Raw genomic sequence first — 57,671 nt, forward strand, 5'->3', positions numbered from 1 at the left:
CAAAGAAAAAGCGCCCTCCGCGAGCGCGACGCCCTATCCTCCCACGGGCTTCCCCCGCAGTACTTTCGGCGATGCGGGGCTTAACTGCCGGGTTCGGAATGGGTCCGGGTGATCCCCCGCTCCATGGTCGCGCTCGCGGGGGGCGCTCCCCCGCGAGGTCCTGGTTAGGATCTCTCTAGGTTTTCCAAGGCGGCTCCGGGCCGACCCTGGGGGTTGCATGGCGCTCACGGAAACCTCACGGACCGTCAGATACGGGTGCGAATTGAGATGAAGAGCTCGACCGATTAGTACCGCTCGCCTGAGCGCCTCGCGGCGCTTGCAGCTGCGGCCTATCAACCTCGTGGTCTACGAGGGGTCTTACCGGAAAGAGATCTCATCTTGGAGACGGCTTCGCGCTTAGATGCCTTCAGCGCTTATCCGTTCCGGACGTAGCTACGCGGCAGTGCCGTTGGCCGACCACCGCTGCACCCGAGGTCCGTCCACCCCGGTCCTCTCGTACTAGGGGCAGATCTCCTCAGTTCTCTTGCGCCCGCGGAGGATAGGGACCGAACTGTCTCACGACGTTCTGAACCCAGCTCGCGTACCGCTTTGAATGGCGAACAGCCATACCCTTGGGACCGACTTCAGCCCCAGGATGCGATGAGCCGACATCGAGGTGCCAAACCTTGCCGTCGATGTGGACTCTTGGGCAAGATCAGCCTGTTATCCCCGGAGTACCTTTTATCCGTTGAGCGACGGCCGTTCCACGTCGGGCCGCCGGATCACTAGAACCTGGTTTCCCACCTGCTCGGCTCGTCGGCCTCGCAGTCAAGCCCGCTTGTACTCTTGTGCTCTGCGGACGGTTGCCGACCGTCCTGAGCGGACCTTGCGCACGCCTCCGTTACTCTTTGGGAGGCGACCGCCCCAGTCAAACTACCCGCCTGGCACGGTCCGCGCGCCGGATCGCGGCCGCGCGTTAGATCGCCGGAACGGTGAGGGTGGTATTCCAAGGGCGGCTCCGCCCGGGCTGGCGCCCGGGGTTCATAGCCTCCCACCTATCCTCTACGCACCGAGCCAACGATCAATGCCAAGCTGTAGTAAAGGTTCACGGGGTCTTTCCGTCCTTCCGCGGGAAGTTCGCATCTTCACGAACAATGCAATTTCACCGGGTCCATGGTTGAGACAGCGCCCAAGTCGTTACGCCATTCGTGCAGGTCGGAACTTACCCGACAAGGAATTTCGCTACCTTAGGACCGTTATAGTTACGGCCGCCGTTTACCGGGGCTTGGCTTCGGCGCCTCGCTTTCGCTAACGCTTCCGCGTAACCTTCCGGCACCGGGCAGGCGTCAGACCCTATACGTCGCCTTGCGGCTTTGCAGAGTCCTGTGTTTTTGATAAACAGTCGCTTGGGCCGTTTCGCTGCGGCCCGCCCGGGCTCCGGAGGCTAGCTCCCTCACCTGGGCGGGCACCCCTTCTCCCGAAGTTACGGGGTCGGTATGCCGAGTTCCTTAACCATGGTTCTCCCGATCGCCTCGGTATGCTCTACCCGCCTACCTGTGTCGGTTTTGGTACGGGCGCCGCGGGCCTCCCTAGAGGTTTTTCCAGGGGGCATGGGCTCGCCGGCTTCGGATCAGATCCTTCGTCTCGCGTCTCGGGCTCATCGGTCGGCTGGTTTCCATGCCGACCGCCCTACGCGCTTTCACGGGGACGTCCAGAACCCCGCCCGGCTACCCTTCCCCGTCACCCCGTCGGTGGTGACGGCCCGCGGCGGTACAGGAATGTCCGCCTGTTGTGCATCGCCTACGCGTGTCCGCCTCGGCTTAGCTCCCGACTGACCCTGGGGCGATTAGCGTTGCCCAGGAACCCTTAGGCTTACGGCGGAGGGGTTTCCCGCCCCTCTCTCGTTACTCATGCCAGCATTCTCACTTCCCGGATGTCCACGCGGGGTCGCCCCTCGCGCTTCGCCCCTCCGGGAAAGCTCCCCTACCACAGGATCTCTCGATCCGTCCGCCGCTTCGGCGCCGTGCTTAGCCCCGTGAATTGTCGGCGCATGTCCACTCGACCAGTGAGCTGTTACGCACTCTTTAAATGCATGGCTGCTTCTAAGCCAACATCCTGGTTGTCTAGGCAAACGCACATCCTTTGCCACTCGGCACGGACTTGGGGGCCTTAGCGGGCGGTCTGGGCTGTTTCCCTCTCGAGCACACAGCTTAGCCCACATGCTCTGACTCGCGGCCAATGGGATGCCGGCATTCGGAGTTTGGTTTTCCTCGGCAGGCGGTGAGGCCCCCTCGGAAGTCCAGTGCTCTACCTCCGGCATCGTACGGCCGCGGCTAGCCCTAAAGCTATTTCGGGGAGAACGAGATATCTCCGGGTTTGATTGGCCTTTCACCCCTATCCACGGGTCGTCCCCTCCGTTTTCAACCGAAGTGGGTTCGGGCCTCCACGGGGTCTTACCCCCGCTTCACCCTGCCCATGGATAGCTCACCCGGCTTCGCGTCTACGGCGCGCTACTCACCGCCATCTTAAAGGCTCGCTTTCACTGCGGCTCGCTTCGAAGCTTAACCTCGCAGCGCACCGTAACTCGCTGGCTCATTCTACAAAAGGCACGCCGTCACAGAGGAATCCTCTGCTCCGACTGCTTGCGGGCGCACGGTTTCAGGTACTGTTTCACTCCCCTCTCGGGGTGCTTTTCACCTTTCCCTCACGGTACTGGTCCTCTATCGGTCATAGGAGAGTATTCAGCCTTGGAGGGCGGTCCCCCCTGCTTCCAACCGGGTTTCACGTGCCCGGCTGTACTCGGGATGCGCGTCCGCCGGGGGACTGGGGTCCGCGTACGGGGCTCTCGCCCGCTCCGGCCGGCCTTTCCATGCCGTTCCGCTTCCCAGTCCCTTTGTAACCGGCGCCGGCCCCTGCAGGGACCGGATGCGCGCTCCCACGACCCCCATGCAGCAACGCCTGCAGGCTGTGCGCATGCATGGGTTTAGGCTAAACGCGCTTTCGCTCGCCGCTACTCGCGCGATCTCGGTTGATTTCCTTTCCTCGGGGTACTTAGATGTTTCAGTTCCCCCGGTTCGCCCCTTCCCGCCTATGCGTTCGGCGGGAGGTGCCAGAGCTCCGCTCTGGCGGGTTGCCCCGTTCGGAGACCTGCGGGTCGAGGGATGTTTGCTCCTCACCGCAGATTATCGCAGCTTGCCGCGTCCTTCGAAGCCTTCCTATGCCAAGGCATCCACCGTGCGCCCTACGTATCTTCATTTCCCTTCGCGTCCCCTCCCGCGCTTCTGCGCGGGAGGCGTCAGTTCGAAATAAAAGTATTTCGGGTATCCATATCTTAGTTATTGCGATCGTGTAATGCGAACCACCTGCGGGATTCCCGGAAGATCGAATTAGTTTGAAAAACGAATCTGAGGGATTCTCGCTGATGATTCTTTCAGTTTCTATGAAACGCTATGCAACTCTCAAGGTGCCCGGAGGGGGAGGTTTCCCCGACCGTCCGAGGGAGGGCCCTCGGGACCGGATGCCGCGAGACGAGAGATAGGGGCTTCAAGCTTTCGTACACTTTTTCCCCTGTGAGGCGAACCCATTCGCCTTCCGGGGCGCGGGAGCTCTCGCTCGACCGCGCTTCGGGCTGGCGCCCGATTTCTCCCTAGAAAGGAGGTGATCCAGCCGCACCTTCCGGTACGGCTACCTTGTTACGACTTCACCCCCCTTACCCTCCACACCTTCGGCGCCTCCGCCCCTTGCGGGTTCGGCCGGCGACTTCGGGTGCAGACGACTCGGGTGGTGTGACGGGCGGTGTGTACAAGGCCCGGGAACGTATTCACCGCGGCGTGCTGATCCGCGATTACTAGCAACTCCGACTTCACGGGGGCGGGTTGCAGCCCCCGATCCGAACTGGGACCGGCTTTGGGGGATCCGCTCCGGATCGCTCCTTCGCATCCCGCTGTGCCGGCCATTGTAGCACGTGTGCAGCCCAGGGCATAAGGGGCATGATGACTTGACGTCGTCCCCACCTTCCTCCGGCTTGACGCCGGCAGTCCCCCATGAGTCCCCAACTCAATGCTGGCAACATGGGGCAGGGGTTGCGCTCGTTGCGGGACTTAACCCAACATCTCACGACACGAGCTGACGACAGCCATGCACCACCTGTCCGGGCTCCTCTCGGCCACGGCGTCTCCGCCGCTTCACCCGGATGTCGAGCCCTGGTAAGGTTCTTCGCGTTGCTTCGAATTAAGCCACATGCTCCGCTGCTTGTGCGGGCCCCCGTCAATTCCTTTGAGTTTTAGCCTTGCGGCCGTACTCCCCAGGCGGGGCACTTAATGCGTTAGCTGCGGCACGGGGGAAGGGCTCCCCCACACCTAGTGCCCATCGTTTACGGCTAGGACTACCAGGGTATCTAATCCTGTTCGCTCCCCTAGCTTTCGCACCTCAGCGTCAGTGTCGGCCCAGAAGACTGCCTTCGCCATCGGTGTTCTTCCCGATATCTGCGCATTTCACCGCTACACCGGGAATTCCGTCTTCCTCTACCGAACTCGAGCCCGCCGGTTCGGGGTCGGGCCGGAGGTTGAGCCCCCGGGTTTGAGACCCCGCTTGGCGAGCCGCCTACGCGCGCTTTACGCCCAATGAATCCGGATAACGCTCGCTCCCTACGTATTACCGCGGCTGCTGGCACGTAGTTAGCCGGAGCTTCTTCTGCAGGTACCGTCATGGTTCTTCCCTGCTGAAAGCGGTTTACGACCCGAAGGCCTCCGTCCCGCACGCGGCGTTGCTGCGTCAGGGTTGCCCCCATTGCGCAAAATTCCCCACTGCTGCCTCCCGTAGGAGTCTGGGCCGTATCTCAGTCCCAATGTGGCCGATCGGTCTCTCAACCCGGCTACCCATCGCGGGCTAGGTGGGCCGTTGCCCCGCCTACTACCTAATGGGACGCGACCCCATCCCCTGCCGCTGAATCGTTTTCCCCGCGGGGCCATGCGGTCCCGCGGGAGTACCCGGTGTTAATCCCGCTTTCGCGGGGCTATCCCGGAGCAGGGGGCAGGTTGGTCACGTGTTACTCACCCGTTCGCCACTCTATGACCGCCCGAAGGCGGGTTAATCGTTCGACTTGCATGTGTTAGGCACGCCGCCAGCGTTCATCCTGAGCCAGGATCAAACTCTCCGTTTAAAGCGCGGCCCCCGAGGAGGCCGACGGTCTCTCTTCCAACGGATCTGTGAGATCTCTGTTTCGTTTTCCGTCTTCCCGCGGCCTCGTTGGAGGCTGCCGCGGAACGACGGGGTTCGTCTAGCTTGAATTCTCTCGTTCGCAGTATCCGGTTCTCAAGGTCCTCCCGCGCCCCCGTTGGGGGCGGGCGCCGCTGCTTGCGGCTTCGATGTAGAATAATTACATCGAAGAAGAATGTCAAGAACAATTTCAAAAAAGTTTTTGCAACCTCTTTGAAAGACTTGCATCTTCCCTGTTCAATGGCCTTGTTTCCAAGGGCTTGAACAGCGCCCGTTTCAAGCGGCAAGACGGTATAGTACGCATCTCCCGTAGCCGACGCAAGCACGAATTACCGCCTTCATCTTTTGCACACAACCGATGAATGCGCCCGCCTACCGGTAAGCAGCTTTACAGGACGCTTGGATTAATGCAATCGGCGGGCGCCCTTCCCTGCACCACATCGATGACTGCCTGCACCGACCGCTCGCAGAGCTCGCGCACGGCTTCTTCCGATTGGTAGGCGGCATGGGGCGTGAGCACGGTGCGCGGAGCTCGGACCAGCGGGCTCCCTGAGTCGAGGGGCTCTTCGGGGAACACGTCGAGACCGGCACCGAAAAGGCGCCCTTCCTCGAGAGCGCAGGCGAGTGCGGCGGCGTCGACAAGACCCCCGCGCGCCGTATTCACCAGGACGGCCCCCGGTTTCATACGGGCGATGCGCCGTCGGTCGATGAGATTGCGGGTCGCAGGAACAAGGGCCGTGTGCAGACTCACCACATCGGCGGTTGACACCAGCGTATCGAGCGGCAGACAGGGATAGCCTTCGGGCGTTGCGGCAGCGCCCTCCCGTTCGAGCGACCGTGACCATACGACCACATCGAACCCGAGCCCTGCTGCCTTGCGGGCCGTTTCCCTGCCAATCGCACCATATCCCACGATGCCGAAGGTGCGTCCCGCGACCTGGCCGAGCGCGGGGAGGTGAGCGAGGTCCCACTTCCCCGCCCGCACATTGCGGTCGGCTTCGGTTATCCGTCGCAGCACGGCGAGCGCAAGAGCGATCGCGTGGGTGGACACCACTTCGGTGGCGTAGCCCGGCACGTAGCAGACGGCGATGCCCCGTCGGGTAGCCGCTTCAACGTCTATGTTGTCGACGCCCACCCCCGTGCGGCTGATGACCTTAACCGTGGGGTCGAGCGCGTCGATGACCGAGGCGGAAAAATCGCCGTAGGAGGTGATGATTCCCTGGACCCCACGCAGGACGGTCGTTGCCTCTTGGCCTTTTCGCGAATCGGCTTCCACCACGTCGATGCCCGCTTGAGCGAACATGCGCCGCATGAGGTCGCCGTTTTCCAGATAGAAATCGATTGCCGCCACCCGTGTGCCCATCGCTATCCTCCTTGGTCGACTGTTCCTCTCAGGGTATCCGAATCTGCGTGCTCCGAGACGCGCGCTCTGAAATCGAAGACCTTCAAAACGCAAGAAAGGCCGTTCGCGCACGTGCGCGAACGGCCTTAAGCGAGCAGGTGTCGAAGATTCCTAATCGAGGTCGACAAGAAGGGGAATCGACTGCTGGGCGCCCACTTTGGTAGTAGCGAGCGCCGACGCCTTCGTGGCGAGAGCGACTGCCTCTTCCGTCGTGAGTCCGCGGGCGTAGCCGGCGACGAGGGCGCCGATATAGGTATCTCCCGCGCAGGTGGTGTCGACGGCGCGCACCGCCGGCGGGACCGACTCGATGATCGCGCCCTGAGAATAGACGCACGAGCCCCGTGCGCCGAGCGTGATTGCAATCGACCCGGCGCCCGCTCCCGCAAGCTCTTCCATGGCCGCCCGAATGGCGCGGTCGTCGTCGGGGAAAATGCTCGTGAGCGTTTCGCATTCGCACTCGTTGACCACGAGCAGGTCGATGAAGGGGTAGACCTCGAGCGGCAGCTCGCGGGCGGGCGCGGGATTGACCACCGTGTACATGCCGCGGTCATGCGCATGGCGCAGGGCGTCCATCGTGGTGTCGAAGTCGCACTCCAGCTGGCAGAGGAAGACGTCGCCGCCACGGGCAAAAGCGTCGAGCGAGCGGCGGACGTAATCGATGCGCGGCACCATGTTGGCGCCGGAATCGATCGTGATGAAATTATCGCCCGCGACACGGGTGATAAGGGCCACGCCGGTAGACGCCGCGTCGGTGCGCAGGAGGTGATCGCACTGAACGCCGTATTCGGCAAGCGCCGCGATCATCTGGTCGCCGAAAGCGTCGGTGCCCACGGCGCCGAGCATGCGCACGCTAGCGCCGAGCTTGGCGGCGGCTACCGCCTGGTTGGCTCCCTTGCCGCCGGGGTTGGTGATGAAGTCGTGCCCGATGACCGTTTCGCCCAAGATGGGCATATGGTCGCTTGCGATTGACAGATCCATGTTGAGGCTGCCGAAAACCACTACATTGCTCACGGGGATTTCCTCTTTCCGCATCGATACGAAAACGCCGGCCGGGCGCGATGCCCAGCCGGCGACAAGCACCGTGCACGGTGCCGATTAGCTGTTGTCTGCGTCCTCTTCCTTGGGGATGAGGAAGGAGACGGCCAGGGCGAGGCCAAGCAGGACGGCGGCCGCCACCATGGACGACACGTAGCCGGCCACGACGCCTGCACCCTGGGCCATCTGCTGCATGACCGCGTAGAGGACGGCGTAGGACAGGCCCGCACCCAGGTTGAAGGCGCCGGCGTTCATGCCGGGCAGATAGCCGGGATTGTCCTTGGGCGACAGCACGATGCCCAAACCGTTGAGCATGATGTTGGCGGTGCCGGCGTAGGCAACGCCGAGCACGACCGAAATCACGACGAGACCCACCACGCTCGCGTTATTGCACAGGAAGATGCCGAACAAAACGCCCAGGATGCTCACGAGCAGGCCGCAGCGCAGTACCGTGTGGTAGCCGAATTTGCTCGCGAGGATGCCGGCAACCGGGCCGAAGACAAGGCCGAGCAGCGCATAGGGGGTCAGCGTGGCGAAGGATACGACGTCGGCGCCCATGTTCACGCCCATGTTGGGGTCCTGGGCGATGGCGGGCACGACGCCGTTCATGATAGCGAAGACGCCCGTCATCGTGAGCAATGTGGTGAGCAAAAGGCCCCAGGTGCGGCGCTGGCGCAGGTAGTGCGTGGCCACCATGGGATGCTGCTTCTTGTTTTCGATCTTCCAGAAGATGACGAAGAAGACAGCGGCGACGATAACAAGGAGGGCGACCAGGCCGAAGTTGGCAGCGGCCAGCTTCTGGATTTCGTTAATCGCCAGATAGGCGGCCAAGAAGGCGATGCCGAGCGAGAAGACGCCCGCCCAGTCCATCTTGGGGGTCTCTTCGGCGGTGGTTTCCCTGCAGCAGACGGTGATGAGGACGACGGCAACGGCCGCCACGACCGCCATGACGGCGAAGACCGAACGGAAGCCGAAGTTACCGGCAAGCCAGCCGCCCAAAAGGGCGTCGACGCCGGCGATACCGCCGTTGACCGAGGTGAGAATGGCCATCAAGCGGGTGTAGCGGGCCTCTTCGGTGATTTCGGCATGGAGCATGATCAGGCACATGGGGACCACCGGACCGGCGACGCCCTGCATGACGCGACCCACCATGAGCACGTCGACGTTGGGGGCAAGGGCGCTCACGATGCAGCCCAGGCCGGTGATGGCAAGCATGCCGGTAAGCACCTTCTTGCGGCCGACGAGGTCGGCAAGGCGCGGAAGGAAGAGGGAGAAGAGGGCGGCCGCCGTGAAGAAGACGGTCTGCGTGTTGCCGATGGCGACTTCGGTGGTGTTGAGTTCCGCCTGCATGGTCACCAGCGCAGGCGAGAGCATGGAAGCGTTGAGCTGGAAGGCGAAGATAGCCACCAGCAGGGCTGCCATCAGCGAAACGATGGACCCCTTCTTGGTTTCGGTTGCGGACATGACGTTAGCCGATCCTTTCGATTGCGTCGGTTACGAGGTCCCAGAATTTCTTGAAATCGAGCTTGGTGGCCACCTGGGTGTGGCATTCGTCGGCGGAGGGCTCGGGGCCGCGCAGGTCGCAGACCGTCATGCCGAGGGTATGTTCGCCGTGAATCTCGATGTCGATCGGGCAGCGGCGCGTCTGCACGCACGTGGGGTCGATCAGATAGGCCACGGTGCAGGGATCGTGTACCGGCGGGTCGACGAAGTCCTGGTTGTCCTGGTAGGTCTTGCGGAAGAAGTCCATGAGACCGCTCACGAAGGTGGCAAGCGGGGTCCCCACCGATTCGATCTGCTTCTGGGCCTCCGGCGTGCAGAGGGCCTGATGGGTGAGGTCGAGGCCGACCATGGTGAGGGGCCAGGGCTCGTTGAAGACGACATGGGCGGCTTCGGGGTCGACCTTGATGTTGAATTCGGCCACGGCGCTCCAGTTGCCCACGTGGTAACCGCCGCCCATGAGGACGACTTCCTTCACGCGGTCGACGATCGCAGGCTCCATGCGGCAGGCCATCGCGATGTTGGTGAGCGGACCCGTGGGGACCAGGGTGATCGTGCCGGGTTCGTTTTCCATGATGGTCTTGACGATGTAGTTGACTGCGTGCATGTCTTCGAGCGGACGGGTGGGCACGGGGAGCTCGACGCCATCGAGACCGGTTTCGCCGTGAATCGAGGCCGCGACTTCCTGCGGGCGAGTAAGCGGACGATCGCACCCGGCATAGACGGGAACGTCGGTCGCGTGAGCTTTCTCGAGGACCGCGCGCGCATTGTAGGTTACCTTGTCGAGGCTCTGATTGCCGCCGACCGTCGTGACGCCCAGCAGGTCGATTTCGGGGTTGCCCACCGCAAGGAGGAGGGCAACCGCATCGTCGTGGCCGGGGTCGCAGTCGAGGATGATCTTCTTCGCCATGCGAGCACCTTCTTCATGTTCGGTACGTATTGCTGTGCGCATGCGCACGGGCGACTATTTTAGTGCAAATTTTTTGAAACGAACATAAAACAAGTGAATACGGTGAAGATGCGAGAACGCAAAAGGGCCCGCACGTGCGTGCGGGCCCTTTTCCAAGGCACGGCGTTCGGTTAGCCGGCGATATGCCGGGCAACCAGATCGCCCATGGCCACCGTACCCATCACCTTGTCGGCAGGCGTGGCGCTCGTGGCCAAATCGCCCGTGCGCCACCCTTCGTCGAGCACCTGCGACACGGCGCGGGTCACGTCGTTGGCCGCGTCGACCATGCCGAAGGCGTACTGGAGCATCATGCCCACCGACAGGATCTGAGCCAAGGGGTTGGCGATGCCCCGGCCGGCGATGTCGGGCGCCGACCCATGGCTGGGCTCGAAGAGTCCCACCCCGTCGCCGAGCGACGCACTCGCAAGCATCCCCAGGCTGCCCGTGATCTGGGCAGCTTCGTCGGAAAGGATGTCGCCGAACATGTTTTCGGTCACGATCACGTCGAACTGGCGCGGGTTGTTCACCAACTGCATGGCCGTGTTGTCCACGAGCATGTCGACGAGCTCGATTTCGGGGAATTCCTCGTCGTGCACGCGATGGACGACCTCGCGCCACAGACGAGAGGTATCGAGCACGTTGGCCTTGTCGATGCTGTGCACGCGGCCGTGGCGCGACTGCGCGGCGCGGAAAGCCTGGCGGGCGATGCGCTCGATTTCGTATTCGCGGTACTCGAGCGTGTCGACGGCGCGCTGGCCGCGACCGCCGTGGGCACCGGCGCCCTCTTCGTCGTAGAAGCGCTCGCGATGGCCGAAGTAGAGGCCGCCCGTGAGCTCGCGCACGATGACCAAATCGACGCCTTCCACCACGGCGGGCTTTAACGTCGACGCGTCGCGCAGGGCGTCGAAGATGCGCACGGGGCGCAGGTTGGTGTAGAGGCCCAGCTGCTTGCGAATGCCCAAAAGGCCCTGTTCGGGGCGGGGCTTGGAGCTGTCGGTGGTGTCCCACTTAGGGCCGCCGACGGCCGCGAGCAGCACCGCGTCGCTCGCGCGGGCGGCGTCGAGCGTCTCTTCGGGCAGAGGGTTGCCCACGGCGTCGATCGCGCAGCCACCGATGAGGGCTTCCTCGTAATCGAAGGCGACGTCGTACTTCTTCCCCACCGCGTCAAGGACCTTCACGCCTTCCGCGATGATTTCAGGACCGATCCCGTCGCCGGGAAGGAGGCAGATCTTCTTCGTTTCCACGCGCGCTCCCTAGTGCTCTTTGCGGATCATGCGGTTCAAGGCGTTGAGGTAGGCCTTGGCCGAGCTCACCGTGATGTCGCATTCCGAACCGCGGCCGCTGTAGACCTCGCCGTCGGCCGACATGATGCGGACGGTTACCTCGCCCAGGGCGTCGATGCCGCGGGTGACCGACTGCACGCTGTACTCGCTCAAGTCGCAATCGGCCTTCACGATCTTGTCGATGGCCTTATAGAGGGCGTCGATCGGGCCGGTACCGTACTCGCAGGCGATGTGCTCGTGGCCTTCGGGGTCGGCGATCGTGACGGTCGCCGTGGGGGTCAGCGGCTGGCCGCAGCTGATCTGCGTGGCCTTGAGGGTGTAGAGGGCGTCCTCGTTGCGGGCACGCTCGCCCATGAGGGAGTGCAGGTCTTCGTCCATGACCTCCTTCTTGCGGTCGGCCAGATCGAGGAAGTCGCGGTAGATCTTGTCGAAGTGCTCCTTGTCGCCCACCTCGTAGCCCAAATCCTCGAGGCGCTTGCGCAGGGCGGCATGGCCGGAGCGGGCGGACAGGACGATGCTCGAACCCTTGGCGCCCACCAGCGTGGGGTCGATGATCTCGTAGGTGTCGCGCCCCTTGATGACGCCGTCCTGATGAATGCCCGAGCTGTGCGAAAAGGCGTTGGAACCCACGATGGCCTTGTTGGGCGGCACGGGGAAGCCGGTAATCGAGCTCACCAGGCGGGAAGCCTGCAGGAATTCCGAGGGGTTGATGTCGGTATGGGCGTCGAGCTCTTCGCCGTGCATCTTGATCGCCATGACCACTTCTTCCATGGCGGTGTTGCCGGCACGCTCGCCCAGGCCGTTGATCGTGCACTCGATCTGGGTGGCGCCATTGCGCACGCCTTCCATGGCAAGCGCGGTGGCCATGCCCAGGTCGTTGTGGCAGTGCACCGAAATGGTAACGTCTTCGATGCCGTCGACGTGCTCGCGCAGGTACTTGATGCGCTCGCCGAAGACCCAAGGCATCTCGTAGCCGGTGGTATCGGGGATGTTGACGACCGTGGCGCCGGCCTTCACGGCGGCTTGGATCATGCGGGCCAGGTCCTCGAAGGGGGCGCGACCGGCGTCTTCGGCGTAGAACTCGACGTCGTCGGTGTACTTCCGGGCGCGCTTGACCGCGTGCACGCCGCGGTCGATGGCCTCTTCCAGGCTCATGCCGCGGAACTTGTACTTCAGATGCTGAGGGCTCACGCCGATGCCGGTATGGATGCGGGGGCGCGGGCAGTCGGCCAGGGCGCGACCGCATTCGTCGATGTCCTTGTCAACGGCGCGCGAAAGGGCGCAGGTCACGGCGCGGTCGCCCACTTCCGCAGCGATGCGCTGCACCGACTGGAAGTCGCCGGGGCTGGAAATGGGGAAGCCGGCTTCGATGACGTCGACGCCCAAACGGAGGAGCTGACGGGTCACGACGAGCTTTTCCTGGGTGTTCATGGACGCGCCGGGCGATTGCTCGCCGTCGCGCAAGGTGGTGTCGAAAATGGCGATTTTCCTGCTCATGTTTGCCTCCGATGGTTGCAGGTAGCTAAGTCCGCCCCGATGGGGCGGGTTCTGTCACACATTGATGATGGAACGCGTACGAACGGCGCCCCTACGAGGCAGCCCGGTCCCTGGAGAGTAGGGCCTTGGTGCGCGGGATGAGACCGCCGTACGCGATAATCTCCTGGATGAAGTCCGGGAAGGGCTGGGCATGGAAGACCTGGCCCGTGGTGAGGTTGGCAATCGTGCCCGTATCGGCGTCGACCGCCACCCTATCGCCGGCCTTGATGCCGTCGACCGCTTCGGCGCATTCCATGATGGGCAGGCCGATGTTGATCGCGTTGCGATAGAAGATGCGGGCGAAGCTTTTGGCGATGACGACGCTCACGCCGGCCGCCTTGATCGAGATAGGCGCGTGCTCGCGCGACGATCCGCAGCCGAAGTTTTCTTCGGCCACCAGGATGTCGCCCGGCTCCACCTTCGACGCGAAGGCGGGGTCCAAATCCTCCAGGCAGTGTTTGGCGAGCTCTTCGGGGACCGTGGTGGTCAGGTAGCGCGCCGGAATGATCACGTCGGTGTCGATGTCGCGCCCGTAGCGATGCGCGTTTCCTTCGAACTTCATGTCGCTTCCCTTTCTAGTCCAAGTCCTCGGGCAAGGCCACGTGGCCTGCCACCGCCGACGCCGCCGCCACGACGGGGTTGGCCAGGATTACTTGCGACGTGGGGTCGCCCATGCGGCCCACGAAGTTGCGGTTGGTGGTGGCCACCGCGCGTTCGCCATGGGCCAGGCAGCCCATGTGCCCGCCCAGGCAGGGACCGCAGGTAGGGGTGCTCACCGCGCAGTTGGCATCGAGGAAGATCTGGGTGAGCCCCTCTTCGATGCACTGGCGCTCGATCTGCTGGGTCGCCGGAATGATGATGCAGCGCACGCGGGGATCGATCGTGCGGCCTTTGAGCACCGCAGCCGCAGCGCGCATGTCCTCGATGCGGCCGTTGGTGCACGACCCGATAACCACCTGGTCGATGGCGAGGTCGCGGCATTCGCGGGCCGGGCGCGTGTTGGAAGGCAGATGCGGCAGGGCCACCGTGGGCTCGATCTGCGTCGCGTCGATGTGGTAGACGGCCGCGTAGGTCGCGTCGGGGTCGGAATGATATTCCACGTAGTCGCGTTCCTTGCGCTCATCGACGTAGGCGCGCGTGATGTCGTCGACCTCGATGAGGCCCGCCTTGCCGCCCGCTTCGATAGCCATGTTGGAAATGGTCATGCGGCCGTCCATGCTCATCGAGCGGATGGTGGAGCCGGTGAATTCCATAGCCTTGTAGAGGGCTCCGTCAACGCCGATCATGCCGATGATGTGCAGGATCACGTCTTTGCCCGACACGCCCGGGGCAAGTTCGCCGTCGATTTCGAATTTGATGCTTTCGGGCACCTTGAACCAGGCGCGGCCCGTAGCCAGGCCCACGCCGGCATCGGTGGAGCCCACGCCCGTGGAGAAGCAGCCCAGAGCGCCGTAGGTGCAGGTGTGGGAATCGGCGCCGATGATGAGGTCGCCGGGAACGCAAACGCCCTGTTCGGGCAAAAGGGCGTGCTCGATGCCGACCTTGCCCACTTCCCAGTAGTGGCTGATGCCCTGCTCGCGGACGAAGTCGCGCACGCGCTTGGACAGTTCGGCGCTCTTGATGTCCTTGGCGGGCGTGTAGTGATCGGGCACCATGACGACACGGTCGGGATTCCACACGCGGTCGGTGATCTTGCGGCATTCGTCGATGGCGATCGGCGCGGTGACGTCGTTGGAAAGCACCAGGTCGAGGTCGCATTCGATGAGCTGGCCGGGAACGACCTCGTCGAGCCCGGCGTGGGCCGCGAGAATCTTTTCGGCAATGGTCATAGGACGTGCCATGCTAAGCCCTCCTTTTCGTAGGGTTTTGAAAACGATTTCTATTGCGAAGAGAAGCGGGCGCCCGGCGCGAGAGCCGAGCGCCCGCGCGAGATCACTTCTTCTTGTCGAGTAGGTCTTCCACGCCGAGTTCTTTGGCCATGGCTTCGCGCATCTTGTACTTGAGCACCTTGCCGGCGGCGTTCATGGGGAACTCGTCGACGAAGCGGATGTAGCGGGGCACCTTGTGGCGGGCGATGTGGGTCTTGATGAACTCGCGCATCTCGTCTTCGGAGACGGTCTCCCCCGCCTTCAGGATGATGAAGGCCGCAGCCTCTTCGCCGTACTTCTTGTCGGGCACGCCGATGACCTGGACGTCCTGCACCTTGGGATGGGTGTAGATGAACTCTTCGATCTCCTTGGGATAGAGGTTCTCGCCGCCGCGGATGATCATGTCCTTCAAACGGCCGGTCACGATGTAGTTGCCCTGCTCGTCGTGCATGGCGATGTCGCCCGAATGCAGCCAACGCTCTTCGTCGACCGTGCTGCGGGTGGCTTCGGGCATCTTGTAGTAGCCCTTCATCGTGTTGTAACCGCGGCTGCAGAACTCGCCATTGACGCCGGCGGGCAGCTCTTCGCCCGTATCGGGGTCGATGACCTTGCATTCCACGTGCGGGAAAGCGTAGCCCACCGTGTCGGTGCGCAGCCACAGAGGGTCGGTCCAGGCCGACATGGTGGCGCCGGGCGACGATTCGGTCTGGCCGTAGACGCTCACGATGCCGCGCATGTTCATCTCGTCGGGCTGGGCGGCGCGACGCATGAGCTCAGGCGGGCAGCCCGAACCGGCCATGATGCCCGTGCGCATGTGAGAGAAGTCGGTCTTCTTGTAATCGGGATGGTTGAACATCGCGATGAACATCGTGGGCACGCCGTTGAAGCAGGTGATGCGCTCCTGCGTGATGCAGGACAGCGACGCGCGGGCGCTGAAGTAGGGCATGGGGCACAGGGTGGCGCCATGGGTCATCGACGAGGTCATCGAAAGGACCATGCCGAAGCAGTGGAACATGGGCACCTGGACCATCATGCGGTCGGCCGTGGAAAGGCCCATGCGGTCGCCGATGCACTTGCCGTCGTTGACCACGTTGCGATGGGTGAGCATGACGCCCTTGGGAAAGCCGGTCGTACCGCTCGTGTACTGCATGTTGCACACGTCGTCGGGCTGGACCTTGTCGGCCAAGCGCTGCACCTCTTCGCGCGGGACCAAGTCGGCACGGTCGAAGGCCTCGTCGAAGGTGAGGGCACCCGGCATCTTGAAGTCGACCGTGATCACGTTGCGCAGGAAGGGCAAGCGCTTGCAGTGCAGGGGCTCGCCCGGCGTGCTTTCGGCGATTTCGGGGCAGAGCTCGTTGATGATGTCCTTGTAGTTGGAGTCGAGCGCGCTCTCGATCATGACGAGGGTATGCGTGTCCGACTGGCGCAGGAGGTATTCGGCTTCATGTACCTTGTAGGCGGTGTTGACCGTGACGAGCACGGCGCCGATCTTGGTGGTAGCCCAGAAGGTGATGAACCAGGCCGGCACGTTGGTGGCCCAGATGGCGACCTTGCTGCCCGGCTTCACGCCCAGCGAGAGCAGGGCGCGAGCGAAGTTGTCGACGTCGTCGCGGAACTCTTCGTAGGTGCGCGTGTAATCGAGCGTGGTGTAGCGGAAGGCGTACTGGTCGGGGAATTCCTGCACCATGCGGTCGAGCACCTGGGGGAAGGTGAGGTCGATGAGCTCGTCTTTCTCCCAGACGTACTGGCCCGTGCCGTCGTGGTTCAAGATCAGGGGGTTGCGCGCCTTCTTGGTGTCGTCGAAGCGGCTCATGTAGTTGACGTAGTAAGGGAAGATGACGCTCGGGTCGTCGAGGCCGTCGATCCAGGTGGGCTCGCATTCGATCGAAACGAAGCCGTCGTAGTTGACCGAGGCGAGCGCGCGCATCACGTCGGCGATGGGCAGAGTGCCCTCGCCCACCAGGTTGAAGTCGCCGTCGTCGGAAGAGTCACGCATGTGCACGTGGCGCACGTAGGCACCCAGGTTGCGAATCGTGATTGCCGGCTTCTCGCCGAAGTCGCGCACGGGATGGTGGACGTCCCACAAGGCGGCGATGTAGTCGCTCGCGAATTCGTCGAGCATCTTCACCAAGCGTTCGGTATCGGCGTAGATGCCGGTGGTTTCGAGCAGGATGGACACCTTTTGCTCGCGGGCGCAGTCGATGAGGGCCGAAAGCGCGGCGCGCACGCGGTCTTCGTTGTCGTGGTGGGCCTTGACGCTCACGCTCTGGGCGCCGGCGATGGCGGCCAGGTCGATGAGCTGCTTGACCTCTTCGACGTGGTCGACGTCATCGGAAATGTCGATCGTCGTGTCGAAGACGGGGATTTCAATTCCCTTGCCGCGCAGGTCGCGGGCCGTGGCGCGGGCGATCGAGCGGTCGAAGGGAGCACCCTTGCCCGAGAAGGCCTCGTTGGCCTGGACGTCGCTCACCTCGATACCGTTGAATTCCATTTCAGTTGCGAGGCCGACCAATTCGTCCCAGGAACGGTTCTGCCAGCCTCGAGTGGAAAACGAAAGCTTCATTAGTTCTGCTCCTCATAGACGATCTTGTTCACGGCGCTCACGAAGGCGCGAATGGCCGAGCCCACGATGTCGGTGGAAATGCCGCGGCCGGAATAGAGCTTGCCGTTAGCCTCGAGCTTCACGAGCGTATGCCCCATGGCCTCGTGGCCTTCGGTGACGGACTGGATCTGGAAGTCGTCGAGCTCGAAGTGCTGGCCCACCAGGTGCTCGACGGCGGCGAAGGCGGCATCGATCGGGCCGTCGCCCATGCCCACGTATTCCATATCCTCGCCGTTCTTGCTCAGGTGAACGCGGGCGGTGGAGCGGATGTGGTTGCCCGAATTGAAGACGTAGTCGACGATTTCGTAGGTGGCGGGCACCTGCAAGGCCGCCGTGGCGACGATCGTGTCGAGTTCGCGACTGCCCACGACGTCCTTCTTTTCGGCGATGCGGCGGAAGGCTTCGTAGACGTTGACCTGGTCTTCGGCCGAAAGCTCGTAGCCGAGCTTGGCGGCACAGGCGGTCACCGTTTCGATTGTGTCGTTGGCGTCGAGCTGGATGGAGCCGTCGACTTCGCTCGTGCTCGCCATCGAGGGGCCCGCGGCGTCGCCGCTCTCGCAGATGCGACGAATCTGATCGGACACGCGCTTGATTTCGGTGGTGCGCACGCCGGTGGACACGCCGAGCTGGTCGCGCTTGTCGGTGATGATCTTGACCATCTTTTCGACCGAGGCGATGCCGAGCGGGTACATGGAGGCCTTGATCTCGTCGACGCCGGCCATGATGCCGGCGGTGGCGCAGGCGTTGGCCATGTAGAGAGCGTCGGAGCAGGCGATGCCGAGCGAGACATCCTTGAGTGCGGGAACGAACTTCACCAGGTCGTCGACGAAGGCGCCGAACTCTTCGGGGAGCATGTTGCCCGCCTCGTCGAAGACCGTCACCGTGGTGGCGCCGGCCTTGATGGCACGCGAGATAGCCTCGCCCAGGTAGTCCTGGTCGGCGCGGGTGGCGTCTTCGGCGATGAATTCCACATCGGGGCAGAGCGCCGCGGCGGCGGCGACCGTCTGCTCGATCGAATCGAGCATGGCGGGGGCCTTCTTGTGGTAGATGTACTCCATCTGCGCGGGGCTCACCGACGCCATGACTTGCAGGCGGGGATGCTTTGCCTCGGCGAGGCATTCCCAGATCTGGGCGACGTCTTCCCCGTCGAGCTTGACGGGCACGGCGAGCACCGCGTCGGTCACGATCGAGGCGATCGACTTGATGCGGAGGCTGTCGACCTTGGGCTGTTCGATGCCTTCGATTTCGACCACGGACACGGACAGTCGGTTCAGAAGCTTCGACAGTTCAAGCTTTTCCTTGAACGAAAGATCGATGGACTTGGCGTCCTTGGCGGCTTTCATGGTGGTGTCGCTAATGCGAATTTCCCTCATTGCCTACACTCCTGTATTGATCCGACTAATTAATATGTGTGGTCACTTTAGCACACGATAGTGCCCTGTGAACCCCCGCACGAAACCTGCACTTCACGCTTCACGCGAGGTTCATAATGCGGCTCCCGTCGTCCCAGATGCGCGAACCGAGCGTCGCTCGAGGAGACTCGACCCGCCCTCCTCCGTCACTGCCCCTGCTTTTCGCGCATAATCGCGAGGATTTCGGCATCGGCGGCGCGCATGCCCAGAGTGCCCACACGCGCCATGTTGCGAATGGACTGTTCGGGCGTTTGGGCGCACACGCCGTCGCTCGGCAGAAGCCCCACGCCGCGGGCGGCGAGCAGGGCGCTCGTCACCGCAGCCGTCGAGGCCATCGACACCTTCAGGGCGCAGCCCACCTTGCCGCCGTCGCAGACCATGCCGGTGACCGTCCCCACCATGTTGCGAACCGCCAGACCCACGCCTTCCTCGTCGGCCCCGAAAAGCCAGGCCATGGCCGCCGCGGCCGCCGTGCTGGAAGCCGCCACGCAGGTGCAGACCGCCGCGAGCTTGCCCACCTGCAGGTTGATATAGCGATTGACCAGGTGGGCGAAGGCGACCGCCTGGGCCGTGCGCGAAGGCGAAGCGCCCACCGCGCGCGCCGCTTCGGCCACGGGGATGGTGACGACGAGGCCCTTGGTGCCCGCGCCGGAACTGCTCATGCAGGGCAGCATGCCGCCGCCCAAGCGCGCTTCGGTGGCAGCCGCCACCTTGCAGGCGATGCGCGGGGCGAGCCCCTGTCCCAGCACATCCGCTGCCTCGTCGCCCTCGAGCGCGCGGGCGATGCCCACGCCTACTTCGGCCGTCGCTCCCGCTTGGGCGGCGCGGTCGTTCATCGCCACCCCGTCGAGCACGAAGGAGAGCTCGGAGGCCGGCGCCTCTTCGACCAGGTGGAGAATATCGGCGATGCGCATCTCCCCGAGACGGGCGAGGACCGCGCTTTCGGAGGCGGCCGCTTCGGCAGGGGCAGTCCAGACGCGCCGGCCGTTGCGGGCGCGCTCCACCACGTTGGTGTGGCCGCCGCTGACGACCGCGCGACCGGTGGCCTGTGCCGTTTCCACATCGACGCAGGCGTAGACGCCCGTCGCCCCCTCGTCGATCGCGACCCGTACCGCACCCCGCCTGCACAGGTCTTCGGCCGCCGCGGCGATTGCGGGTGTAACGCCTTCGAAAATCGAAAGGCCTGCTTCGGGCCTGGCGACGAGCGCGCCCAGAGCCGCGGCGCAATCGAGCCCCACACCCGGATAGCCCGGAATGCCCACCGACATCCCGTTCTTGAAGATGTTGGGGCTCGTGCGCACCCGGATCGACACGAGTGGTGCGGCGGAATCGTCGCCGCGGGCGGTACGCACCGCATCGGCCGCGGCGACCGCAACGCAGGCCGGTTCGGTGCAGCCCACCGCCGGCACCACGTCGGCATGGAGGAGGGCGATCATCTCGTCAACGGAAATCATTGGGGCCGGCTTTCTTCAACATACGGAACAGTACGTGCCATCAGGCGCGTACGAGCAGTATAGCCGCACGCGACACCTTGCCCCGCGCGCGCAGACGCTTACACTTGAACCGAGCGCATCGACCATCCGCCGGCAAAAGAGGCCCCATGAACGAACCCGACCACACCACCACCCCGCGAGCCATCGAAGTGCGTGGCGCCCGCGTGCACAACCTGAAGAGCATCGACGTCGATATCCCCCTGAACCGCATCACGGGCATCGCCGGGGTGTCGGGATCGGGAAAGTCATCGCTCGCCTTGGGCATCCTCTATGCCGAAGGGTCGCGCCGCTACCTGGAATCGCTTTCAACCTACACGCGCCGCCGGATGACCCAGGCCGAACGCGCCGACGTGACCGACGTGCGCTACGTGCCCGCCGCCCTCGCCTTGCACCAGAGGCCAGGCGTGCCCGGCATCCGCAGCACCTTCGGTACGATGAGCGAGCTTCTGAACAGCCTGCGCTTGATGTTCTCGCGCCTGGCAAGCCATCGCTGCCCTAACGGCCACTACGTGCCGCCCAGCCTGCTCGTGGCCGCCGAAAAGCCCCTTACCTGCCCCGAATGCGGCGCCAGCTTCTTCGCCCCCGGCGCCGAAGACTTGGCCTTCAACAGCGCGGGCGCCTGCGTTGCCTGCGGGGGCACGGGCATCGTACGCACGGTCGACGAAGCGACCCTGGTCCCCGACGACAGCCTCTCGATCGACGAGGGCGCCGTGGTCCCTTGGGGCAGCCTCATGTGGTCGCTCATGAAAGACATGGCCCGCGACTTGGGCGTGCGCACCGATATCCCCTTCCGCGACCTTACGGAGCGCGAAAAGGAGATCGTCTACCACGGCCCGATGGAAAAGCATCACCTGCACTACCTGAACCCCAAGAACGGCCAGTCCTCCGAGCTCGACTTCACCTATTATTCCGCCGTGAACGCCGTGAAAAACGCCCTCGCCAAGGCCAAAGACGAACGGGGCATGAAGCGCGTCGAGAAGTTCCTTACCGAAGGCACCTGCCCCGATTGCCACGGCACCCGCCTCTCCGATGCCGCACGCGCGCCTCGCCTGCGCGGCATCGGCCTCGACGAGGCCACCGCGATGACCCTTTCCGATTTGGTCGCTTGGGTCGAAGGCGTCCCCGAATCGCTTCCCGAAGCCATGCGCCCCATGGCGAAAAGCATCTGCGAATCCTTCCTCGACACCTCGGTGCGCCTTTTGGACCTGGGCCTGGGCTACCTTTCGCTCGATAGGCCCGGCGCCACCCTTTCCACCGGCGAGCGCCAGCGCGTGCAGCTCGCGCGCGCCGTGCGCAACCGCACCACCGGCGTGCTCTACGTGCTCGACGAACCCTCGATTGGCCTCCACCCCTTCAACCTGCGCGGGCTCACCGGCGTCATGGACGATTTGGTGGCCGACGGAAATTCGGTGGTGCTCGTCGACCACGACACTCAGGTGCTCGCCCACGCCGATTGGATCGTGGAGATGGGACCCGAAGCCGGCGCCCGTGGCGGCACGGTCATCGCCCAGGGCACCGTGGCCGACCTCGAAGCGAACGACGACTCGCGCATCGGGCCGTTCCTTTCCGGCGAAACGGACCGCGTGCGCGAGGCGGTCGACGAGGCGCGCCTCTTCGATGCGGGTCGCATCTGCCTGGAAACGGGCGCCATCCACACCGTGCATCCGCTTTACGTAGAACTGCCCAAAGGGCGCCTCACCGTGGTCACCGGTGTGTCGGGCTCGGGGAAAACCACCCTCGTCTTGGAAAGCCTGGTGCCCGCCCTTGCTTCGCTTTCGGGCGCGCAACCGGCGCCCGCCCACGTGAGGTCGATCGCCGCCGACGGCATCGAAACGGTCAAGCTCATCGACGCCACGCCCATCGGCATCAACGTGCGGTCGACCGTGGCCACCTACGCCGGCGTGCACGACGCCCTGCGCAAGGCCTATGCCCGCACCGAAGGCGCCCAGGCGCGGGGGCTTAAAGCGGGCGACTTCTCCTACAACACCGGCAGCCTGCGCTGCCCCACCTGCGACGGCACCGGGCAGATCTCGCTCGACGTGCAGTTCCTCCCCGACGTGGACATCACCTGCCCCGACTGCCGCGGGTCGCGCTACGACCGCGATGCCCACGAAATCCTGCGCACCGGAAAGGATGGGCGCGCCTTATCGCTCCCCGACCTCATGAACATGAGCGTCGACGAAGCCCTGGAAGCCACACGCGGCATGAAGCTCGTGCAGCGGCGCCTGGGGGTCTTGCACGACCTGGGCCTGGGCTACCTGACCCTAGGCGAAGAGACGCCGGGGCTTTCGGGCGGCGAAGCCCAGCGCTTGAAGCTGGCCAGCGAGATGGGCAAGGGCCAGGGCACCTCGGTCTTCGTGTTCGACGAGCCCACCATCGGCCTGCACCCGCTCGACGTGCGCACCCTGCTTGCCGTCTTCGATCGGCTGGTTTCCGCCGGAGCCACCGTGATTGTGATCGAGCACGACCTCGACGTGATTCGCAACGCCGACTACCTGGTCGACATGGGTCCGGGCGGCGGGGTCGAAGGCGGCCGCATCGTGACGTGCGGCACGCCCGACCAGGTGCGCGCCTTCCCCGAAAGCGTGACAGGGCGGTTCATCTAGAGGCGCCGTGCGCCGAGGGACAACCCGCGACGCACGGCGAGCAGGGCACACCGCATCGGCGAGGGCTCACCTTCCACAGCCGCAACCCGTGCGTTCGTTGCCACGACAACGGAAATCTGCGCACGCGCGGCGCACAGTGATGCCGAGACCCGAACGGGAAGGATATGCCCATGCCCACCTTCGACGAAATCTTCAACGCCATCAAAAACGACCCGCAAAACGCCGACTACACGGCCCGCGGCATCGATCCCCTCTACGCCGCAAGCGAAAGCGCCCGCATCCTGGTGATCGGCCAAGCACCTGGCCGCGTGGCCGAAGAAACGCGCGTTTACTGGAACGACAAGAGCGGTGACCGGCTGCGCGACTGGATGGGCATCGACCGCGCCACCTTCTACGACCCCAGCCGCATCGCCATCGTGCCCATGGACTTCTACTTCCCCGGCAAGGGAAAATCAGGCGACCTGCCGCCGCGTGCGGGCTTCGCTGAGAAATGGCACCCCGCTCTGCTCGAGATGATGCCCCACATCGAGCTCACTATTTTGGTGGGCACCTACGCCACCCACCACTATCTGGGCCTGAAAAAGTCGGTGCCTCTCACCGGGATCGTGCACGACTGGAAAAACTATACGCCCAAGGGGTTCTTCCCCCTGGTGCACCCCTCGCCGCGCAACCAGATCTGGATGAAGAAGAACCCCTGGTTCGCAGAGGAAACCCTCCCCGACCTGAAGGCAGCCGTTGCGCAGGCGTTGCGCTAAGTCGGCTGGACCGCGAGAGGAGGGCGCGTCGCCAAGAAGATTCGGCGCGCCCGCCAACGCTCCCCCTATTCCAACCCGCGCAGCGTGTGGCGCGAACGCAGCATAACGACCCAACCCACAAGCGCGAGGCCCAAGCCGCCCGCCATCATCCAACCCGTCGCCTCGACGTAATCGCCGAAGACGGGCAGGATCACGAGGAACATGCCCACCACGCCCACGAGCGAACGCGTGCAGTTAATGAGAGCCGATGCCGATCCCACGTCGGAATCCTGCTGGGCAAGCAGAACGTTCACCGCGTAGGGGCGCACGGCCGATTCGAAGAAGACGAAGGCCAGGAAGAGCCCACAGAAAACGAAAGCGCTCGTCTTCCCCACCAGCAGCACGGCAACGCCCAGCGCCACCGACGCGACGAGGGCGATCGTGGTGAAATTGCGGCGCGAGACCCCTTTCGAGATTTTCAGCCAAGCCGCCGGGCCCACGGCGCACATGAGGGCCGCTGCGGCGAAAAAGAGGCTGAACCCAAGGGCAGAAAAGCCGAAGAAGTCGATGTAGATGTAGGACCCCACCGACACGTAGCCCATGTAGCCAATCTCCCAGGCGCTCGAAATGAGCAGGAAGGCCATGAAGGCGGGGTTCTTGGCCACCTGCCCCAGGCGCGCAAGGGTGGCGGGAACGCTCGTTCGCAGGCGGGCGTCTTCCGGCAAAGTCTCGCGGAAGGCCAGGGCCATAACCAGCTGCACCAGAGACACCGCGGCGAGCACCACGAAGACCCCGCGCCAGCCGGTGAAGGCGAGGATGCCCGCACCGATGATTGGCGCGCCCACCGGCCCCACCACGAACATGATTTGGATGACGGCGAGCATGCGCTCGCGATAGGCGGGCTTCACGGCGTCCTTCACCACGGCCGTGCACACGGCGCTCATCGCGCCCGACCCCAGAGCCTGCACCAGGCGCGCGGCGACGAGCATCCAGATACTCGCAGAAGCGGCGCAGGCAAGGCTGGCGAGCGCGTAGGCGGACAGGCCCGCGACCAGCACGGGACGGCGGCCGAACTTGTCGGACAGGGGGCCGAAGAGCAGCAGGCCAAGGGCCATGAAGAGGTAGTAGCCCACCAGCGTGAGATTCACCACGTCGTCGGTGGTGTTGAAATAGGCTGCTATGCCGGGAATCGACGGGGTGTACATGTCAAGCGACAGAGGCGCGGTGAGAGAGCCCAGCACGAGCAGGACGAGCAGGCCGCCCGCCCCCAGCCGCGGCTGGGGCACGCAGAGCCAATCCTTCATCGTTCCCATAGGCATCCTTTCAAGCGGCATAAGTGGACCCATTCTACCGTTCGCACGCGCACACGCGGCATGCATCACCGGTCAATTACAGGTTTTGCCCGATAGCGAGCACCAGGATGCCCTGTGGCATGATAGAGGGCCGAACGCAAGGAGGCAGGTTGAATACGAAGGCACCCGAACCGAACGGCACGCAGAGCGACAAGATCGTCGCCAACCAGGCAAGGGAAACCGGGCGGGATTTCCTGTACCTTGTTCGCAAAAACCTGCGCTGGATCATTTTTGCCGTGGCGGTGATCGGATTCATCGGCATTCTCGAACACGTGGCCCAGGGCGAGGTCATGCGCATCGACGCGCTCGCCTACACATTCGCGGTAGCCTACCTGCGCAACGACACGCTCACGCCGATCATGGAATCGATTTCCAACATCGCTTCGGTCACCTCGCTGCTCGTGCTTTTGCTGGTGATGGTGGCCTTCGCGCCGGGCAGACGGCCGGGCATCTGCGCCTGCCTCAATCTGGGGCTGGTGCTCGTGATCAACCAGCTGATCAAGCATCTGGTCGCCCGCCCGCGCCCCGACGGCTTCCGCCTGGTTGCCGAAAGCGGCTACAGCTTCCCCAGCGCCCATTCGATGGTTGCCATGGCCTTCTTCGGGCTGATGGTATGGATGATCTGGCACTACGGGCGGTCGCGTTCGATTCGCTGGATCGGGACGATTGGGTTCTCGCTCGTGATCGTGCTCATCGGCTTCAGCCGCGTCTACCTGGGCGTGCACTACGCGAGCGACGTGATCGGCGGCTTCTGCATCTCGCTTGCATGGCTGGCCGTGTTCACCCGTACGATTGCGCCCCTGCTTCTGGCGGAGCGAGGCGATGAGGGAGCGGAAAGCTAGCAGGCGGAAACGGGAGTACTTGAGTGCGGCGGGAAGCAACCTTCAGCACTTCGTTCGAACAAATCGCAGTTTGTCGACCTGGGAGACAAAGGCGGCAAACTCCTCTTGGAGACACATCGAAGGGACCGGAATCTTCATTTCCTTGAAGCTTTTCAACGTCACAGTTCGCTGGGCAACGCCTTTTGCGCATCGATCCATATATCTTTGCGCGTCGTCCGAAAGCAAGGCAGCATGTAAATAATCGCTGTCAACCAAGTTATGCCGAGGCTTCAGATACGCGATATGACGTTGAAAACAAAACGGCCTACCATCTCTGACAACCGCGGGATGACCAAATGAGCCCACGGCGGAAACGAGGACGTCGCCGATCTCGATTGGAGTTCGGCGGATAAGCTGCTCATAGTCTTCTGCTGAAATGAACTTATTCGTTTCGTAGTCGACAACATCTGAAGCAATATTGCTGACAAAAAGAAACGGGATGCCCTCGTCAACGAACTTCGGCGACTGGTGTGTTCCGTCGGTAATAATTGAACAAACATCTTTGAGCGGCCTCGAGTCATCGCTATCCAGATCTCCGAACATCTCGACAAACCGGGATTTGACGAGGGAGTCAAGCTTGGCGGTCTCGTCGTCGATGAGTGCCATGAGTTGCTCGGCCAAATCAAGCCTTTCAGCAATCGCAGACTGCTGACCTGCAGATAGTGCAGGAACTTCCTGTTTTCCGTAGTCCTTGAAGTAGATGTGAGGAATGGTCGATCCGCTGTAGTTCTCTCCGAGCTTGAGCGAACGCACCAAGTGGAGGAGATAGCTAACGTTTGTTCCCTCATTGGGAAGGAGAGCTTGCATTGTGCCCAGAACGGAGGTTTTACCCTCGCAGAGCATTGTGCGTCCAACGCCTGCCCCATCTTTGACAATGGCAACATATGGCTGCTCGTTCTGGTAGGTGCCCATACGACCAACAATGCCTGATGCGCCGTACACGTTGAAGGGACCGTCGTTTTCGATGTCCTTCTGCCGCAGGCTCGATTTACCCTTAGAACAAAGTTGGTTGAGTCGCACGACCTCCCCGTCAAACGGGGGTTTGCGAACCGAGCAACTATGCGATATACCTCCTATGCGATTGGCGAACGTTCTCCTGATCGACCATCGCGTAGCAGAGCGTTGTATCGATTTTGCTATGTCCTAAAAGCACTTGCACCTGCTCAATTGGCATTCCTTTATCAATCGCCCGCGTTGCCATCGTTCGCCTGAACTTATGCGGGTGGATGCGCGGCAGATCAAGCCGACGGCCTAGCTCTCGCAGCCGCAGTTCGACGCCACTTATCTCAAGCCTGCGAGCATTCCTCCCAAGCGAAACGAACAGCGCTTTGTCACCATCGGTTCTTAAAGCCAGGTATTCAGCTAAATGCACCTTAGCGCGAGCATCGAAATACACGCGCCTTTCCTTGTCACCCTTTCCATGCACAACGCATTGTCTGCCCTCAAAATCGATATCGTCACGATTAAGCCGGACAAGCTCACCAACACGCATGCCGGTTGACGAGAGTAAATCGACAATCGCAAGATCCCTCGCCTCTACGCAGCCGTCCCTCATCTTCTCTAACTCTTCGTCAGAAATCACGGGCTTCAAAAGTTTCGGCGACCTGATTTTCTTGATACGCCGAACAGGGCTTTTCAGGATATAGTCCTCTGCTTCAAGCCAAGAGTACAGACTGGAAATTACGCGTCTCACGTTATCGACAGTGACCTTGGAAACCCTAGAACCGTCACCGTACCCAATGAGATAACTGCGCACATCTTCGGTGCTCACATCGCGCAAGCTCTTGCCTACTTTAGAAACGAATTTTCGCAGGACGGAGCTGTAGTATCCAATCGAGCGCTCAGAACACCCTTCGAGCTTCTTGGCAGCGAAGAACGCTTCGAGAATAGCTTCGTTGCCAGCAGCGCCCTTGCTGTCGAAATCCCGCGCCTCTTCATCAAGGCAATGGCACAGTACGGCGCGCAAAAGATCTCGTTGTTGAGAATCAAGTGCACTCGCCATCATTTTTTCTATTTGCACAATTTTCGCCTTACCCTCGTCCATGATCCCTCCTTACCGTTCGGATGGGCCAGACGATTTTAGACAGGATGGGCACTGGTTACGCCGGCCCTGGTTTTCTAGCCGCCTTATCGCAGGTTATGCGGCCGGAGTAGTCGCATTGTCATTGACGGAGCGAATGATCTTCACCAAACGTTGCTGTTTGCTCTTATCGAACAACCGAATGAGCTTCGCTGGTCTGTCGAATGGCGCCTCGTTGATTCTAGCAAGGTCGATATAGCCGTTCTCCTCAACATAGCTCACTACATTCGTGACGAAATCCAACTGATCGCGATTCAACGTCGTGTCATTAAGGAACTCTGAAAACGCTTCCATCGCCGCCTCATGATCGACGCCCGCAATTTTCCTCACGAGCCTACCGAAAGGTATATCCCCATACGCCATCTCGTAATCTGTCTCGTTCCCAAGTTCATGAGTGAAGATATTCCCAAGCTCCACAAACTCATACGTTGTAATGGGAATGTTTCTATGAAGCTTGGAGATTACCGTCTTATCCCCATTGGTTTCGATGTACCGCTCGACCTTGAGCTTGTAGTCCTCGTAATCTTCCGCGGGTTCAAGCACTTCACCTTCCGTACGAGAAATAATAGGATCGGCTATGCGGGTCACGACATTCTTGCCCTTGCCGTCATCTTTAAGGAACTTGACCAAATCGCGAAGTTCCTGCCGTATTTCCTCGAGCGTCAATACACCAGCATTCTCGAGATAGCCCTCCTCGCAGACGCGAGCAATGATGGGTAGTTTTTCCTTCACCTGCGGGATCGTCGCTTTCCCCTGCAACCTCATGGCAACACCAACGACACTTGACCGAAATGCATCGGTTTTGTCGCCGAGAAGGACAGCGGCCATGAAACCGTACATAAGGGAATCGAACCGCAACGCAAACTCGTCGGCGTCGTCAGAACGAACCAACGAAGCTATTTTTCCTAAATCGGCGACGTCGGCATCGGTTAAACATTGGAAGTTCTGAACTTGAGAGAACTTGTCTATCTCCCGTAAATGCTGCTTCACCGTAGCCGTCAAAGGCTCGCGAAGGTCCCCCACTTGAGAGGACATATGCGAGACAATCGTATCCCGCAGCTGTTGACAGTCATCGTTCGCATAGGCTGCATTTTGTAGTGCCTCGACAATCAATGCCTGTCGCTTGAAAATCTTTTCAGGAAGGCCTTCTGGGGCTATCCCTTCGACAACGTCCTTATGGGTACGGAAAAACTCGAAGTTCATGCACCAGTCGAACACATAAAAGCAATCTTTGTCATCGTGAGCACCAGATTTGTTCAGCACGCCGAGCCCTGGGCAAAGACGAGTGCCGCGACCGATCATCTGCCAAAACTTCACTTTGCTACGCACTTGCTTGAAGAAGACAAGGTTCACGACTTCCGGCACGTCGATTCCGGTATCCATCATGTCCACTGACACCGTAATGACAGGCATGTCCTTCGTCTCAAAATCTGTGATGACCACGGGAGCATAGTCATCGGTATGGACAACACGTTTGCAATACCCTTTGGCTGCAAGCTTTGGGTAGAGCTTTCCGAAGCGCTCAACAATAATCTCAGCATGTTTTCTGTTCTGAGCGAAGATGATAGTCTTGCCGAGCTCCGTGCCGCCCTTTACTCGAATTCCCTCATCCATGAGGGTGGTGAGCACTTGGTCAATCGTTTTTTCGTTGAACACAAAGCGATTCACTGCCTGCGATGGGGTGAAGTCAGGCGCAGCTGTACCCTGTGCTTCTTCCCAATCGTCGTCATAACGCCCTTTATCCTCTTCGGAAAGGTCATCGTAAGTTATCCCCTCCGAAAGGAACGTCGTCTTCGTTTCAATGTTGTAGTAGGGAACAAGGAAATGATCCTTGTTCACCGCCGTGTCGTATTCATAAAGATAGGTAGGGATGCCACGTTCCACATCGAAAAAGTCGTAGGTATTCCGGTCTACCTCGTCTTTCGGGGTCGCCGTAAGGCCCAGGACAGGCGCATCAAAATAGTCGAAAATTTCACGGTACTTCTTGAAAATCGAACGGTGCGCCTCGTCGACAACAATAAAGTCGAAGTGAGCAGCCGAGTATAAACGACTGCCATCCTGGCTTTTCACTTCATCGATAGCATTGAGTATTGTGGGGTAGGTAGAAAAAACGATACGCGAGCTCGCTGCGTCGTCCTTCTCCGCTCGCTTGCATAGATTGCACATCGTCGTCGACGGCATGTGCTTCTGAAACGCGTGTTTCGCCTGGCTCACGAGAGCAACACGATCGGCTAGGAACAGGGCATTCGTAACCGCCCCGGCACGCATAAGCAGATCAATCAAACCGGCAGCCGTCCTCGTCTTCCCCGTACCTGTCGCCATTACGACGAGACTTCTGCGGTGCCCTTCCTCCATGTGCTGGCATACCGCTTTGATTGCGGCAATCTGATAATAGCGACCGTTGCCACCGCAAATTTCTTTGTTCACCTTCATCTGAGAGAGCGGTGCAACATGACCACGTCGATTCATAAGTCTCTGCAGGTCATCTCGTGAGAATACACCTGAGCAACGTCGCATTGGCGTGTTGCCGTCTCCGGCAAAGTAGGTTTCAAAACCGTTGGTTAGAAAGACAAAAGGACGATAACCGTACTGCGCTTCCAAGCACTCTGCGTAGAGCTCAGCTTGCTGCTGGCCTTTCTTGGGATCGTACATCGTACGTTTCGCTTCGACAATGGCAAGCGGCTTGCCATTGCGCCCGATTAGAACGTAGTCGACGTAACCAAGACCCGTATCGTTTGGCATTCCCGACACTTCAACTTCAGTGAGCACGTTGTCTTCCAGCGTCCACCCCGCGTACTCAAGATCAACGTCGATATAACGTCTGCGCGTTTCATACTCGGGAATCTCATCGGGATTGAAAGCTTCGATTTTTGGACGCTCCTGCTTTGCAGCTGCAAACTGCTCGCGCATGCTTTTCACTTGCTCTTCAAGCTCAGCAATGCGTGCGTCCTTCGCAGCACCCTCTTCCATCGCCTTCTTGTACCGCTGCTCATCTACGGCTTTCTTTACAACCGGAATCTCGTTTACCGAGAATGTGCGCTTGTGGTAATCAGTGCCGTAGCAGTAATCAATCCATTCCACAAAATTGAACAGAGCCCTCAATGAGACAGCGGCATCTTGCGGCGTAATCCTTTTTCCCGTATGAGCAGCCTCATTGCCAAGCTTCCAAATGAATCTCAGCTGGCCCCATGTCGCACTGTCCATGCTGCTTTTAAAGCTTTGCTCATGGATTAGCGAGGCGAGATTGTCTCGCCACGGTTCGTTCATGGTCGAATCGGCGGCGTACACCCATCTCACCGCCAGCTCCATCGCCCTTCTTGCTGCGAGCACGCACATTGCTGCGCTAGAGGCAAACGTACGCTCTGCGTCGATGCATGCGCCGGAAAACATCTTGTACTCGGGTTTCTCCATGAGGAAGCTGAAGTTCATGTTGCATCCTAGATAGCGAAATATTCCTGGGCAAGGCTGTCGTACAACGTCTGAAGTTCGTCTTTCTGTTTCTGAGCCTCAAATCGCAGTTTGTCGACCTGGGAGACAAAGGCGGCAAACTCCTCTTGGAGACACATCGAAGGGACCGGAATCTTCATTTCCTTGAAGCTTTTCAACGTCACAGTTCGCTGGGCAACGCCTTTTGCGCATCGATCCATATATCTTTGCGCGTCGTCCGAAAGCAAGGCAGCATGTAAATAATCGCTGTCAACCAAGTTATGCCGAGGCTTCAGATACGCGATATGACGTTGAAAACAAAACGGCCTACCATCTCTGACAACCGCGGGATGACCAAATGAGCCCACGGCGGAAACGAGGACGTCGCCGATCTCGATTGGAGTTCGGCGGATAAGCTGCTCATAGTCTTCTGCTGAAATGAACTTATTCGTTTCGTAGTCGACAACATCTGAAGCAATATTGCTGACAAAAAGAAACGGGATGCCCTCGTCAACGAACTTCGGCGACTGGTGTGTTCCGTCGGTAATAATTGAACAAACATCTTTGAGCGGCCTCGAGTCATCGCTATCCAGATCTCCGAACATCTCGACAAACCGGGATTTGACGAGGAGGTCAAGCTTGGCCATATTCCTTTCGTTGACATGCGATAAGCTCCGAACTTGCTGGAATAAACGTACGGTCTGGAGCTGTCTACCCAATGATGGAAGAGGAACTCTGATATCGCACAGCTTGTCTGACGATAGCGTACGACGGCGGGCAGTCGTTCCCTTCATCTGCGCTGCGTAGTAAGTCATTGCCTGTGGACTGTGAAGGGCAAGCTCTAGGTAGGCTGGAAGCACCTTCGAAGTATCGATGTCCCATATGTTGTAGGCAGGGCTCATAATTCCCGGCTCAGCGAAGTTCTGAACGTAGATGACCCCTTCGTCGATGGGGAAGCCCACTACAAGTTGCTGAGGATAAACGATTTTGTAAGTGCTTGTGTCTTTTGAGGCTATCGCTTTTTTAAAGCGATCTCTTTGACGCACTATCCCGTCGTGCATAGTCATCGAAAGCACTGGGAATTGCCTGTCACCGCAACGGTTAACTTTTGCCTTTCCTATGAGCTCGCCTAGTCTCACTCTCTCCCCGTCAAACGGGGGTTTGTTAGTCATTCGCACCACCATCCAGCATGGCTCGAAGCTCTGCAAGCCCTTCCGCCATTTGCTGGTTGAGCTTGTCTAGATCATTCAGAATTTCGCTTGTTGGAGGATATTCGACACGCTCGTATTCAGTTTCCATATACTTGTTGAAGCTGAAATCGTAATCGTTATTCACTATCTCTTGTTTAGGCACGAGAAAGCTTTTCTGCTTTCGATCGCGTTTCTCTTCCCCATCAAGGTTTGCCCACCGCGAAAGAATATCGGGGATATCATTGTGCTCTTCGTCGGGCTCACGCTTGTCATCGAGCGTATGGCCGTCGCCTTCCATGTTGTACATCCATACTTTGTCGGTGCCGCCTGCATCAGTCTTCGTGAAGATGAGCACAGCGGTGCTGACCCCGGAGTATGGCTTGAACACGCCGCTCGGCATATGGATGATTGCTCGAAGCTGCTGATGCTCAACAAGCTCTTTCCTCAACTGCACATAAGCCTTGGAATTCGTTCTGAACAACACTCCATTAGGCACGATGCAAGCGCACCTACCACCAACCCTAAGCATTCTTAGAAACAATGCGACAAATAGCAGCTCGGTCTGCTTGCTATCGCAAATCGCCTTAAGGCTCGGGGCAATGTCTTCAGCATCAACGCTGCCAGTGAAGGGCGGATTTGCGAGCACGAGATCGTATTTCGAACTTATGGTGTTCTGTTTGCTCACGGAATCAATAAGACGAATATCGGGTTGATCAATTCCATGGAGCATAAGGTTCATTGCGCAAATGCGCATCATGGTCTGGTCGGTCTCACCGCCCGAGAACTGATATCGCCCCGGCTCGATGACATGGCCATCAGCGTCAGTTTTCTCAGCCACTCCCCTATACAGCACCCAATCATCATCGGACATACCGCCATGATTCCTCAAGTATTCGGCAGCGCTAATAAGGAAGCCCGCAGTACCCATTGCGGGATCGCAAATCAGTTCGCCAGGCTGTGGCGCCACCATTTCAACCATCATGTCGCGAATATGCTTGGGGGTGCGAAATTGCCCATTCTGACCTGCCGTCGAGAGCTTATTGAGCATGTATTCATAGAGGTCGCCAAGGTCGGCAATGTGATTCTCAAAGTCATTCATTAATGAATCGATGCCGCTAACCGCTTTCTGCAAGGTACGCGGATTGTTGATGCCAAAGGTCGCATCACGCATCGTTCTCGCAAACGGCGATCCATCGTTGAGCGTTTTCACAAACGGAAACACATGGTCACGGATCTCCACGAGCATGTCGTCGGCATTCATGTCTTTAAAGACGCTCCAACGCATACGGCGGCCTTCCTCATCCTGAGGAAAGATGCGCTCTTGCTTTACGCCCGTGAGCTCCTCGGTGCTTTCGTTTTCAAACTCGCGGTCGTCAAGTGACCGAATGAACATGAGGTAAGTGAGCTGAGTAATAACCTCCTGCGGATTGGTGATTCCGCCTTCCCACATCCTCTGCCAAACGTCGTCGACCTTATTTTTCGTCGCCCCCGTTATCATGGCCGAATCTCCTCCTTAGATGATGGTATCGATACTATTGCATATTCCGATACACCACCAAAAGGATTAGCGATATTGATGACGAAGAAGTGAGAGCATTCCGCGATTGGCGACGGCGTTCATGCCCTTGTCAATCGCCTTTCCGCCTTCCGCTACACTGAAAGCTGATTGAAAGGACCACGCATGATTCGAATCGTCGCTGCGCGCACGGTGCGCGCCGAATGCACGGCCGCCTACGAAGAGCTGGCCCGCGAACTCGTGAGGGCATCGGCCGCCGAAGACGGATGCGCAAGCTACACGCTCAACCGCAAGATCGACGACCCGCAGGGCTACTGCTTCGTGGAAGTGTGGCGCGACCGCGCCGCCCTCGAAGCACATCAGGCCTCCGCGCACTTCAAGGAGCTCGTTCCCAAGCTGGGCAAGATGGCCGTTGCGGGTACATCACACGTAGACGTGTACGAAGAGGTGTAGCACTGGGAACAGAAACACCATGGCATGACCACGGTATAGAAGCTGGCTTAAAAGCCTTGGCCCGCCCTTAAGGCGGGGACTGCGTCCCCGTCATTTTATTCCCCCGTGGCAGCTTTCGACCTTTGCAAAGAACGTCCGTAATTACGGTCTTGATTACGGACGTAATTATTCTATCAATCAATACGGCAACAAATAACAGCGACCCTTACGAGCAGTGAAGGTAAGTGGCATCCCCTGCACCAAGACCCGGAATGAGGCACGCGCTAGACGCATGCGAGCAGCGCGAGCGCGACGTCCGCGATTCCCTCGTAGTAGCCGCCAGACGCCTCATGGGCGATCCGTTCGCGCAGCGCGGGGACCCACTCCCCCATCTTGGCAGCAAAGGCCGGCGCTTCTTGGGCGCATTCTTCATCGCCTTCGCCCGCACGGCGAAGCAGTTCCGAAAGGTAGAGCAGTTCCAAACCGACATGGTCAGCGTATTGACGGTTCTTGTTCGAAACCTTCAATTTCAGACGTTCCAACCGCTGTTGCATGTCGACCGTCGCCGCGCCGAAGCCCACATGCCCGTCCGTGCGGTAGGCGGTTTCCCACGGAGCTGCCGCCGGACGCGGCGGTCCCACAAAGAGATGGGTGAATTCCACCGATACTTCGCTCACGGCATCATCGGATGAGGCGACACGCCGCACGATGCGCGCCATCCGGTCGAGAGCCGCGCGCACCTCAGATGACTCGAAACTAGGAAAAGTCCGCCAAAACCCCTCGTCAAGGCCCATCTGACCCGTCTGCGACAGCGGCGCCAGCAGCGAGTTGCCTAAGAAGGCAAGCGCCTGATCGAGGCGGTCGCGTTCATGCGAAACCATAGCCCCTCCTATCGTAAATAAGACGGCGGGTACCCAGGCCCGCCGTCTCGTTGCACACTATTCTTCGGCGTCCGCACCAAGGAACCGGCGCGAGAGCACCACGAACGCAAGAGCGCCCAAACTGATCGTCCCCAGGGCAATCGTCAGCTCTACACCCGTGGGCGCGTAAGTGCCCACAGTGCTCCACATGGCGAAGGGGTCGGCCTGTGCCACCTGCGAGCCAAGCGTGATGCCGTTCGCCCCGGCCACGTTGGGATATACGAAACTGGTGAAGAGCAACCACAGGCGCTTGCAGCACACGCCGAGCACCACCATCACGCTCGCAAAGACCACGATCCCCGTTTTCTCGCGGTTCTTGGAGAACACGAGCAGAAGGAAGGGAAGCAGCAATCCGCCCAGAACCTCGAACCAGAAGAAGGGCGCGGTCCGGCCCGCGACCATTTCGGCGAGAGCAGCCGATTCGCCCGCGCCGGGGTACGCCATGGTCAGGCACTCGCAGCCGATGAAGAAACCATCCACCGCGATAAACACGGCAAGCAAGCCCGCGAGCGATTTCATCAGAGTGCGATCGAACGAGAAAAGTCCGCTCGCATTGAGGGCGACCAGGCAGACCAAGAGCAACGCAAGACCGGAATCGCAGGCAGAGGCAACGAAAATGGGAGCCATGATCGCGGAGTACCAGGCTTTGGCAATCTGCAGACCGAAAATCCATGCCGTGACCGAATGAACCAGAATGGCGACAGGCAGCGCGATGCGCGAGAGCACGTTGACTTTATGCTCATCTCCTTTTGTCAACCAGTACAGGTCGAGGACGTTGATAGTCAGATAGATAGTGATGACGGTGATGTCCCATACGAGCGGAGAGGTGGGATTGGGGCCCGTGAACAGGCGCCAAACGCGCACGATTCCACCCAAGTCGATGAGCACGAACAAGCCTGCACAGCAGATGCAGACGATCGACGTGATGATAGCGGGAACGGACACGCGCTTGAACGGCTCGATGTTGAACACATGCGCTGAACTGGCCACGATCAAGCCGCCCGCCGAAAGGCCCACGAAGAACATGAACAGCGCGATGTAGAGGCCCCACGACGTGGAATTGTTCATGCCCGTAACGCCCAAACCGCCGATCTGCTGATAGATCCAGCATCCAAAGCCCGCGGCCGCAAGCAGGGCAAGCACGGCAAGGGCGATTTTCGATGGTACCGAAAGCTTATTCATTAGAAACCCCTTAATTGAAGTAGTGGACCTTGGGCTTGGTGCCCTTCTCTTCCAGCAGGACGTATGCGTGGTTATCTCGTATCACACGGCTGATTTCGGAATCGGGGTCGTCCAAATCGCCATAGACGCGTGCGTCGCCCGGGCAGCAGAGCACGCACATGGGCACCTCGCCCGCATCGGTGCGCTCCTTGCAGAGGGTGCACTTTTCCATCACGCCCTTTCGGCGCGCGGGCACGCGGGCATCGCCATAGTCGAAACCGGTTGCGCGCTTGGGCTCGTTCCAGTTAAACGTACGCGCGTTATAGGGGCAGGCGGCCATGCACATGCGGCAGCCGATGCACTTGTCGTAATCGATTTCAATGCGGCCCTTGTCGTCTTTATAGGTCGCGCCCGTAGGGCACACCCGCTGGCAGGCTGCGTTGTCGCAGTGCTGGCAGGCGATGGGCAGGTAGCTACGGGAAAGATACGGATACGAGCCCTGTGCGCCGTCGTAGAGGTCGACCCCTTCGGTGAGGACGCGATTCCAGAGCATGCCGTCAGGCACGTTGTTGCTCATCTTGCACGCATTGGCGCAGGTATTGCAGCCGATGCAGCGATGCTTGTCGATAGCTATTGCCAATCGTGTCATGTCTATTCGCCCGCTTTCTTGATTTCGACCAAGGTGTCGTTGAAGGGGATCATCGGCCCGAAGGGAAGCGCGTAGCCCCGTTCGTTGATAGCGTCGTTGGACACGCTCTGCATGAGTGTGCCACCCAAAAAGTCCTTATAGGAGCTTTCAACCATGAAGGCGCTTTCGGGCCTGATCGCCTCGTTGATGCGCACCTTCGTAGTGAAGCTGCCACGATCGTTGAAGACTTCAACGGTATCGCCGTCGGCAAGGCCGCGCGACGCCGCTTCCGCCGCGTTGAGCTCGACATGCGGCTCGTAGAACTGCTGAATCCACTTGGCACCCGAATACGTGGAGTGCACGCGGAAGCGCGAACGCGACTGGCCGAACTGCAAAGGGTATTTCGCACGCAAAGGGTTTTCGGGATACGCCTCGTTGGGGGCTTCCCAAGCGGGAAAAGCCTGGCCGAAAGGCACAAGATTCTCGTAATAGGGCTCTTGCTTGCCCGAAGGCGTGTCATAGGTCATGCCCACTTCATCGCCTCGGATGTCGCCGGTTCCCACCAGATGCTGGGCACCCGTGTTCTGTTTGAGCGTGTCGAGCGTAATGCCCGCAACCATGGGGTCGGGAGTGTCGAGCAGGGCCTTTGCGTACGCTACCGAATCTTCGGGCATCAGGCTGCCCAAGCCCATCGCGTCGGCGATACCCTTCTCGATGTAGAAATCGGGCTTCGCCTCGAAGAGCGGGTCGAGAACCTTCTGATTGGTGAGGATGTAGCCGTTGGCGTTTTTCAGACCGCCGATCTCGTCGATGTTCTCGAACTTCGAGCAGGCAGGCAGCACTACGTCGGCGTAGTCGACGACACTCGAATGGTAGACATCGGCAATCGCCACGAAGTCGAGCTTCTGAAGCCAGGCTTCGGTCACCGCCCAATTCGCCGACTTCTGAGTGGGAATATCGCCGAAGAAGAGCGCGGCATGGATGCCCATGTCCTTGTGCACCATATCGTAGAAGCCCATCTTCGGAGTTGCGGGCTCTACGCCCTCCGGCAAAGGCCAGGTGCCCAGCTGGGCATTCCACGGGGTCACATGGTAGCCGTAGATGCCGCAGCCCGTTCCGCGCTTCCCATAGTTGCCCGTCAACGCGGCCACGAGCGCATAGCAATGGCCGGCGATATCGTTGTTCGAGAACTTGTCGATGCCGCCCACGCCGTTGGCGATGATCGAAGGTCCCTGGGCGTACCGTTCGGCAACGTCGGCGATGACGCTCGCATCGATGTCGCAGACCGAAGCCGCCCAATCGAGCGTGTAACCTTTCATCTGCTCGCGCAGCAGGCTGAACTGAGTTTCATAGGCGACGCCGTCCACCGTGAAGGTGCCTTCGAGCACGGGGCTCTTCGCGCTATCGAGACGCACGGCGGCATTCACGGCGGCATCCCACACGTACGGATGCTTCTGGCGCTTTACCGCCCCAGTCTTCTCGTCGATGGCGGGCAAACCCGTTTTGGGGTCGATTGCATCTTCCATTTCGCCCAGCACTTCACCCGTCTGCGGGTTCACGAGCGAAGGCAGAGCGGTGTTCTTGGTGCAGTGATCCTCGTCGTAGAGGCCCTTCTGCAGGATGTAGTTGGCCATGCCCAAAAAGAATGCCGGGTCGGTGCCCGCGCGCAGGCCGACCCATTGATCCGCCTTGCCCGCGGTAGGGCTGAAACGAGGGTCAAGCACGATGAATTCGGTGCCTGCCTTCTGGGCGTCGAGCATACCGCGCGACCAGACCAAACTCGTTTCGATTAGATTGCAGTTGACCAGGAGCACTACGCGCGCGTTCGGCCAATCCCAAATGGTGTTCTCGGCGAACATGCCCGACCATCCGAACGCCTGCCCCTGGCCGTTGCCCTGCCCCATATCGTAGCCGTTCATTGCGCTCGTCTGAGCGCCCAGGATCGTCGGCAAAAGCGGAGGCAAGCGCTGCTGGGATTCGGTGGAGAACTGCACCCACACCGATTCCTTACCGTAGCTCTGTTGGGCCGATTTGAGTCCATCGGCAACAAGCGAGAAAGCTTCGTCCCAGCTAATCTGCTCGAACTTGCCCTCGCCACGCTCTCCGACGCGCTTAAGCGGCGTCTGTATGCGAGAATCGCCGTAAATATGCTCGATTTCCGAAATGCCCTTCAGGCAGATGTTGTGGAACCGGCGGTCGTCGTTGGGCCGCGGCTTCACCATGCACAAACGGCCGTCACGCACCGTGCATTCCAGCATGCAATTGCACAAACAATGCTCGTTGTGGTACGTGTACGCTGTCGATTCGTTCGCATCAGCAGAAGTATCCGCTTCGGCAAACCAGTTAGCCGTCGTCGTCATCGCCCCGGCGCTTGCAAGGCCGGCTCCCGCGGCAAAGGCACCCTTCAGGAATCCGCGACGGCTCACGTTGCTCGTCGTCATGCTATCTCCCAACTCCTCTTTGACGCAGCTGCGTCTTGATGGCTCGCAAGCGGTTACAATCGCCTACGAACCCGTACGCTGCTGAGTGTACGGAGCGGGGATTCTGCAATCACTGCCCAGCCTATGGGGCCTGATGCTTAAGCCGCACCTTCGAAAATGTGGGAATTGGGGGGATTCTCTATGGCAGCAAACGAACACGACCTTCGCTACCGTCGCACCCATAACGCCATACAACGGGCCATGGCCGAATTGGTCATGGAAATCGACCCCAACAAAATCACTGTCAAGCAGATCGCCGACCGCGCGCAGATCAACCGCAAGACCTTCTACCTTCACTACGATTCGATCGAATCCCTCTTCGACGAGCATCTGGATGCCGTGATGAACCGCTTCTTCGACGAAGCGGAACAGACGCCCGAAACGCCCGAGGACATCGAGGGGCATGCCGTGCGGTTCTTCCTCTTCCTCGCTCAGCAAGACGAACCCACCACGCGCCTTATCTGCACGCGTGGGCGCTACGACTACGGCGGGAAACTCTACCGCATGCAGATGGAGCGCTACGCGACAGCGGGAAACCCCTTCCCCACGCTCGATACAGCTGAATTCGACCTGGTTACCCACTTCATTCGGTCGACCGCCTTGCAGTTTTTCCGCCGTTGGGTGCGCGACGGACGCATCGTGGAGAGCCAGCGGGCGGCAGCGCTCTTGGGACAGCTGACAACTTTCGGCGTAAGCCCCTTCCTACACGCAGTTTCCCAAGAGCCGTACACGTCAGTCGAAAACAAACTGCCAACCGAATAGGACGAAATATAGGAGGGGCGCCTCCGCACTCCGCCCCCCCCAATTGCACGCTACGACAACAGGGCGATCAAATCGTCGGTCGACAGCTTGGCGAGCGAAGCGCCCGAACCCGCCAGCAGGGTGTGCGCAAGCTCGCTCTTGCGCTCCTGCAGATCGACGATGCGCTCTTCTATCGTGCCCTTCGCGATCACCTTGTACACGCTTACCGTGCGCTCCTGGCCGATGCGGTGGGCGCGGTCGGTCGCCTGGTTTTCGGCCGCTGCGTTCCACCAGGGATCGGCATGAATCACCATCGATGCGCCCGTGAGGTTCAACCCCGTGCCGCCCGCCTTGAGCGAGATGAGGAACACCGGCACGTCGTTGGCGTTGAACTCGTTCACCAGTTCCAGGCGCCGCTTCTTCGGCGTGGCGCCCGTGATCGTAAAGTAGCTCACGCCCGCTTTCTCAAGCCGTGCAGCGATCCGCTTCAAAAAGCTCGTGAACTGGGAGAACACGAGGATCTTCTGCCCCGATTCGATGCCCTCGCCCACCAGGTCGACGATCGTGTCGAGTTTGGCGGCGCCGCCCTTGTAGTTCTCGAACACGAGGGCCGGGTCCAGGCACAGCTGGCGTAGGCGCGTGAGCTGGGCAAGCACCTGCACCTTGTTCATGTCGTTGGCGCCCGCCTCGTGCGAGCGCGACCCCGATTCGCGCTTCTGGGCGTTGAGCGCATCGCGCAGGTGCTGCTCGCTCGCCTGATAGGCTTTGGCCTGCGGCCCGGTCATCTGGGCGTACACGCGCGATTCCATCTTGTCGGGCAAGTCGGTGAGCACGTTGGCCTTCAGCCGCCGCAGCACGAAGGGCCCCACGAGAGCCTGCAGGCTCTTCTGCGCCTCCTCGTCGTTGCCCAGCACGGGAATCTCGAACCGCTCGCGAAAGTGCATGGCCGAACCCAAAAGGCCCGGCATCAGGAAGTCGAAGATGCTCCACAGCTCGCTCGGCCGGTTCTCCACCGGGGTGCCCGTGAGCGCGAACCGGTGCTGGGCGCGCACCCGTTTGGCGGCTTTGGCCACCTTGGTCGACTGGTTCTTGATGTACTGGGCCTCGTCGAGCGTGCAGCTGAAGAGTTTCATCTGCGCGAAGTCTTCCACGTCGATACGCAGGATGTCGTAGCTCGTGATCATCACATCGACTTCGCCGGCGGCCGCACGCGCCCGCTCGGCCACCCGGTGCGCTTTGGCCCCGGCCAGCGTGGCGATGCGCATCTGCGGCGCGAACCGCTCGAATTCAGCCGCCCAATTGTAGACCAAGGACGCCGGGCACACGATCAGGCTGGGAGCATCGGCCCGATCGGAGCAGCTCACCAACCAGCTGATCAGCTGCACCGATTTGCCCAGGCCCATTTCGTCGGCCAGGATGCCTCCGAAGCCGCAGCTCGTGAGCAGCGACAGCCAGGCGAACCCTTCCACCTGGTAGGGACGCAAGATACCGGCAAGCGAAGCGGGCGGGACCCGCTTCTTGGCCCGTTCTTCATCGAAACGGTCGAGGTAAGCCGAAAAGCTCTCGTCGCGGTCGGCGTCGGGCAGACGGTCCTTCAGGTAGAAGGCCTCGTAGAGGGGCAGTTCCACCTCTCCCGTTCCCAGCTGGCTGCCTTTGATCCCCAGGTCGCTGGATAAGCGGTCGATCTGGGCCAGGTCCATGTCGCCCACGTTGAGGAAGGCCCCGTTCTTCAGGCGATGGTAGCGGCGGCGCAGCCGGTAGCTGTCGAGGATGCGCGCCACCTCTTCGGGCTCGAGCTCGTCGGCGGAAATGTCCAGGTTGATCAGGTCGCCCGAAATGGAAAGGCCCGTTTGCGCGGTGGGATGGCCGTCGAAGAGCAGCTTGTCGAAAGCCGGCGTGGTGAACACCTGGCCCAGCTCGCGGAAGGCCGCCAATCCTCCGAAGAGCAACTCCCCGATCGCATCGGCATCGTCGATCGCGATCCTGCCCACCGTGCGGCCGGCCTCGCCCTTGGGCACGACGAATTCCGCGAAGTAGCGACGCACCGCTTCGGCACCCGCCGCTTCCGATTCGGGGTCGCGCACGTGAGCGTCCTCGTGGGTGATCGGGGCGAGCACATGGAAGCTTCGGCCTCCGTAGACGGCGCGGGCGTCGCAGACGACCCCCGTGCGCGTGCGGTCCAAATAGAAGGCGAGCTCGCAGGGCACCGGCTTGAGCGCGTCGAGTTCTGCGGGGGCCTGGGCGCCGAGCACATCCTCGAACACGGGCAGCACGGTCGACGCGAAGCGCGGGGCATCGTCGGCCGCGACGAAAAGGGCACCGTCGCCGTAGAGGGCATCGAGCACCTTGCGGGCCGAAGCAAACGAAGGCGGGCATAGCCAGATGGTGTCGCCACGCCACAGAGCCAGGCGCTGGCCGTCGGACACGACGCGGGCGGGTTCGGGTGCGCTCACTTCAAAGCCCCCGTCGACCGCTTCGATAGAAATTCCCAGTTCGGGCTTGCCCTCGCGCACCGTGACGGTCATGCGGTCCCTGTCACGTGCCAAGCGTCCGCGCGACCGACCCGTGCGCAGCAGATAGGCGCCCTGGGCTTCGATCGCCTGTTCTTCGTCGAGAATATCGATCTGCTCGCCTTCGAAAATCCCGAACAGATCGAGCAGTTCCGAATTTGCCAGCTGCATTTCGCGCCCCACGCGCACCGCGCTTGAATACCCGTAGCTGTAGCCGTAGCTGTACCCCGACGAAGCGAGCGGCGCAAGCTCGCGGCGCGCTTCCACCGCCGCATCGAGGAAACGCCAGATCTTGCGCGCACGCGGGGTGAGATTGCCCGGCACGTGGCTGAAGGCGAGCTTTTTTCCATAGGACACATAGTCACCCGCGCGCATGTGGTCCAAAAAGTCGCCGATGTTCTTCAGCACATACGAGCCTTTTGGCCCTACGATTTTGAACTGAAGCGTCCACTGGTCGAAGTAGTAGCTCAGCTCCATATCCAAATCGACGTTGGCCTGCGCCTGGCGGGGACCGGGTGCGGTGCGGTCCATAATCAAAGACAGGGCGCCCGACGTCTGACGGGCGCGTGCGTTTCCCGTAGAGCGGAACGAGCTCGACGCGTCGTTGTAGCGCATCACCAGGCCAACCGCATGCTTGCACATACCGCTGAAATTGTCGGCGGCCGGACAGGTGCAGTCGTAGTCGAGAATTTCGCCTTCAACGGGATCGATGAAGACTTCGGTTTCGTACATATCGCCCGGATCCGTACCGCGCATACGGGCAGAAAGGCGCAGTCGGCGCACGCCGCGCACCGACGTCTCTTCGGCTGTGGGTGCAAGTATGCGCGACGGCCGGTCGGCGATGTCGCGCCCCCGCTGATAGTTGGCCGTACGGCAGTTGTTGCGCAGCTCGCGCGCCGAAATCATGGTCGTCTTTCGCTCCTTCGCCCGACTTTCAACACGGCGCATGCGCGAGACCGGCACGAAGGCGTCCCGACCGTGCGCGCTGCCGGCAGGCGCCCCGGCGCGAGCGCCCGGCTGCCTGCCACCTCCGTATGCCCTACTCTACCTTGAACGTGTTGGCGCACAAGCCCCCGTGGTCGATCGCGATCACGCCTTCTTGCCCCAGACGGCAGTAGAAGCCCACGGGCTCGCCGTCGTACATATAGACGCCCGGCATCGACTGCCACGATTCCACGCGAGCAGCCTGGGCGGGGTCGGCTTCCTCTTCGGCGCCAAAGGCGGTCTGCACGATGTCGACATGGTGGGGCGGGTAGAACTCCTGCACGATGGCGCCCGCGTCGAGGTTTTCGTCGACGATGCGCGCCCAGGCGTCGGCGTCGAAATCGACGCCCGGGTAGACGCCGTGTCCGCCGTAGTCGTCGGCCGGCTTGATGATCCACTTCTCACGGTCGGCCTTGACCTCGTCGAGCGTGTAGCCCGCGGGTTCGGCCGAGAGCACGTAGGTACGCGGCACGTGGGCATCGATGAAGGCGCATTCTTCGGGCGTGAGGAAGGCCCGCGTGCGGTCGTCGAAGAGGGCGATGTTGACCATCTTGGAATGGGCAACCGTGGTGCGGAAATGCCCGATCAGGCAGACCTTTTCGGCCGCCACCGCATCGATGAGAGGCTGGCATTCGTCCAGATGGCCCAAAAGCTCGCTCGTCACGGCACGGCGGTAGATCGCGTCGATCACCGTGCCGTCGGACGCGTCGCGCAGATGCTCGCCGTCGAAGGTGAAGTTGCGCGTGTCCACGAAGCGGCAGGGAATTCCCTTGCGTTCGAAGGCTTCGATGAACCGGTTGAAGTCGCTGAAGACGCCGCTTTCTTCGAAATCGGTGATGCACACCGTGGGATGGGCGACCGCATGGGCGTCGCTTTCATAAATGCGCATGAAGGCGCACACCCAGGAATCGAAGAGCTCGAACTGACTCACCGTATGACGGGCGGCGAAGCGCTTGAAGGCTTCACCCTGCATGAGGGCCCGGCCGATCATATAGTCGCGCGAGGCCGCGCCCGCGCCGTCGGTGTTGAACTCGCAGAACTTGTAGGACCGGTCACCTTCGTCGAGGAAGAGGTCGAAGCGGCCCATGGGCAGAAGCTGATCGTAGCCGCAGGGCAACAAGACGAGCTTTTCCACTTCGGGCGGCAGCTTGAACATGGCGCGATAGGAAGGATCGTCCAGGTAGCGGCGGATGACCTTGCAGAGGATGCGATGGGCCATGCGCACCTGGTCGCCTATAAAGGCCAGGTCGTCGTCGTTCACCAGGTAGGGCACGTAGGGGAAGGGCGCCGGCTCGCCGTGCACGTAGACGTCGGATTCGCGGATGAAATCGAGGGCCGCCCGGCGTCCCGGCAGGTCGCCGCCCAGATCGCGGATGATGTCGATGTATTCCCGGCGCTCTTCTTGCATGGAGGCTCCTTGGTCGTACGGATTCGCATGGCCTGCAGGATAGCACGAGCGGTAGATGCCCCCGCCGCGGGCTGGCCGGGTGCAGAAAAGTTCCCGGCTGTGGCGGGGTTTCGGCACGTGGGCGACGGCGCGCTCCGGGCAGGCGCGCTCCCGGGCCGTCCTTCTCTAGACGGGCGAAACAGAGGGGCGCGGCCCTTCCGCACCTCTCCCCTATGCGCGGCGGACGAGGCGGGCAAGCAAGATGAAGGCCGCCACCTGCAAGGCGATGGCGTAGACCGCGATTGCCGCCTGGCCCAGAGGATAAAGCACGCCGATGACCGTAGCGCCCACGAAGGTACCGATGCCCGTGGCCACACTGAACATGCCGTAGGAGGTGGCCCGCTTGCCGCCCGGCACCATGTCGGCCACGGCCGCGCGCATCGTCGATTCCTGCACGCCCAGGCTCATGCCCCACAAGGCCACGCCCACGGCGACGAGCGGCACCGACGACGCGAAGGCGAACAGGGGCACGAGCGCCGACACCACCGGCAGCACGAAAAGCACCTTGACCCCGTATTTGTCGTACAAGCTGCCCGTAATTAGGGCGAACACGGCATCGACCGCCTGGGCGATCGCATAGAGGACGGGCACGAATGCCGCGTCCATCAGTCCCGCGTCGACCATGTGGAAGCTCATCACGCCGAAGGTTCCCACGCCGGCGAGCACGAGCCCGCAGAAGGAGGTGTACGCCCAGAAGCGGGCGGGCAGCTTGGCGCGGGGCTGCTTGACGGGCGCGGCAGCAAGTGCACGAGCTTCGGCGTTCGCGCCGACGACGCCTTGCGTGGGCGCGACCCCTTCGGCATTCGCTCCTGCCGCCTCGCCTTCCGCTTCCCCTTCCTCGTAGGCCGATGGGTCGGGCACGCGGCGGCGCAGGACGAGCAAGACGAGGATTGCCGCCACGCCGGGCACGATCATCACGCCAAGGGCGCTTCCGAAGGAGTTATGCGTGGCCTGCAGAATCGCCGCCACCACCAGAGGACCCGCAAAGGCACCGACCTGGTCCATGAGCTCGTGAATCGCAAAGCCCTTTCCGCGTCCCACCTTGGCCGAAGCATGCGAGATCATCGCGTCGCGCGAGGGCGTACGCAGCGATTTGCCGAAGCGTTCGACGATAATAAGAGCCGACACGGCCACGACGCTGCCGGCGAAGCCCATGGCGGGCACCGCGAGGCCCGTGATCGCATAGCCCGCGATTGCGAATATCCAATAGCGGCCCGTGCGGTCGGCAGCCGGTCCGCTCACCAGGCGGCCGGCAAGCGAGGTGGCCTCGCCCAGACCGCTCACCAGGCCCACCAGGGCAGCGCTGGCGCCCAGTGAGGCGAGCAAGGGGCCCTGCACCGAAAGGGCGGCCTGGTAGACCACGTCCATGAGCATGCTCACGACGCCAAAGGACAGGATGAAGCCGAACGGGCCGGTTCGCGGTTTCACGCAGGCTCCCTTCGATTCCGAAACGCAGCAGATAGCCCCGATTGTACGCTTGCAGTGAGTCAAGGGGGATCACACGTGCTTGGCTCACCCGCGCCCCGCTCAACCCGCAAGCTTCTTGCACACTCCCGCTCATCCCGCAGGGCCGGTGCAATCCCCCTGCTCATTTCGCAGGGCCGATGCGATTCCCGTGCTCATCCTGCAGGGCCGGTGCGATTCCCTGCTCGTTTCGCAGGGCCGGTACACGTGGTTGAGCGCTCGGGCCCCGCATGCGGGGCCCTTTGCTCAAAACGCAGGGGGATGTCGCGCCGAACGGGCAAATCCCGCTCATCCCGCAGGGCCCTTGCACGGTTCCGCTCACAACGCAGGGCCGTGACGGGTTTCGCGTGCCTTTCCCCTGCGAAACGAGCTTTGGAAGCGCCGTTTCCCGTTCGGCGCGCAAAGGCCCTGCATGTTGTGCAGGCGGGCGGAAAGAGGCAGGGCGATGGCGGCCGCCCTCTCCTCCTCGCTCGCGTAGGCGCGCGCGTACTGCCGCTCCTACGCGAGCGTCCTGTTCATGCGCTCGACCTTGCCGCTCTGCCAGGGGCTGAAGGGCCTGGTGTACGTGCGCTCGATGTCCGTCGCCTCCAGCCAGTCGTTGAACAGCTAGGCGGTGGCGGTGAGCAGCTCGTTCACGACGCTCGCGCGCAGGGCCTCGACCAGCTCGCCCGCCTTGCCGCCCACCGACGCCCCGTCGAGCTCGCAGGCGCGCATACAGGGCGTGCCCGAACTGCTCACGATCACCTCATCGGCCGCGCGCAAGCGATCGAGCGTGTAGGGTTCCTCGCGCACGGGAATCCCCAGGCGCCCGCAGGCCGCGATCAGGTGCGCCCGCCCGATCCCGGGCAGAATGAGGTTGTCGGCGGGCGCCGTGACGAAGGCCCCGTCCTCGATGATGTGCACGTTGCTGTGGGCGCATTCGGTCACACGCCCACCCGGACGGTAGAGCACCGTCTCGTAGGCACCGGCGCGCTTGGCCGCTTCGGCCGCCATAACCGAGGGGATGAGGTTCAAGGTCTTCACGTTGCAGTGGAAAAAGCGCGTGTCTTCGGCCGTGATGAGCTTCACGGGCGTATGCCCCTCGTCGATTTCGTAGGGCACGAGCGTCACCCACAGGTTGGCAGGCCCTTGGCAGAACACGTGATTGCGCGGCGCCGTCCCGCGCGTGACCTGGAAGTAGACGAGCAGATCGCCCGTATCCATCTTGCGCATGAGGTCCTCGAGCAGGTCGGCCAGCTCGGATTTGGTCACGGGCACCTCGATTTCCAACGCCGCCGCGCTGCGGAAGAAGCGGTCGATGTGCTCGTCCATCGCGAACATGCGGTAGTTGCGCGCCGGACCCGCGTCGTAGACGCCGTCGCCGAACCAGCTCGCGCGGTCGTTCATAGGCACGGTCATTTCCTCGAGCGGGCCCCAGGTGCCGTTGTAGTAGCCGAGTGTTTTCATGCAAGCTCCTCTTCGCCGCAAGCGTATTCGTTACGCCCGCTAGCCTATCACGCGCGCAAGGGCCGAGCGCATCCGCCGACAGATGTGCACGACCTATGGCACAATGGGAACCCGAATGCACCGCAATCGGGAGAGGAACCTAATGAAAGACGAAATCGCCGTGCCCACGATGGGGGCCGCGGACGCGCCCAACGCCGTATACGACGCCCGCGCGCTCGGTCGTCCCAAGATGATCGTGTTCGGCCTGCAGCACATGTTCGCCATGTTCGGCGCCACCGTGCTCGTGCCCACGATCACCGGCCTTTCGGTGTCGGCCACCCTGTTGTTCGCCGGGCTCGGCACCCTGCTCTTCCACCTGATTTCGAAGGGCAAGGTACCCGCCTTCCTGGGCTCGTCGTTCGCCTTCATCGCCGGCTACACGGCCATCGCACCCATGCTGCCCGACGCTTCCGGCAACCTGGCCGTGGCCAACACGGCCCTTTTGCCCTACGCCTGCTTGGGCGTAGCCTGCGCCGGCTTGCTCTACCTGGTGCTTTCGGCCCTCTTCCGCGCCTTTGGCGCCGCCCGCGTCATGCGCTACTTCCCGCCGGTCGTCACCGGCCCCATCGTGATCGCGATCGGTCTCACGCTTTCGGCATCGGCCGTGGCCAACTGCCAGACCAACTGGTTCGTAGCCGTGATCGCGATCGCCACGATCGTCGTCTTCAACATCTGGGGCAAGGGCATGCTGAAGATCATCCCCATCCTGCTCGGCGTCATCGCCGGCTACGTGGCCGCTGTGGCCCTGGGCCTCGTCGATTTCACGCCCGTAGCCCAAGCGTCGTGGATCGGCCTGCCCGTTTTGTGGGAGAACACGGTCTTCTCGCTCGCGGGACCCGGCTTCGACACCGGTCTGGCCATCACGGCGATCATCACGATCATGCCCCTTGCCTTCGCCACGATGATCGAGCACATCGGCGACATCTCGGCCATCAGCTCTACCTGCAACCGCAACTACATCGCCGAGCCCGGCCTGCACCGCACGCTCTTGGGCGACGGCCTGGCCACGATTCTGGCCTCCCTCTTCGGAGCGCCGGCCAACACCACCTACGGCGAAAACACCGGCGTGCTCGCCCTCACGCGCGTCTTCGATCCCCGCGTGATCCGCATCGCCGCCTGCTTCGCGATCCTCTTCTCCTTCTGCCCTAAGTTCGCGGCGATCATCGAGGTCATGCCCGCCTGCGTGATCGGCGGCGTGTCGCTCGTCCTCTACGGCATGATCTCGGCGGTGGGCATTCGCAACCTCGTGGAAAACCACGTCGACTTCACCCTGTCGCGCAACATCATCATCACGGCCCTCATCATCGTGCTGTCGATCGGCATTTCCTACAGCGCCGCCGGCGCCATCGTCATCCCCACGGGCAGCATCACGATCTCGCTTTCGGGCCTGGCCGTGGGCTCGCTGGTGGGCATCGTGTTGAACATCGTGCTTCCCGGCAAGGAAACCATCTACAGCGTCGACGGCACCATGGTGGAAGGCGACGAGCAACTTGCCGCCCACTCCGACGAGCTACCCCTGGAAGGCCCCACGATGGCCGAAGGCGAGCGCGCGCAGAAATAGCGGTGGGAGCGGCACCGCTCGCGGCGGCGAGCGCGCCCGCAGAACGAACCCCCTGCCCCAGCAGCCCGCTAACGCGCCCGCGCGATGACGCGGGCCACCTCGTGCGCCGCATCAACGTCGAGCCCCGCGTACTGGACCACGAAACGCGGGCGCCCGTCGGGTGCGGGCGCCTCGTGGCGGTAGGTCGAAAGGCCGGCGAGCTTCACGCCCGCCGCAAGGGCCCGCGCGGCGATGTCGGCCTCGCTTGCCGGCGAATCGAGGGCCATCACGAAATGCAGGCCCGAATCGGCCTCTTCGATTGCGACCGTGCCGCCAAGCTCGGCGCTCAGGGCATCGATCAGCGCATCGCGTACCTCGCGCTGCTGCTTGCGCCAACGGGCCACATGCCGCTCGTAGGCACCCGATTCGAGCGTGCGCGCCAACGTGACCTGGTCTATCACCGAAAGCGTGTTGGTCACGTAGCCCACGCGTTCGTCAAGCGCGCCCGCCAGGCGCGGCGGCACCACCATATAGGCCATGCGCAACGCAGAGCTCAGGCTCTTCGAGAAGGTCGACAGGTAAATCACGCGCCCCGTGGCGTCGACCGAAGCGAGGGCGGGAATCGGCATGCCGGCAAAGCGGAACTCCCAGTCGTAGTCGTCTTCCACGATCATGCGGTCGGGCGCCTCGCATGCCCAGCCGAGCAGCTCGTAGCGCCGAGCGACCGTCATGGGCCGCCCCGTGGGGAACTGGTGCGAGGGCGTCACATGAGCCACGCTCGCCCCGCTTGCGCTAAGAGCCGACGCGCTCATACCTTCCGCATCGACCGGCACGAAAGTGGCCCGAGCGCCGTCGCCTTCGTAAAAGGCCGCCAACCCCGGCACGCCCGGGTCTTCCACCGCAAAGGTGCGCCGCGCGCCTAAAAGCTTCACCACGACCGAATAGAGCACCTGGGCGCCGGCGCCCACGTAGATGCAGGCCGGGTCGACGTCCATGCCGCGCGCGCCGCGAAGGTAGGCGGCGATGGCCTGCCGCAGGCGCTCGCTACCCCAAGCCGGTTGCGGGCCGAAAAGGTCCTCGTAGCGCTCGTGAGCGATGCAGGACCGCAGAGCCCGGGTCCAGAAGGCGCCCACTTCGGCGGACGCCCCCGTGCCTGGCCGCGACAGGTCGGCGAGCAGAGACCGCGCCGGGGCGGCGCAGCCCGCAGCCACGCTCGGCCGCGACGGAATCGCCCGTGCGGCCGTCGACGCCACGAAGGCCCCCGTTCCCTGTACCCTGCCCCGGGGCAGGCGCTCGACGAAGTAGCCCCGCCGTTCTTCGGCGCGCAGGTAACCCTCGGCCGCAAGCTGGGCGTAAGCCGCTTCTACCGTCACCACGCCCACACCCAGATGCTCGGCAAACCGCCGTTTCGAGGGCAGCTTGTCGCCTTCGGCGATGCGACCTTCAAGGATATCCCCCCGGATGCAGCGGTAGAGGTACTCGTAGCGGCTTGCCTCGCCGCGCGCTGTCATGTCGTAACTGAGCATCTGGTCCTATCGGTCGTGTTAATCTGACTCTATTCTGACCTTATCATTTTTTCATTATTTGATAATTCTCGCAGCATCAGTTCAGCTCTAGCATCTTCGGCATCACACATTTCGAAGAAAGGACCGCTATGGCAGAACCCACCCAGACCCCCGCAGAGCGCGCCGCCCTCAACCGCCAGCTCGCCCAAATGCTCAAAGGCGGCGTCATCATGGACGTCACCACCCCCGAGCAGGCCCGCATCGCCGAAGAAGCGGGCGCCGCCGCCGTCATGGCGCTCGAGCGCATCCCCGCCGATATCCGCGCCGCAGGCGGCGTCTCGCGCATGAGCGACCCCAAGATGATCAAGGGTATCCAGGAAGCCGTGTCGATTCCCGTCATGGCCAAATGCCGCATCGGGCATTTCGTGGAAGCCCAGGTCCTGCAGGCGATCGACATCGACTACATCGACGAATCGGAAGTGCTCTCCCCCGCCGACGACATCTACCACATCGACAAAACCGCCTTCGCCGTGCCCTTCGTCTGCGGCGCCCGCAACCTGGGCGAAGCCCTGCGCCGCATCGCCGAAGGCGCCAGTATGATCCGCACCAAGGGCGAACCGGGCACGGGCGACGTGGTGCAGGCCGTGAGCCACATGCGCCTGATCAACGCCGAAATCCGCCACGTGCAGAGCCTGCGCGCCGACGAGCTGTACGAGGAAGCCAAACGGCTCGAAGTGCCCATCGACCTCGTGCGCTTCGTGCATGACCACGGCAAGCTCCCCGTGGTGAACTTCGCCGCCGGCGGCGTCGCTACCCCGGCCGACGCGGCCCTCATGATGCAGCTGGGCGCCGAAGGCGTGTTCGTGGGCAGCGGCATCTTCAAGAGCGGCAATCCCGCCAAGCGGGCGCGCGCCATCGTGGGCGCGGTGACCAACTACCGGGATCCCCAGGTCATCGCCGAACTATCCGAAGACTTGGGCGAAGCCATGGTGGGTATCAACAAAGACGAGATCGACCTGCTCATGGCCGAGCGAGGCAAATAATGGCCACCGCGGTCCTGGCCCTGCAGGGTGCCTTCATCGAGCACGAACGCGCCCTCGCCGACGTGGGCGAGCCCTCCTTAGAGCTGCGCTGCGCGGCCGACCTGTCCCGCCCCTTCGACCGATTGGTCCTTCCGGGCGGCGAGAGCACCGTGCAGGGCAAGCTTTTGCGTGAAGAGGGCATGCTCGCACCCCTGCGCGAGCGCATCGAAGCCGGCATGCCGGTGCTCGCGACCTGCGCCGGCCTCATCCTGCTTGCGCGTGCGATCGCAGGCGACGGGTCGCGGGAGAGCGAGCCCCGGGCGGCGCAAACGGGCCCCTGGATCGGCACGCTCGACGTGACGGTGAAGCGCAACGCCTACGGGCGGCAACTGGGAAGCTTCCATACGACGGCACCGGTCGACGGCATTCCCAACGTGCCGATGACCTTCATCCGCGCCCCGTTCGTTGCCAACGTGGGGCCCGCCGCCCAAGCGATCGCCACCGTCGACGGCCACGTGGTCGCCGTGCGGCAGGGAGCGCAGATCGGCCTCGCCTTCCACCCCGAACTCGACGGCGACCGGCGCATTCACGAGCGCTTCGTGCGGCTCTAGCGCCCAAGGCGGCTGCGCGGGGCGCCCCTTGGCCGGCCGGGACGCTGCCCGCCACCGCCCCGGCCCCGCACGTTGCGAATCACCGGGGCGAAGGAAGGCGCCTTGAGGTTAGCCGCGCTGGGGGCGGTTGCGGCGGGCGGCGGCGTTGGTGCGCAGGCAGAGGATGCCGCCGACGCCCACCGACACCGTCGCCGCGGTCGCCAAGGCACCGCCGGTGGTCATATGGAGCGCCGGCACGCCCATGAGCATGCCGCACACGTACGGAACGAGCCAGAAGAGCCACACCGCCACGCTGAAGCGATGGAAGCGCGCAAGTGATGCGGGATTGCGGCGGATGACGGCGACGGTCGCCCAAAGCGCGTGCGCAAGCATAAGGACGAGGGCGATGGCACCGATGATCGCATGGACAGGATTGGCGCCCGCACCTTGCGCGAGCTGGGCCATGGCACTCGTCCCGACCGTGTCGCAGGCAAGACCTGCATAGAAGAAGGCCAGATGGGCGGGCCTCAAGGTGCCGGCACGTCGTTCGAGGAAGACGCCCGCGGTGTAGAAGACCAGGGCGATAGAGATGATGCCGGCGGCGAAAGCGATAGAAGCGTTCATGGGATGCGACCTTTCGGACGAGGTTCTTTGTTCGACTTCAAGGCTACGCGCGTGCCCATGAACATCAACGGGGATATGTTCACGCCCGCCCCGAGCCATACAGACCGCGCTCGAGCAGGACGAAGAGAACCGGGCAGTCTTCCTCGCCGTGGGTAAGCGCCGTCAGCATCGACGTGAAGGTGAACGCAGCCACCGATGCGGCGTCGACGCCCTCGGGGAGTTCGTCCCAGCGGATCGCGCCATCGTGCGCCGCCACGGCGGCAAGCCCCCGTTCGGCGTGCTCCACCACCGCGCCCCCGCGCAAGCGGGCGGCAACCAAATCGGCTTGGGGCATATCCTCGCGGTCGGCCAGCCAATGGGCGCGAAAGTCGCGCAGCACGTCGACCGCTCGGGCGTAGAGCCTCCGGGCGTAGGCGATGAAGGTTTCGTCCGGGTTGATGTGGCAGAAATCTTCGAAGAAGGCCCGCTCGAAAAAGCGCGTCGCCGCCGCGACCACGATGTCGCTCTTGGTGGGAAACATCTTGTAAAGAGCGCCCACCGAAACGCCTGCCTCGCGGGCGACCCCGCGGGCAGACACAGCCGCGAGTCCCTGGGCGGACGCGATGCGCCAGGCCGCGTCGACCACCCGCTCGCAACGGGTATCCTCGCTCCCCGCAGATGCGCCCGCCCCTTGGGACGGCGCTTGGGATCCCACCGACCCGCGCACCGTGTGCGCGCGCCCTTTTCGTTCACCGCCCTGGCTCATAGCTTCGCCTTTCTCGCCTTCCGTGCCTACGCGCAGACCCCTGGAAGGCTCTCTTCACCCGCGGTGGTCTGCTTGAGCGCATAGTATGAGACCGGTTGCGCGATGCAGGAGCTTACCCACACTTGTTACTAAACGTGCACGCACCCGTTACGGGCCGAAGGCAACCGCTCGCCGAATCCCGCCCGATTATCGACAAGGGAATAGACGGCGAGACAGGAGCCTTGATGATTTGTTGAACATGGGGAAATTACCGATATTGATAGGTGTTCCTGATTGTAAACTAACCTTAGTACCACACTGCGAATAAGGAGCGAACCCATGGTGCAACGAAGAAACACGCGCCAGCGCACGCTCGTCGCCGAAGCTGTATCGGCGCTCCATACCCACCCGTCCGCCAACGACGTGTACGCCTACGTGCACGAACGCGACCCCCATGTGAGCTTGGGCACGGTGTATCGCAACCTCAACCTGCTCGCCGAAGAGGGCAAGATCCTCGAAGTGCATACGCCGGGCGGGTCGCACTACGACTTCCGTACCGACGACCACGACCATGTGGTGTGCACCCACTGCGGCTCGGTCGCCGACGCCGGCGTGAGCCGCCACCGCTCGATCGACGACGACGTCGAGGTCAACACCGGCTACCGGGTCACGGGCCACTTCACCGTCTTCGAAGGCGTCTGCCCGGCTTGCCAGGCCAAACAGGCGGCCCAGGCCTCCTAGAAGCCGCACGCGTTCGGCACGCCGGCTCGCCCCGCTACCGCAAGGCTCCCCTCTCGCACGCGACAGGGGAGCCTTTCCTTGTTAAACAAGACGTGCGACCGTCCAGGCAATGCCCGCGGCCAAACGCCCCGTCGGGTCGTTGAAGTGCCCGCCCGGATTCCACACGAAGGCGCTTGCGCGCACCGCGTCGCTTTCCTGCAGCGCAGAGGCAAAGGCTTCGGTCGCCGCACCCACCTGCGCCATCTGGGCGTTGCGTACCCGGGGCTCCTTCTTCCCCAGGCTCAGGTAGGCGACCGATGCGGCCGGGGCCGCATGATCGCGCGCCCAGTCCGTCCAGCCGGGAAACCACAGCGAGCCCGAACAGGAGGCAAGCCCCTGGAAGGCGCCCGATTCCAAGAAAGCCCAGGCGGCAAACAGACCCGCAAGCGAGTAGCCGACAATCGCGCGGGGGCGCGTTCCGCCCGCGCCTTCGATCGCAGGGATACAGGCCTCCCGCAGCCACGCGAGCGTGGCCGGCCCCTCGCCAGCGAAGGATTCCCCATAGGCGCCCTTGGCTTCGGGCCAAGGGGAAAGCTCGGCATTCCAGTCGCCCGTCTCGCAGGCGACCAGAGTGAAAGCGACAGACCCCGGACGTGCGGCGGCACCAGCGCCGGACGTTTCGGCGTCTTCGGCAACCGCAGACTGCGCGAGCACCCGCGCTGCGGCCCGGGCGAGTTCTTCAGCGTCGTCGCCGTGCTCCCTGTCGATGAAAGCGTAGCAGACGGGCGAAGCGGGACCCACGGCGCCCACCTCGACCTGCCCTACCGTACGGCCTTCGATCGTGCGCGGGGGTGCCGGGCGCAGAGCCATCCCATCGACAGCGGGCATGCCTTCGCGTGCGGTCATCGTTACTCCTTGTTCTGAGCGTGCAGGTAGTCGATATAGCCGTTGCCCCAGGTCTCGATGGCGTCGAGCACCGGCTGAAAGCTCTGCCCAACGGCGGTGAGCTCGTATTCGACCCGCGGCGGGATTTCGGGATAGGCCGTGCGCAGGACGAGCCCCTCCGCTTCGAGGTTCTTCAGCTGGCTCGACAGCGTTGCCTGGGTGATGTCGATGCTGCGCTGCAGCTCGCCGAAACGCTTGGGGCCGCTTGAAAGCTCGTGGATGATGAGCAGGGCCCATTTGCCCTGGAGCAGCTTCTGCGCGGTGACGAAGGGGCAGACGCCGAAATTCTTTGGAAGAGGACGCTCGGCCAACGCAGGCATGAAGTCTCCTTTTCTCAAGTGAAACGTACCTACTAACGGTGAAAATACCGATTGCGTAGTTCTTTTTCACAAAGTATAACAGTATTTGTTAGTTGGTTATTTGAAGTAACATGTCTGTTCATACTTTAAGGAGAAGCCCATGACGCAGAAGAGAATGCCCGTCGTCTTCGCCGGACACGGCAGCCCCATGCTCGCCCTGGAACACACCGAAGTCACGCGCACGCTGACAAAGCTGGGAACGCGCATCGTCGAAGAATGCGGCACCCCGCGCGCCATTCTCGCCGTATCGGCTCATTGGTACGCGCCGGGCACCTTCGTGCAGAGCGCTGCGCACCCGCGCCAAGTCTACGACATGTACGGGTTTCCCCATGAGCTCTACGAGGTCGACTATCCGGTGGACGGCAGCGCCGAGCTCACGAAAGCCGTGCAGGAAGCGCTGGGCGACCGCGTTGCGATCAACGACAACTGGGGCATCGACCACGGTACCTGGACCGTGCTCGTGCATATGTTCCCCAAGGCCGACATCCCCGTCGTGCAGCTTTCGGTCGACCAGGGCGCGGGCGCGCGCGACGCCTACGAGGTCGGGCGGACGCTCGAAGGCCTGCGCGACCAGGGCTTTTTGATTGTGGCCAGCGGCAACACCGTGCACAACCTGGGCATGGTCGAATGGGACAACGAAGACGGCACCAAGATGGCGCACCACTTCAACGACGCCGTGGTCGACGCGGTGAAGCACCGCGTCGACGAGGCCGCGATCGCCTACGAAAAGCTGCCCGACGCCGCCTATGCCGTGCCCACGCCCGACCACTACCTGCCCCTGCTCTACTGCCTTGGCGCAGCGCCGGGCGAGGAGCCGCGCGTCTTCAACAACGTGTGCACTCTGGGCTCGATCGCCATGACGGGCTTCGCCTTCGGCCTGTAGCGCAGGGTGGCCGCCCGCGACCGCACAACAAGCCCTGCGCGCACTGCACGAAACGGTGCCATCTGCCGGTCCAAAGACCGCGTGCTCTCCGATGACGCCCTCGCGCTCGTCCGCGCCCTGAGAAAGGGACGCTAGCCGGGCGCCGCGGCGATACCTCTTCGGGTGCAGCTCGCCGAGCCCTCCCAGCAGTCGCTCCCCGCCTAGAAGAAGAGACGGGCCGCTGCCATCACGAACAGCATGAGCACGACCGAGGCGACGAACGCCGCGCCCAGGGCGTTGCGGCCGCGCGAGAGAAGGACGCGAAAGTTGACCGTCATACCCAAGGCGGCCATGGCCATCCCCAAGAGCAGGTAGCTCGTATTCACCAGGCCGGCGAGGGCGCCTTCGCCCAGGGGAACGAACGTGCCCACCACGCTCGCCGCGAGGAAGCCCACCATGAACCAGGG

The 57,671-nt window shown here is 62.2% G+C and carries 41 protein-coding genes and 3 rRNA genes (1 of these 44 running past the window's edge); 10 read left to right on the top strand and 34 right to left on the bottom strand.

What is annotated here, in order from left to right; all coding sequences use genetic code 11:
- Positions 1-20 precede the first annotated feature (20 nt).
- The 14 genes from rrf to BN3270_RS02730 all read right to left on the bottom strand — a co-directional run bounded on the left by rrf (position 21) and on the right by BN3270_RS02730 (position 20,237).
- Positions 21-135 (bottom strand): 5S ribosomal RNA (gene rrf, locus BN3270_RS02665).
- 129 nt (positions 136-264) lie between these two features.
- Positions 265-3,235 (bottom strand): 23S ribosomal RNA (locus tag BN3270_RS02670).
- Between the two features lie 394 nt (positions 3,236-3,629).
- Positions 3,630-5,140 (bottom strand): 16S ribosomal RNA (locus BN3270_RS02675).
- The 16S, 23S and 5S rRNA genes sit together here, the layout of an rRNA operon.
- Positions 5,141-5,584: 444 nt before the next feature.
- A complete protein-coding gene (locus tag BN3270_RS02680; protein WP_058985658.1) occupies positions 5,585-6,559 on the bottom strand; it encodes a C-terminal binding protein in 975 nt (324 codons plus the stop codon).
- A gap of 150 nt (positions 6,560-6,709) precedes the next feature.
- The gene (locus tag BN3270_RS02685) at positions 6,710-7,609 is read right to left on the bottom strand and encodes a ribokinase (RefSeq protein ID WP_058986770.1); all 900 of its coding nucleotides are present in this window, start codon (positions 7,607-7,609) and stop codon (positions 6,710-6,712) included.
- Between the two features lie 84 nt (positions 7,610-7,693).
- Positions 7,694-9,097 carry a uridine transporter UriT gene (uriT, locus tag BN3270_RS02690; protein WP_058985659.1) on the bottom strand — a complete coding sequence of 468 codons (1,404 nt, stop codon included), beginning with the start codon at positions 9,095-9,097 and terminating at the stop codon, positions 7,694-7,696.
- A gap of 4 nt (positions 9,098-9,101) precedes the next feature.
- Positions 9,102-10,043: a uridine-preferring nucleoside hydrolase UriH gene (gene uriH / locus BN3270_RS02695; protein WP_058985660.1), complete on the bottom strand. Its 942-nt coding sequence runs from the start codon at positions 10,041-10,043 to the stop codon at positions 9,102-9,104.
- Positions 10,044-10,213: 170 nt separating this feature from the next.
- Positions 10,214-11,326 carry a 3-isopropylmalate dehydrogenase gene (gene leuB, locus BN3270_RS02700; protein ID WP_058985661.1) on the bottom strand — a complete coding sequence of 371 codons (1,113 nt, stop codon included), beginning with the start codon at positions 11,324-11,326 and terminating at the stop codon, positions 10,214-10,216.
- A 9-nt stretch (positions 11,327-11,335) separates the two neighbouring features.
- Complete coding sequence (locus BN3270_RS02705) at positions 11,336-12,862, bottom strand: 2-isopropylmalate synthase (RefSeq protein ID WP_058985662.1); 1,527 nt, start codon at positions 12,860-12,862, stop codon at positions 11,336-11,338.
- Positions 12,863-12,953: 91 nt separating this feature from the next.
- The gene (locus tag BN3270_RS02710; protein ID WP_058985663.1) at positions 12,954-13,463 is read right to left on the bottom strand and encodes a 3-isopropylmalate dehydratase small subunit; all 510 of its coding nucleotides are present in this window, start codon (positions 13,461-13,463) and stop codon (positions 12,954-12,956) included.
- A 13-nt stretch (positions 13,464-13,476) separates the two neighbouring features.
- Positions 13,477-14,742 carry a 3-isopropylmalate dehydratase large subunit gene (gene leuC, locus BN3270_RS02715; protein ID WP_058985664.1) on the bottom strand — a complete coding sequence of 422 codons (1,266 nt, stop codon included), beginning with the start codon at positions 14,740-14,742 and terminating at the stop codon, positions 13,477-13,479.
- Between the two features lie 91 nt (positions 14,743-14,833).
- Positions 14,834-17,332: an AMP-binding protein gene (locus BN3270_RS02720; protein ID WP_058985665.1), complete on the bottom strand. Its 2,499-nt coding sequence runs from the start codon at positions 17,330-17,332 to the stop codon at positions 14,834-14,836.
- A complete protein-coding gene (locus BN3270_RS02725; RefSeq protein ID WP_058985666.1) occupies positions 17,332-18,744 on the bottom strand; it encodes an alpha-isopropylmalate synthase regulatory domain-containing protein in 1,413 nt (470 codons plus the stop codon). The genes BN3270_RS02720 and BN3270_RS02725 overlap by 1 nt, the downstream gene beginning before the upstream one ends.
- A 185-nt stretch (positions 18,745-18,929) precedes the next feature.
- Positions 18,930-20,237 (bottom strand): L-cysteine desulfidase family protein, encoded by a 1,308-nt coding sequence (locus BN3270_RS02730; RefSeq protein WP_058985667.1) that lies wholly within the window; start codon positions 20,235-20,237, stop codon positions 18,930-18,932.
- 146 nt (positions 20,238-20,383) lie between these two features.
- Here BN3270_RS02730 and BN3270_RS02735 point away from each other — a divergent pair, with 146 nt between their 5' ends.
- Together BN3270_RS02735 and BN3270_RS09630 are read left to right on the top strand one after the other, a co-directional pair.
- On the top strand, positions 20,384-22,882 hold the full coding sequence (locus BN3270_RS02735; RefSeq protein WP_058985668.1) for an excinuclease ABC subunit UvrA: 2,499 nt from the start codon (positions 20,384-20,386) through the stop codon (positions 22,880-22,882).
- Between the two features lie 170 nt (positions 22,883-23,052).
- A complete protein-coding gene (locus BN3270_RS09630) occupies positions 23,053-23,637 on the top strand; it encodes a uracil-DNA glycosylase family protein (RefSeq protein WP_271711896.1) in 585 nt (194 codons plus the stop codon).
- Positions 23,638-23,702: 65 nt separating this feature from the next.
- On the opposite strand, the gene BN3270_RS02745 is transcribed toward BN3270_RS09630, so the two are convergent.
- Complete coding sequence (locus BN3270_RS02745; RefSeq protein WP_271711897.1) at positions 23,703-24,929, bottom strand: MFS transporter; 1,227 nt, start codon at positions 24,927-24,929, stop codon at positions 23,703-23,705.
- A gap of 149 nt (positions 24,930-25,078) precedes the next feature.
- On the opposite strand from BN3270_RS02745, the gene BN3270_RS02750 reads away from it, so the two are divergent.
- A complete protein-coding gene (locus tag BN3270_RS02750; protein ID WP_271711898.1) occupies positions 25,079-25,810 on the top strand; it encodes a phosphatase PAP2 family protein in 732 nt (243 codons plus the stop codon).
- A 42-nt stretch (positions 25,811-25,852) separates the two neighbouring features.
- On the opposite strand, the gene BN3270_RS02755 is transcribed toward BN3270_RS02750, so the two are convergent.
- The 5 genes from BN3270_RS02755 to BN3270_RS02775 form a co-directional block, all read right to left on the bottom strand.
- The gene (locus BN3270_RS02755) at positions 25,853-26,869 is read right to left on the bottom strand and encodes a restriction endonuclease subunit S (RefSeq protein WP_082673302.1); all 1,017 of its coding nucleotides are present in this window, start codon (positions 26,867-26,869) and stop codon (positions 25,853-25,855) included.
- A 37-nt stretch (positions 26,870-26,906) separates the two neighbouring features.
- On the bottom strand, positions 26,907-27,893 hold the full coding sequence (gene xerA, locus BN3270_RS02760) for a site-specific tyrosine recombinase/integron integrase (protein ID WP_058985671.1): 987 nt from the start codon (positions 27,891-27,893) through the stop codon (positions 26,907-26,909).
- A 93-nt stretch (positions 27,894-27,986) separates the two neighbouring features.
- The gene (locus BN3270_RS02765) at positions 27,987-31,358 is read right to left on the bottom strand and encodes a DEAD/DEAH box helicase family protein (protein ID WP_058985672.1); all 3,372 of its coding nucleotides are present in this window, start codon (positions 31,356-31,358) and stop codon (positions 27,987-27,989) included.
- An 8-nt stretch (positions 31,359-31,366) separates the two neighbouring features.
- Positions 31,367-32,527 carry a restriction endonuclease subunit S gene (locus BN3270_RS02770; protein ID WP_167551314.1) on the bottom strand — a complete coding sequence of 387 codons (1,161 nt, stop codon included), beginning with the start codon at positions 32,525-32,527 and terminating at the stop codon, positions 31,367-31,369.
- A complete protein-coding gene (locus tag BN3270_RS02775) occupies positions 32,520-34,043 on the bottom strand; it encodes a class I SAM-dependent DNA methyltransferase (RefSeq protein WP_058985674.1) in 1,524 nt (507 codons plus the stop codon). Before BN3270_RS02775 ends, BN3270_RS02770 begins: the two co-directional genes overlap by 8 nt.
- Positions 34,044-34,226: 183 nt before the next feature.
- Here BN3270_RS02775 and BN3270_RS02780 point away from each other — a divergent pair, with 183 nt between their 5' ends.
- On the top strand, positions 34,227-34,514 hold the full coding sequence (locus tag BN3270_RS02780) for a putative quinol monooxygenase (RefSeq protein ID WP_058985675.1): 288 nt from the start codon (positions 34,227-34,229) through the stop codon (positions 34,512-34,514).
- A 263-nt stretch (positions 34,515-34,777) separates the two neighbouring features.
- Here the strand turns inward: BN3270_RS02780 and BN3270_RS02785 are convergent, their stop codons facing one another.
- Genes BN3270_RS02785 through BN3270_RS02800 form a run of 4 tightly spaced genes read right to left on the bottom strand, consistent with a single transcriptional unit; the run spans position 34,778 to position 39,643 of the window.
- Complete coding sequence (locus tag BN3270_RS02785) at positions 34,778-35,374, bottom strand: TorD/DmsD family molecular chaperone (protein WP_058985676.1); 597 nt, start codon at positions 35,372-35,374, stop codon at positions 34,778-34,780.
- Between the two features lie 57 nt (positions 35,375-35,431).
- The gene (nrfD, locus tag BN3270_RS02790; RefSeq protein WP_058985677.1) at positions 35,432-36,595 is read right to left on the bottom strand and encodes an NrfD/PsrC family molybdoenzyme membrane anchor subunit; all 1,164 of its coding nucleotides are present in this window, start codon (positions 36,593-36,595) and stop codon (positions 35,432-35,434) included.
- A gap of 10 nt (positions 36,596-36,605) precedes the next feature.
- Positions 36,606-37,223: a 4Fe-4S dicluster domain-containing protein gene (locus BN3270_RS02795; RefSeq protein ID WP_058985678.1), complete on the bottom strand. Its 618-nt coding sequence runs from the start codon at positions 37,221-37,223 to the stop codon at positions 36,606-36,608.
- 2 nt (positions 37,224-37,225) lie between these two features.
- Complete coding sequence (locus BN3270_RS02800) at positions 37,226-39,643, bottom strand: molybdopterin-dependent oxidoreductase (RefSeq protein WP_058985679.1); 2,418 nt, start codon at positions 39,641-39,643, stop codon at positions 37,226-37,228.
- 180 nt (positions 39,644-39,823) lie between these two features.
- On the opposite strand from BN3270_RS02800, the gene BN3270_RS02805 reads away from it, so the two are divergent.
- Positions 39,824-40,444 carry a TetR/AcrR family transcriptional regulator gene (locus BN3270_RS02805; RefSeq protein WP_058985680.1) on the top strand — a complete coding sequence of 207 codons (621 nt, stop codon included), beginning with the start codon at positions 39,824-39,826 and terminating at the stop codon, positions 40,442-40,444.
- Between the two features lie 50 nt (positions 40,445-40,494).
- Here BN3270_RS02805 and BN3270_RS02810 read toward each other — a convergent pair whose 3' ends face one another.
- The 4 genes from BN3270_RS02810 to BN3270_RS02825 form a co-directional block, all read right to left on the bottom strand.
- Complete coding sequence (locus BN3270_RS02810; RefSeq protein ID WP_058985681.1) at positions 40,495-43,839, bottom strand: DEAD/DEAH box helicase; 3,345 nt, start codon at positions 43,837-43,839, stop codon at positions 40,495-40,497.
- A gap of 133 nt (positions 43,840-43,972) precedes the next feature.
- Positions 43,973-45,325, bottom strand: coding sequence for an ATP-grasp domain-containing protein (locus BN3270_RS02815; RefSeq protein ID WP_058985682.1), 1,353 nt, complete (start codon positions 45,323-45,325; stop codon positions 43,973-43,975).
- A gap of 210 nt (positions 45,326-45,535) precedes the next feature.
- Positions 45,536-46,792: an MFS transporter gene (locus BN3270_RS02820; protein WP_271711899.1), complete on the bottom strand. Its 1,257-nt coding sequence runs from the start codon at positions 46,790-46,792 to the stop codon at positions 45,536-45,538.
- Between the two features lie 642 nt (positions 46,793-47,434).
- Positions 47,435-48,274 carry an aminotransferase class IV gene (locus tag BN3270_RS02825; protein WP_058985683.1) on the bottom strand — a complete coding sequence of 280 codons (840 nt, stop codon included), beginning with the start codon at positions 48,272-48,274 and terminating at the stop codon, positions 47,435-47,437.
- Positions 48,275-48,416: 142 nt separating this feature from the next.
- On the opposite strand from BN3270_RS02825, the gene BN3270_RS02830 reads away from it, so the two are divergent.
- Positions 48,417-49,874, top strand: a complete 1,458-nt coding sequence (locus tag BN3270_RS02830) for a uracil-xanthine permease family protein (RefSeq protein WP_058985684.1) — start codon at positions 48,417-48,419, stop codon at positions 49,872-49,874.
- A gap of 68 nt (positions 49,875-49,942) precedes the next feature.
- Here the strand turns inward: BN3270_RS02830 and pdxR are convergent, their stop codons facing one another.
- Positions 49,943-51,379, bottom strand: coding sequence for a MocR-like pyridoxine biosynthesis transcription factor PdxR (pdxR, locus tag BN3270_RS02835; protein ID WP_058985685.1), 1,437 nt, complete (start codon positions 51,377-51,379; stop codon positions 49,943-49,945).
- 128 nt (positions 51,380-51,507) lie between these two features.
- Between pdxR and pdxS the strand changes: the two genes are divergently transcribed.
- Positions 51,508-52,401, top strand: coding sequence for a pyridoxal 5'-phosphate synthase lyase subunit PdxS (gene pdxS / locus BN3270_RS02840; RefSeq protein ID WP_058985686.1), 894 nt, complete (start codon positions 51,508-51,510; stop codon positions 52,399-52,401).
- The gene (gene pdxT, locus BN3270_RS02845) at positions 52,401-52,991 is read left to right on the top strand and encodes a pyridoxal 5'-phosphate synthase glutaminase subunit PdxT (RefSeq protein WP_058985687.1); all 591 of its coding nucleotides are present in this window, start codon (positions 52,401-52,403) and stop codon (positions 52,989-52,991) included. Before pdxS ends, pdxT begins: the two co-directional genes overlap by 1 nt.
- A gap of 108 nt (positions 52,992-53,099) precedes the next feature.
- Here the strand turns inward: pdxT and BN3270_RS02850 are convergent, their stop codons facing one another.
- Together BN3270_RS02850 and BN3270_RS02855 are read right to left on the bottom strand one after the other, a co-directional pair.
- Positions 53,100-53,594: an HsmA family protein gene (locus tag BN3270_RS02850; RefSeq protein ID WP_058985688.1), complete on the bottom strand. Its 495-nt coding sequence runs from the start codon at positions 53,592-53,594 to the stop codon at positions 53,100-53,102.
- 79 nt (positions 53,595-53,673) lie between these two features.
- Positions 53,674-54,339, bottom strand: a complete 666-nt coding sequence (locus tag BN3270_RS02855; RefSeq protein ID WP_058985689.1) for a TetR/AcrR family transcriptional regulator — start codon at positions 54,337-54,339, stop codon at positions 53,674-53,676.
- Positions 54,340-54,657: 318 nt separating this feature from the next.
- On the opposite strand from BN3270_RS02855, the gene BN3270_RS02860 reads away from it, so the two are divergent.
- Positions 54,658-55,059, top strand: a complete 402-nt coding sequence (locus tag BN3270_RS02860; protein ID WP_271711900.1) for a Fur family transcriptional regulator — start codon at positions 54,658-54,660, stop codon at positions 55,057-55,059.
- 81 nt (positions 55,060-55,140) lie between these two features.
- Here the strand turns inward: BN3270_RS02860 and BN3270_RS02865 are convergent, their stop codons facing one another.
- Positions 55,141-55,944 carry an alpha/beta hydrolase gene (locus BN3270_RS02865; protein ID WP_058985690.1) on the bottom strand — a complete coding sequence of 268 codons (804 nt, stop codon included), beginning with the start codon at positions 55,942-55,944 and terminating at the stop codon, positions 55,141-55,143.
- 2 nt (positions 55,945-55,946) lie between these two features.
- Positions 55,947-56,303 (bottom strand): winged helix-turn-helix transcriptional regulator, encoded by a 357-nt coding sequence (locus BN3270_RS02870; protein ID WP_058985691.1) that lies wholly within the window; start codon positions 56,301-56,303, stop codon positions 55,947-55,949.
- Positions 56,304-56,442: 139 nt separating this feature from the next.
- On the opposite strand from BN3270_RS02870, the gene ygiD reads away from it, so the two are divergent.
- Positions 56,443-57,225: a 4,5-DOPA-extradiol-dioxygenase gene (gene ygiD / locus BN3270_RS02875; RefSeq protein ID WP_058985692.1), complete on the top strand. Its 783-nt coding sequence runs from the start codon at positions 56,443-56,445 to the stop codon at positions 57,223-57,225.
- Between the two features lie 200 nt (positions 57,226-57,425).
- On the opposite strand, the gene BN3270_RS02880 is transcribed toward ygiD, so the two are convergent.
- Positions 57,426-57,671: the 3' portion of a YeiH family protein gene (locus BN3270_RS02880; protein WP_058985693.1), read on the bottom strand. Its footprint extends 786 nt past the window's final position; only the last 246 of its 1,032 coding nucleotides appear in the window; its start codon lies off the right edge, out of view; the stop codon is at positions 57,426-57,428.

Origin of the sequence: Hugonella massiliensis (assembly GCA_001486445.1) — a bacterium.
Taxonomy (GTDB): Bacteria; Actinomycetota; Coriobacteriia; order Coriobacteriales; family Eggerthellaceae; genus Hugonella; species Hugonella massiliensis.

What these genes read in the sequence shown, in the direction of transcription:
- BN3270_RS02800 (WP_058985679.1), bottom strand. Translation starts at nt 39,643, where the DNA reads ATGACGACGAGCAACGTGAGCCGTCGCGGATTCCTGAAGGGTGCCTTT.
- BN3270_RS02775 (WP_058985674.1), bottom strand. Translation starts at nt 34,043, where the DNA reads ATGATAACGGGGGCGACGAAAAATAAGGTCGACGACGTTTGGCAGAGG.
- BN3270_RS02825 (WP_058985683.1), bottom strand. Translation starts at nt 48,274, where the DNA reads ATGAAAACACTCGGCTACTACAACGGCACCTGGGGCCCGCTCGAGGAA.
- BN3270_RS02805 (WP_058985680.1), top strand. Translation starts at nt 39,824, where the DNA reads ATGGCAGCAAACGAACACGACCTTCGCTACCGTCGCACCCATAACGCC.
- BN3270_RS02735 (WP_058985668.1), top strand. Translation starts at nt 20,384, where the DNA reads ATGAACGAACCCGACCACACCACCACCCCGCGAGCCATCGAAGTGCGT.
- leuC (WP_058985664.1), bottom strand. Translation starts at nt 14,742, where the DNA reads ATGGCACGTCCTATGACCATTGCCGAAAAGATTCTCGCGGCCCACGCC.
- nrfD (WP_058985677.1), bottom strand. Translation starts at nt 36,595, where the DNA reads ATGAATAAGCTTTCGGTACCATCGAAAATCGCCCTTGCCGTGCTTGCC.
- ygiD (WP_058985692.1), top strand. Translation starts at nt 56,443, where the DNA reads ATGACGCAGAAGAGAATGCCCGTCGTCTTCGCCGGACACGGCAGCCCC.
- BN3270_RS02780 (WP_058985675.1), top strand. Translation starts at nt 34,227, where the DNA reads ATGATTCGAATCGTCGCTGCGCGCACGGTGCGCGCCGAATGCACGGCC.
- BN3270_RS02765 (WP_058985672.1), bottom strand. Translation starts at nt 31,358, where the DNA reads ATGAACTTCAGCTTCCTCATGGAGAAACCCGAGTACAAGATGTTTTCC.
- xerA (WP_058985671.1), bottom strand. Translation starts at nt 27,893, where the DNA reads ATGGACGAGGGTAAGGCGAAAATTGTGCAAATAGAAAAAATGATGGCG.
- BN3270_RS02705 (WP_058985662.1), bottom strand. Translation starts at nt 12,862, where the DNA reads ATGAGCAGGAAAATCGCCATTTTCGACACCACCTTGCGCGACGGCGAG.
- BN3270_RS02850 (WP_058985688.1), bottom strand. Translation starts at nt 53,594, where the DNA reads ATGAACGCTTCTATCGCTTTCGCCGCCGGCATCATCTCTATCGCCCTG.
- BN3270_RS02860 (WP_271711900.1), top strand. Translation starts at nt 54,658, where the DNA reads ATGGTGCAACGAAGAAACACGCGCCAGCGCACGCTCGTCGCCGAAGCT.
- BN3270_RS02870 (WP_058985691.1), bottom strand. Translation starts at nt 56,303, where the DNA reads ATGCCTGCGTTGGCCGAGCGTCCTCTTCCAAAGAATTTCGGCGTCTGC.
- pdxR (WP_058985685.1), bottom strand. Translation starts at nt 51,379, where the DNA reads ATGCTCAGTTACGACATGACAGCGCGCGGCGAGGCAAGCCGCTACGAG.
- BN3270_RS02795 (WP_058985678.1), bottom strand. Translation starts at nt 37,223, where the DNA reads ATGACACGATTGGCAATAGCTATCGACAAGCATCGCTGCATCGGCTGC.
- BN3270_RS02720 (WP_058985665.1), bottom strand. Translation starts at nt 17,332, where the DNA reads ATGAAGCTTTCGTTTTCCACTCGAGGCTGGCAGAACCGTTCCTGGGAC.
- BN3270_RS02855 (WP_058985689.1), bottom strand. Translation starts at nt 54,339, where the DNA reads ATGAGCCAGGGCGGTGAACGAAAAGGGCGCGCGCACACGGTGCGCGGG.
- BN3270_RS02710 (WP_058985663.1), bottom strand. Translation starts at nt 13,463, where the DNA reads ATGAAGTTCGAAGGAAACGCGCATCGCTACGGGCGCGACATCGACACC.
- BN3270_RS02770 (WP_167551314.1), bottom strand. Translation starts at nt 32,527, where the DNA reads ATGACTAACAAACCCCCGTTTGACGGGGAGAGAGTGAGACTAGGCGAG.
- BN3270_RS02680 (WP_058985658.1), bottom strand. Translation starts at nt 6,559, where the DNA reads ATGGGCACACGGGTGGCGGCAATCGATTTCTATCTGGAAAACGGCGAC.
- uriT (WP_058985659.1), bottom strand. Translation starts at nt 9,097, where the DNA reads ATGTCCGCAACCGAAACCAAGAAGGGGTCCATCGTTTCGCTGATGGCA.
- BN3270_RS09630 (WP_271711896.1), top strand. Translation starts at nt 23,053, where the DNA reads ATGCCCACCTTCGACGAAATCTTCAACGCCATCAAAAACGACCCGCAA.
- BN3270_RS02725 (WP_058985666.1), bottom strand. Translation starts at nt 18,744, where the DNA reads ATGAGGGAAATTCGCATTAGCGACACCACCATGAAAGCCGCCAAGGAC.
- BN3270_RS02810 (WP_058985681.1), bottom strand. Translation starts at nt 43,839, where the DNA reads ATGATTTCGGCGCGCGAGCTGCGCAACAACTGCCGTACGGCCAACTAT.
- BN3270_RS02745 (WP_271711897.1), bottom strand. Translation starts at nt 24,929, where the DNA reads ATGGGAACGATGAAGGATTGGCTCTGCGTGCCCCAGCCGCGGCTGGGG.
- BN3270_RS02815 (WP_058985682.1), bottom strand. Translation starts at nt 45,325, where the DNA reads ATGCAAGAAGAGCGCCGGGAATACATCGACATCATCCGCGATCTGGGC.
- BN3270_RS02730 (WP_058985667.1), bottom strand. Translation starts at nt 20,237, where the DNA reads ATGATTTCCGTTGACGAGATGATCGCCCTCCTCCATGCCGACGTGGTG.
- pdxT (WP_058985687.1), top strand. Translation starts at nt 52,401, where the DNA reads ATGGCCACCGCGGTCCTGGCCCTGCAGGGTGCCTTCATCGAGCACGAA.
- uriH (WP_058985660.1), bottom strand. Translation starts at nt 10,043, where the DNA reads ATGGCGAAGAAGATCATCCTCGACTGCGACCCCGGCCACGACGATGCG.
- BN3270_RS02865 (WP_058985690.1), bottom strand. Translation starts at nt 55,944, where the DNA reads ATGACCGCACGCGAAGGCATGCCCGCTGTCGATGGGATGGCTCTGCGC.
- pdxS (WP_058985686.1), top strand. Translation starts at nt 51,508, where the DNA reads ATGGCAGAACCCACCCAGACCCCCGCAGAGCGCGCCGCCCTCAACCGC.
- BN3270_RS02830 (WP_058985684.1), top strand. Translation starts at nt 48,417, where the DNA reads ATGAAAGACGAAATCGCCGTGCCCACGATGGGGGCCGCGGACGCGCCC.
- BN3270_RS02785 (WP_058985676.1), bottom strand. Translation starts at nt 35,374, where the DNA reads ATGGTTTCGCATGAACGCGACCGCCTCGATCAGGCGCTTGCCTTCTTA.